59 protein-coding genes (2 of these 59 cut by a window edge) are annotated in these 57,671 nt (G+C 43.3%); 28 read left to right on the top strand and 31 right to left on the bottom strand.

Going from position 1 to position 57,671, the window contains the following annotated elements:
• The 5 genes from IEW69_RS05300 to lysS all read left to right on the top strand — a co-directional run.
• Positions 1-525, top strand: partial view of an IscS subfamily cysteine desulfurase gene (locus IEW69_RS05300; RefSeq protein WP_188625794.1) — the 3' end only. Its footprint begins 687 nt before the window's first position; only the last 525 of its 1,212 coding nucleotides appear in the window; the start codon falls outside the window, past its left edge; its stop codon occupies positions 523-525.
• Positions 526-582: 57 nt separating this feature from the next.
• The gene (gene iscU, locus IEW69_RS05295; RefSeq protein ID WP_188625793.1) at positions 583-996 is read left to right on the top strand and encodes a Fe-S cluster assembly scaffold IscU; all 414 of its coding nucleotides are present in this window, start codon (positions 583-585) and stop codon (positions 994-996) included.
• 63 nt (positions 997-1,059) lie between these two features.
• Complete coding sequence (locus IEW69_RS05290) at positions 1,060-1,386, top strand: HesB/IscA family protein (RefSeq protein ID WP_188625792.1); 327 nt, start codon at positions 1,060-1,062, stop codon at positions 1,384-1,386.
• Between the two features lie 129 nt (positions 1,387-1,515).
• On the top strand, positions 1,516-3,429 hold the full coding sequence (locus tag IEW69_RS05285; protein ID WP_188625791.1) for an AMP-dependent synthetase/ligase: 1,914 nt from the start codon (positions 1,516-1,518) through the stop codon (positions 3,427-3,429).
• 67 nt (positions 3,430-3,496) lie between these two features.
• Positions 3,497-5,212 carry a lysine--tRNA ligase gene (gene lysS, locus IEW69_RS05280; protein WP_188625790.1) on the top strand — a complete coding sequence of 572 codons (1,716 nt, stop codon included), beginning with the start codon at positions 3,497-3,499 and terminating at the stop codon, positions 5,210-5,212.
• A gap of 386 nt (positions 5,213-5,598) precedes the next feature.
• Here lysS and IEW69_RS05275 read toward each other — a convergent pair whose 3' ends face one another.
• Positions 5,599-6,135, bottom strand: coding sequence for a DUF2892 domain-containing protein (locus IEW69_RS05275; protein ID WP_188625789.1), 537 nt, complete (start codon positions 6,133-6,135; stop codon positions 5,599-5,601).
• Positions 6,136-6,235: 100 nt separating this feature from the next.
• Between IEW69_RS05275 and IEW69_RS05270 the strand changes: the two genes are divergently transcribed.
• Positions 6,236-6,748: a thioredoxin family protein gene (locus IEW69_RS05270; protein ID WP_188625788.1), complete on the top strand. Its 513-nt coding sequence runs from the start codon at positions 6,236-6,238 to the stop codon at positions 6,746-6,748.
• A 3-nt stretch (positions 6,749-6,751) separates the two neighbouring features.
• Complete coding sequence (ung, locus tag IEW69_RS05265) at positions 6,752-7,429, top strand: uracil-DNA glycosylase (protein WP_188625787.1); 678 nt, start codon at positions 6,752-6,754, stop codon at positions 7,427-7,429.
• Between the two features lie 19 nt (positions 7,430-7,448).
• Here ung and IEW69_RS05260 read toward each other — a convergent pair whose 3' ends face one another.
• Positions 7,449-7,919: an Lrp/AsnC family transcriptional regulator gene (locus IEW69_RS05260; RefSeq protein WP_188625786.1), complete on the bottom strand. Its 471-nt coding sequence runs from the start codon at positions 7,917-7,919 to the stop codon at positions 7,449-7,451.
• Between the two features lie 438 nt (positions 7,920-8,357).
• Between IEW69_RS05260 and IEW69_RS05255 the strand changes: the two genes are divergently transcribed.
• Together IEW69_RS05255 and smpB are read left to right on the top strand one after the other, a co-directional pair.
• Positions 8,358-10,235, top strand: coding sequence for an Nramp family divalent metal transporter (locus IEW69_RS05255; RefSeq protein ID WP_188625785.1), 1,878 nt, complete (start codon positions 8,358-8,360; stop codon positions 10,233-10,235).
• A 59-nt stretch (positions 10,236-10,294) separates the two neighbouring features.
• A complete protein-coding gene (gene smpB, locus IEW69_RS05250) occupies positions 10,295-10,744 on the top strand; it encodes an SsrA-binding protein SmpB (protein ID WP_188625784.1) in 450 nt (149 codons plus the stop codon).
• Here smpB and IEW69_RS05245 read toward each other — a convergent pair whose 3' ends face one another.
• Positions 10,745-11,401: a protein-L-isoaspartate(D-aspartate) O-methyltransferase gene (locus IEW69_RS05245; protein ID WP_188625783.1), complete on the bottom strand. Its 657-nt coding sequence runs from the start codon at positions 11,399-11,401 to the stop codon at positions 10,745-10,747.
• Between the two features lie 179 nt (positions 11,402-11,580).
• On the opposite strand from IEW69_RS05245, the gene IEW69_RS05240 reads away from it, so the two are divergent.
• The gene (locus IEW69_RS05240; protein ID WP_188625782.1) at positions 11,581-12,222 is read left to right on the top strand and encodes a hypothetical protein; all 642 of its coding nucleotides are present in this window, start codon (positions 11,581-11,583) and stop codon (positions 12,220-12,222) included.
• On the opposite strand, the gene priA is transcribed toward IEW69_RS05240, so the two are convergent.
• Together priA and IEW69_RS05230 are read right to left on the bottom strand one after the other, a co-directional pair.
• On the bottom strand, positions 12,219-14,699 hold the full coding sequence (gene priA / locus IEW69_RS05235; protein ID WP_188625781.1) for a replication restart helicase PriA: 2,481 nt from the start codon (positions 14,697-14,699) through the stop codon (positions 12,219-12,221). The two genes, IEW69_RS05240 and priA, sit on opposite strands and share 4 nt — an antisense overlap.
• The gene (locus IEW69_RS05230; RefSeq protein ID WP_188625780.1) at positions 14,700-15,083 is read right to left on the bottom strand and encodes a DUF423 domain-containing protein; all 384 of its coding nucleotides are present in this window, start codon (positions 15,081-15,083) and stop codon (positions 14,700-14,702) included. It abuts the gene before it with no gap.
• Between the two features lie 89 nt (positions 15,084-15,172).
• On the opposite strand from IEW69_RS05230, the gene IEW69_RS05225 reads away from it, so the two are divergent.
• Positions 15,173-16,768 (top strand): hypothetical protein, encoded by a 1,596-nt coding sequence (locus IEW69_RS05225; protein WP_188625779.1) that lies wholly within the window; start codon positions 15,173-15,175, stop codon positions 16,766-16,768.
• Here IEW69_RS05225 and tsaB read toward each other — a convergent pair.
• The 8 genes from tsaB to mscL all read right to left on the bottom strand — a co-directional run bounded on the left by tsaB (position 16,765) and on the right by mscL (position 21,551).
• Complete coding sequence (gene tsaB, locus IEW69_RS05220) at positions 16,765-17,454, bottom strand: tRNA (adenosine(37)-N6)-threonylcarbamoyltransferase complex dimerization subunit type 1 TsaB (RefSeq protein ID WP_188625778.1); 690 nt, start codon at positions 17,452-17,454, stop codon at positions 16,765-16,767. The genes IEW69_RS05225 and tsaB overlap by 4 nt on opposite strands.
• 18 nt (positions 17,455-17,472) lie before the next feature.
• Positions 17,473-17,706 carry a membrane protein insertion efficiency factor YidD gene (gene yidD / locus IEW69_RS05215; RefSeq protein WP_188625777.1) on the bottom strand — a complete coding sequence of 78 codons (234 nt, stop codon included), beginning with the start codon at positions 17,704-17,706 and terminating at the stop codon, positions 17,473-17,475.
• A complete protein-coding gene (locus IEW69_RS05210) occupies positions 17,690-18,085 on the bottom strand; it encodes a ribonuclease P protein component (RefSeq protein ID WP_188625776.1) in 396 nt (131 codons plus the stop codon). The genes yidD and IEW69_RS05210 overlap by 17 nt, the downstream gene beginning before the upstream one ends.
• Positions 18,086-18,147: 62 nt before the next feature.
• The gene (gene rpmH, locus IEW69_RS05205) at positions 18,148-18,306 is read right to left on the bottom strand and encodes a 50S ribosomal protein L34 (protein ID WP_008241331.1); all 159 of its coding nucleotides are present in this window, start codon (positions 18,304-18,306) and stop codon (positions 18,148-18,150) included.
• A 106-nt stretch (positions 18,307-18,412) separates the two neighbouring features.
• Positions 18,413-19,147, bottom strand: a complete 735-nt coding sequence (locus tag IEW69_RS05200; protein ID WP_188625775.1) for a LytR/AlgR family response regulator transcription factor — start codon at positions 19,145-19,147, stop codon at positions 18,413-18,415.
• Positions 19,125-20,180: a sensor histidine kinase gene (locus IEW69_RS05195; protein WP_188625774.1), complete on the bottom strand. Its 1,056-nt coding sequence runs from the start codon at positions 20,178-20,180 to the stop codon at positions 19,125-19,127. The genes IEW69_RS05200 and IEW69_RS05195 overlap by 23 nt, the downstream gene beginning before the upstream one ends.
• Positions 20,181-20,183: 3 nt before the next feature.
• A complete protein-coding gene (locus tag IEW69_RS05190) occupies positions 20,184-20,981 on the bottom strand; it encodes a LiaF transmembrane domain-containing protein (protein WP_188625773.1) in 798 nt (265 codons plus the stop codon).
• 111 nt (positions 20,982-21,092) lie between these two features.
• Complete coding sequence (mscL, locus tag IEW69_RS05185; protein WP_188625772.1) at positions 21,093-21,551, bottom strand: large conductance mechanosensitive channel protein MscL; 459 nt, start codon at positions 21,549-21,551, stop codon at positions 21,093-21,095.
• Positions 21,552-21,724: 173 nt separating this feature from the next.
• Between mscL and rpoN the strand changes: the two genes are divergently transcribed.
• Entirely contained in the window at positions 21,725-23,197 is a 1,473-nt protein-coding gene (rpoN, locus tag IEW69_RS05180; protein ID WP_188625771.1) for an RNA polymerase factor sigma-54, read from the top strand.
• Positions 23,198-23,201: 4 nt separating this feature from the next.
• Here rpoN and IEW69_RS05175 read toward each other — a convergent pair whose 3' ends face one another.
• The 4 genes from IEW69_RS05175 to IEW69_RS05160 all read right to left on the bottom strand — a co-directional run bounded on the left by IEW69_RS05175 (position 23,202) and on the right by IEW69_RS05160 (position 27,404).
• Positions 23,202-24,206: a PorP/SprF family type IX secretion system membrane protein gene (locus IEW69_RS05175; RefSeq protein ID WP_188625770.1), complete on the bottom strand. Its 1,005-nt coding sequence runs from the start codon at positions 24,204-24,206 to the stop codon at positions 23,202-23,204.
• On the bottom strand, positions 24,206-26,254 hold the full coding sequence (locus tag IEW69_RS05170; protein ID WP_188625769.1) for a gliding motility-associated C-terminal domain-containing protein: 2,049 nt from the start codon (positions 26,252-26,254) through the stop codon (positions 24,206-24,208). Before IEW69_RS05170 ends, IEW69_RS05175 begins: the two co-directional genes overlap by 1 nt.
• 152 nt (positions 26,255-26,406) lie before the next feature.
• Positions 26,407-26,871, bottom strand: a complete 465-nt coding sequence (locus tag IEW69_RS05165) for a response regulator (RefSeq protein WP_188625768.1) — start codon at positions 26,869-26,871, stop codon at positions 26,407-26,409.
• A 68-nt stretch (positions 26,872-26,939) separates the two neighbouring features.
• On the bottom strand, positions 26,940-27,404 hold the full coding sequence (locus IEW69_RS05160) for a response regulator (RefSeq protein WP_188625767.1): 465 nt from the start codon (positions 27,402-27,404) through the stop codon (positions 26,940-26,942).
• A 118-nt stretch (positions 27,405-27,522) separates the two neighbouring features.
• Between IEW69_RS05160 and IEW69_RS05155 the strand changes: the two genes are divergently transcribed.
• The 5 genes from IEW69_RS05155 to IEW69_RS05135 all read left to right on the top strand — a co-directional run bounded on the left by IEW69_RS05155 (position 27,523) and on the right by IEW69_RS05135 (position 34,167).
• Positions 27,523-29,817: an Rv1355c family protein gene (locus tag IEW69_RS05155; RefSeq protein WP_188625766.1), complete on the top strand. Its 2,295-nt coding sequence runs from the start codon at positions 27,523-27,525 to the stop codon at positions 29,815-29,817.
• Positions 29,818-29,828: 11 nt separating this feature from the next.
• Positions 29,829-30,521, top strand: a complete 693-nt coding sequence (locus IEW69_RS05150) for a GNAT family N-acetyltransferase (protein WP_188625765.1) — start codon at positions 29,829-29,831, stop codon at positions 30,519-30,521.
• Positions 30,522-30,600: 79 nt separating this feature from the next.
• Positions 30,601-32,664, top strand: a complete 2,064-nt coding sequence (locus IEW69_RS05145; protein WP_188625764.1) for a sensor histidine kinase — start codon at positions 30,601-30,603, stop codon at positions 32,662-32,664.
• 14 nt (positions 32,665-32,678) lie between these two features.
• Entirely contained in the window at positions 32,679-33,764 is a 1,086-nt protein-coding gene (locus tag IEW69_RS05140; protein ID WP_188625763.1) for a hybrid sensor histidine kinase/response regulator, read from the top strand.
• The gene (locus IEW69_RS05135; RefSeq protein WP_188625762.1) at positions 33,748-34,167 is read left to right on the top strand and encodes a response regulator; all 420 of its coding nucleotides are present in this window, start codon (positions 33,748-33,750) and stop codon (positions 34,165-34,167) included. The genes IEW69_RS05140 and IEW69_RS05135 overlap by 17 nt, the downstream gene beginning before the upstream one ends.
• Here the strand turns inward: IEW69_RS05135 and IEW69_RS05130 are convergent, their stop codons facing one another.
• The 5 genes from IEW69_RS05130 to IEW69_RS05110 form a co-directional block, all read right to left on the bottom strand.
• Complete coding sequence (locus IEW69_RS05130) at positions 34,168-34,779, bottom strand: OmpA family protein (protein WP_188625761.1); 612 nt, start codon at positions 34,777-34,779, stop codon at positions 34,168-34,170.
• A gap of 47 nt (positions 34,780-34,826) precedes the next feature.
• Complete coding sequence (locus tag IEW69_RS05125; RefSeq protein ID WP_188625760.1) at positions 34,827-35,588, bottom strand: MBL fold metallo-hydrolase; 762 nt, start codon at positions 35,586-35,588, stop codon at positions 34,827-34,829.
• Positions 35,589-35,606: 18 nt separating this feature from the next.
• A complete protein-coding gene (gene lolA1 / locus IEW69_RS05120; protein WP_188625759.1) occupies positions 35,607-36,257 on the bottom strand; it encodes an outer membrane lipoprotein periplasmic chaperone LolA1 in 651 nt (216 codons plus the stop codon).
• Between the two features lies 1 nt (position 36,258).
• Positions 36,259-38,916, bottom strand: coding sequence for an FtsK/SpoIIIE family DNA translocase (locus tag IEW69_RS05115; protein WP_188625758.1), 2,658 nt, complete (start codon positions 38,914-38,916; stop codon positions 36,259-36,261).
• Between the two features lie 73 nt (positions 38,917-38,989).
• Positions 38,990-39,211, bottom strand: a complete 222-nt coding sequence (locus IEW69_RS05110) for a PspC domain-containing protein (protein ID WP_188625757.1) — start codon at positions 39,209-39,211, stop codon at positions 38,990-38,992.
• A 531-nt stretch (positions 39,212-39,742) separates the two neighbouring features.
• Here IEW69_RS05110 and IEW69_RS05105 point away from each other — a divergent pair.
• Positions 39,743-40,189: a GreA/GreB family elongation factor gene (locus tag IEW69_RS05105; protein WP_188625756.1), complete on the top strand. Its 447-nt coding sequence runs from the start codon at positions 39,743-39,745 to the stop codon at positions 40,187-40,189.
• Between the two features lie 122 nt (positions 40,190-40,311).
• Here the strand turns inward: IEW69_RS05105 and IEW69_RS05100 are convergent, their stop codons facing one another.
• The 3 genes from IEW69_RS05100 to pyrF are packed head-to-tail and all read right to left on the bottom strand — an operon-like array spanning position 40,312 to position 43,365.
• Positions 40,312-41,595, bottom strand: coding sequence for a DUF2851 family protein (locus tag IEW69_RS05100; protein WP_188625755.1), 1,284 nt, complete (start codon positions 41,593-41,595; stop codon positions 40,312-40,314).
• 46 nt (positions 41,596-41,641) lie between these two features.
• Positions 41,642-42,538, bottom strand: a complete 897-nt coding sequence (locus tag IEW69_RS05095) for a DMT family transporter (RefSeq protein WP_229663521.1) — start codon at positions 42,536-42,538, stop codon at positions 41,642-41,644.
• Entirely contained in the window at positions 42,535-43,365 is an 831-nt protein-coding gene (gene pyrF, locus IEW69_RS05090) for an orotidine-5'-phosphate decarboxylase (RefSeq protein WP_188625754.1), read from the bottom strand. The genes IEW69_RS05095 and pyrF overlap by 4 nt, the downstream gene beginning before the upstream one ends.
• Before the next feature lie 268 nt (positions 43,366-43,633).
• Between pyrF and rho the strand changes: the two genes are divergently transcribed.
• The 3 genes from rho to purS are packed head-to-tail and all read left to right on the top strand — an operon-like array spanning position 43,634 to position 46,292.
• Complete coding sequence (gene rho / locus IEW69_RS05085) at positions 43,634-45,328, top strand: transcription termination factor Rho (RefSeq protein WP_188625753.1); 1,695 nt, start codon at positions 43,634-43,636, stop codon at positions 45,326-45,328.
• Between the two features lie 5 nt (positions 45,329-45,333).
• On the top strand, positions 45,334-46,020 hold the full coding sequence (pssA, locus tag IEW69_RS05080) for a CDP-diacylglycerol--serine O-phosphatidyltransferase (RefSeq protein ID WP_188625752.1): 687 nt from the start codon (positions 45,334-45,336) through the stop codon (positions 46,018-46,020).
• A 20-nt stretch (positions 46,021-46,040) separates the two neighbouring features.
• Complete coding sequence (gene purS / locus IEW69_RS05075; RefSeq protein ID WP_188625751.1) at positions 46,041-46,292, top strand: phosphoribosylformylglycinamidine synthase subunit PurS; 252 nt, start codon at positions 46,041-46,043, stop codon at positions 46,290-46,292.
• Here the strand turns inward: purS and IEW69_RS05070 are convergent.
• Positions 46,289-46,666 carry an Hpt domain-containing protein gene (locus tag IEW69_RS05070; RefSeq protein ID WP_188625750.1) on the bottom strand — a complete coding sequence of 126 codons (378 nt, stop codon included), beginning with the start codon at positions 46,664-46,666 and terminating at the stop codon, positions 46,289-46,291. The genes purS and IEW69_RS05070 overlap by 4 nt on opposite strands.
• 16 nt (positions 46,667-46,682) lie before the next feature.
• The gene (gene folK / locus IEW69_RS05065; protein WP_188625749.1) at positions 46,683-47,177 is read right to left on the bottom strand and encodes a 2-amino-4-hydroxy-6-hydroxymethyldihydropteridine diphosphokinase; all 495 of its coding nucleotides are present in this window, start codon (positions 47,175-47,177) and stop codon (positions 46,683-46,685) included.
• A gap of 53 nt (positions 47,178-47,230) precedes the next feature.
• Between folK and sppA the strand changes: the two genes are divergently transcribed.
• The 7 genes from sppA to IEW69_RS05030 all read left to right on the top strand — a co-directional run bounded on the left by sppA (position 47,231) and on the right by IEW69_RS05030 (position 54,375).
• Entirely contained in the window at positions 47,231-49,000 is a 1,770-nt protein-coding gene (gene sppA / locus IEW69_RS05060; protein WP_188625748.1) for a signal peptide peptidase SppA, read from the top strand.
• On the top strand, positions 49,000-50,694 hold the full coding sequence (locus IEW69_RS05055; RefSeq protein ID WP_188625747.1) for a helix-hairpin-helix domain-containing protein: 1,695 nt from the start codon (positions 49,000-49,002) through the stop codon (positions 50,692-50,694). Before sppA ends, IEW69_RS05055 begins: the two co-directional genes overlap by 1 nt.
• 102 nt (positions 50,695-50,796) lie before the next feature.
• On the top strand, positions 50,797-51,783 hold the full coding sequence (gene rfaE1, locus IEW69_RS05050; protein ID WP_188625746.1) for a D-glycero-beta-D-manno-heptose-7-phosphate kinase: 987 nt from the start codon (positions 50,797-50,799) through the stop codon (positions 51,781-51,783).
• Positions 51,780-52,334 carry a D-sedoheptulose 7-phosphate isomerase gene (gene gmhA, locus IEW69_RS05045; protein ID WP_188625745.1) on the top strand — a complete coding sequence of 185 codons (555 nt, stop codon included), beginning with the start codon at positions 51,780-51,782 and terminating at the stop codon, positions 52,332-52,334. Before rfaE1 ends, gmhA begins: the two co-directional genes overlap by 4 nt.
• A gap of 35 nt (positions 52,335-52,369) precedes the next feature.
• The gene (gene rfaE2 / locus IEW69_RS05040) at positions 52,370-52,852 is read left to right on the top strand and encodes a D-glycero-beta-D-manno-heptose 1-phosphate adenylyltransferase (RefSeq protein WP_188625744.1); all 483 of its coding nucleotides are present in this window, start codon (positions 52,370-52,372) and stop codon (positions 52,850-52,852) included.
• A 1-nt stretch (position 52,853) separates the two neighbouring features.
• Complete coding sequence (locus IEW69_RS05035; protein WP_188625743.1) at positions 52,854-53,834, top strand: glycosyltransferase family 9 protein; 981 nt, start codon at positions 52,854-52,856, stop codon at positions 53,832-53,834.
• A 37-nt stretch (positions 53,835-53,871) separates the two neighbouring features.
• On the top strand, positions 53,872-54,375 hold the full coding sequence (locus IEW69_RS05030) for a SixA phosphatase family protein (protein WP_188625742.1): 504 nt from the start codon (positions 53,872-53,874) through the stop codon (positions 54,373-54,375).
• Positions 54,376-54,450: 75 nt separating this feature from the next.
• Here IEW69_RS05030 and IEW69_RS05025 read toward each other — a convergent pair whose 3' ends face one another.
• The 4 genes from IEW69_RS05025 to tig form a co-directional block, all read right to left on the bottom strand.
• Entirely contained in the window at positions 54,451-55,311 is an 861-nt protein-coding gene (locus tag IEW69_RS05025; RefSeq protein WP_188625741.1) for an AMP nucleosidase, read from the bottom strand.
• Positions 55,312-55,374: 63 nt separating this feature from the next.
• On the bottom strand, positions 55,375-56,616 hold the full coding sequence (gene clpX / locus IEW69_RS05020) for an ATP-dependent Clp protease ATP-binding subunit ClpX (protein WP_188625740.1): 1,242 nt from the start codon (positions 56,614-56,616) through the stop codon (positions 55,375-55,377).
• Between the two features lie 4 nt (positions 56,617-56,620).
• Complete coding sequence (gene clpP / locus IEW69_RS05015; RefSeq protein ID WP_188625739.1) at positions 56,621-57,310, bottom strand: ATP-dependent Clp endopeptidase proteolytic subunit ClpP; 690 nt, start codon at positions 57,308-57,310, stop codon at positions 56,621-56,623.
• Between the two features lie 156 nt (positions 57,311-57,466).
• Positions 57,467-57,671, bottom strand: the end of a protein-coding gene (gene tig / locus IEW69_RS05010; RefSeq protein WP_188625738.1) for a trigger factor. 1,142 nt of this gene lie beyond the right edge of the window; the window shows 205 of its 1,347 coding nt (coding positions 1,143-1,347); its start codon lies off the right edge, out of view; it ends in the stop codon at positions 57,467-57,469.

Raw genomic sequence — 57,671 nt, 5'->3', positions numbered from 1 at the left:
GACGGTGGTGGTCACGAACGTGGTATGCGTTCAGGAACACTTAATGTACCAGGTATTGTCGGTTTAGGTAAAGCATGTGAGTTATGCAGACTGGAAATGGCTTCTGAAGCAGCAAGATTGTCTGCTTTAAGAGACAAACTGGAAAGTGCATTGACCGTACTTGAAGAAAGCTACGTAAATGGTAACCGCGAACACCGCCTGCCGCACGTAACCAATATCTCTTTCAAATATGTAGAAGGTGAAGGTCTGATGATGGCGATGAAAGATCTTGCCGTGTCATCAGGTTCTGCATGTACTTCAGCGTCCCTTGAACCTTCTTATGTGTTGAAGAGCCTTGGTCTATCTGATGATCTTGCACACTCTTCTATCCGTTTCGGGCTAGGTAGATTTACAACTGAAGCAGAAATTGATTATGCAATTGAGAACACCAAAAAAGCGGTACTTCATTTGCGGAACCTTTCTCCACTATGGGAAATGTTCAAAGATGGTGTTGACTTAAGCAAAATCGAATGGGCAGAGCACTAATGCGCTGCAACTAACAAAAAATATAAACAGGCCTTAAATGGTCCGGAGGAAAATAAAATGGCATACTCAGAAAAAGTAATGGAACACTATACCAACCCTAGAAATGTTGGTACGTTAAATAAAGACAGTAAATCTGTAGGTACAGGACTTGTTGGCGCACCTGAGTGCGGCGACGTAATGCGTCTTCAGATTGAAGTTGATGAAAACAATGTAATCACTGATGCAAAATTCAAAACCTTTGGTTGTGGATCTGCAATCGCTTCATCTTCTTTAGCTACTGAATGGTTAAAAGGTAAAACTGTTGACGAAGCATTAGCGATCGACAACATGGACATCGTTGAAGAATTAGCACTTCCACCAGTAAAGATTCACTGTTCTGTGTTGGCAGAAGATGCAATTAAATCTGCAATCAACGACTACCGCGTAAAAAATGGTATGGAGCCAATCGAATTGGCGAAATCACACCACTAGTTTTAAAATCGGGCATGTCTTCTAATGCCTACATTTTATAGTTAGTAAACTAAACGATATACAATGATTACAATAACTGATAAAGCTAAAAGCAAAATTGATCACCTGATGCAGGACGGAAATATGGACAGCGAATATTTCCTGCGTGTTTCTGTAAAAGGTGGCGGATGTTCCGGCTTGTCCTACAATCTCGACTTTGATAACGAGTCAAAAACCGGCGATCAGTTTTTTGAAGATAAAGGAATCAAGATTGCTTTGGATATGAAATCCTTCCTATACCTGGCTGGAACAGAATTAGACTTCTCGGATGGCCTAAATGGTAAAGGTTTCAATTTTCATAATCCAAATGCCAGCCGCTCCTGCGGATGCGGAGAAAGTTTTTCTGTTTAAATACATTAATTAGAGTGTAAAAAGGGGCGTTTGCCCCTTTTTTTGTGCCTAAATTTGCCGGGACACTTTCGGGTTGCATAATTACAATGAAACCTTTATCATTGCTCTCCCAAATTAACAAACAGTTATATGGTAATCTTTAATGAATTTTCTACCGTTCCAAGTCTCTTGAGAAACGTCGTAGAGAACATCCATACACCCAATCATACTTTCCTCAAACAGAAAAAAGGTAATGATTGGATTGACATCTCTTTTCAGACAACGCTTGAAAACGCTGACGCCGTGTCAGCTTTCTTTCTGCGGAAAGGGATCAAAAAGGGCGACCGTATGGGCCTCATCATTGAGAACTCCCCGGAGTACGTCTATTATGATCAGGGTATACAACAAATTGGGGCAATTAATGTCTCCATCTATCCCACGCTATCTGAGCATGAGGTAGAGTATATCATTAATGATTCGGGCATCAAGTCCATCCTTGTTGGTAGCCCCTTTCTCTTCAAAAAGATTCTAAAGATTGCAAGGAACTGTCGCGAGCTACGCTATGTTATTCCCGCATTTGCGGATCTGGACAAGATTACCGTTCCAGCAGATTTTCAAAAAGAAATCATCCACTTCAATACCGTGTTGGCCACTGCCGAAAACATCACAGAAGCGGAGCTTAAGCAAATTGCAGAAGCACGACAGGCATTACGTCCTACTGATCTCTCCTCTTTAATCTATACTTCCGGCACAACCGGAACACCTAAAGGCGTTATGCTGTCACATAGCAACTTCGTTGAAAACGTGAAAGTGTGCCTGCAACAGATCCCTGTGATTGACAAGGATGATCTATTTCTATCCTTTCTTCCGCTATCTCACGTTTTCGAACGTACAGCAACCTACCATGTATGCTGTGCGCAAGGCTGTACAATAGCCTATGCGCAAAGCCTTGAGCTGCTGGCCAAGAACATGGCGGAGGTAAAACCAACCGTCATGAGCTGTGTGCCGAGGCTACTTGAGCGCATTCACGATAAAGCCATAAAAAGCGGAACTGCTACCGGCGGCATGAAAGCAAAGATCTTCATGTGGGCGCTTGAAACGGGACAGTTGTACCGCAATAAAAAGGAAGCCGGCAAAAACCCCGGTGTAATCTTAACCTTAAAACAGAATACTGCTGATAAGCTGGTCTTCAGCAAAATCAAAGAAAAAACCGGTGGTCGTCTAAAATTCATGATCTCCGGGGGCGCTGCATTGCCTAAAAACGTGGGCGAGTTTTTCGGGAATCTTGGGATCAAGATTTTGGAAGGATTTGGGCTTACAGAAACTTCACCTGTGATGTCCGTAACCGAATATCACCGTCAGGTTTACGGAACAGTAGGCCGCGTAATACCAGGTATTGAAGTTGGCATTCAGGATGTTGAAACCAAAAAGTTCATCAGCATACAGACCCACGAGACCTTCAATGAAGGATTCGAATGTGAAGAAGGGGAAGTTGTGGTACGTGGCCATTGTGTAATGCAGGGCTATTTTAACAAACCTGCGGAAACTGCTGAAGCCATTGATATCGACAACTGGTTCCACACAGGTGATATTGGCCGCTTCTACAAAGGCAATCTGCAGATTACAGATCGTATCAAGAACATGATCGTTAATGCTTATGGCAAGAATGTTTATCCAACACCTGTTGAAAATATCTATCTGAAAAGCTTAAAGATCGAGTCCATATTCCTGATTGGCGACAAGCGCGAATACCTTACCGCAATCGTAGTGCCCAACCGGGAGACCTTACAAGAGCAATTCAAGCTGACTGACGCCTACTTCGCGCAGCCCGAGTTATTTATTGAAGACGCGGAAATTCTGAGCTGGATTAACCAGGACATCAGAAAGCTCTCTAATGAACTGGCGAAATTTGAACGCATTAAGAACTTTAAGCTAAAGCGCAATCCATTTAGCATGGAAGAAGGTGAAATGACCCCAAGCATGAAGCTTAAGCGTAAGGTCATCGAGCGAAAGTACGCTGAACCCATCAACGAGATGTACAAAATGGCCGTAGAAGCAGATTAGATTTACTATTTTTGCAGTCATTTATTTTCATAAAACTTCTCCGGCAAAAGCCGGAACATATATCCATATGAGCTTATCAGAATTAGAAATATTACGCCGTAATGCATTATCCGAATTACGGAAATTAGGTATTGATCCATATCCTGCAGAGCGTTTCGACATCAATGCCAACGCTGCAGATATACTTGCCAATTACGAAACAAACCCTGATGCCTACAAAAGCATCAGCCTTGCAGGAAGAATCATGACCCGCAGGATCATGGGAAGTGCCGCATTCGTGGAACTTCAGGACTCAACCGGCAGGATCCAGATCTACTTAAAACGTGATGAGCTTTGCCCGGAAGAAGATAAAACACTTTACAATACGGTATTTAAAAAGCTGCTTGACCTTGGTGACTTCATCGGTATTGAAGGCTATGCCTTTACGACACAAACCGGTGAAATTTCCATCCATGTAACTTCTTTCAAACTGTTAGCAAAATCATTGAAACCGCTTCCAATCGTTAAACGTGATGAAGAAGGAAACATCTATGATGGTTTTACAGACCCGGAGTTGCGCTACAGACAACGCTATGTCGACCTAACGGTTAACCCCGATTTCAAACAAATTTTCATCAATCGTTCAAAGGTGATCAACACCATGCGCAGCTACTTCAATGAGCAAGGCTGGATGGAAGTTGAAACACCTATACTTCAGCAAATCCATGGTGGTGCTGCCGCAAGACCCTTTGCAACACACCACAACACCCTGGATATGCCATTATACCTAAGGATTGCGAATGAACTTTACCTGAAAAGACTAATTGTTGCAGGCTTTGACGGTGTTTATGAGTTTGGTAAGATGTTCAGAAATGAAGGTATGGACCGCACGCATAACCCGGAGTATACCGCAATGGAAATCTATGTGGCATACAAAGACTACATCTGGATGATGGGTATGGTAGAAGAATGTCTTGAACGTATTGCAACCACCATTCATGGAAAACCGGTTGTAACCGTAGGAAAACACGAAATCAACTTCGCTGGACCTTACGAGAAACTAACCATGTATGAGTCTATCGAGAAATATACTGGCATCGATGTTTCTGCAATGACCGAAAACGAACTTGCAGATACCTGCAGACAGTTGGGCATTGAGGTTGATGACAGCATGGGTCGTGGTAAACTTGTGGACGAGCTGTTCTCTGAGAAAGTGGAAGCGAACTTAATTCAGCCAACATACATTACCGACTACCCTATTGAGATGACGCCGCTTGCGAAAAAGCACCGTAGCAAAGAAGGACTGGTTGAAAGGTTTGAATTGTTTGTAAACGGAAAAGAAATCGGTAATGCATATTCGGAATTAAATGACCCGATCGATCAGAAGGAGCGTTTTGAAGATCAGCTTAAACTTGCTGCCAGAGGTGATAGCGAAGCCATGGCTATGGATGACGATTTTGTAAGGGCGCTGGAATACGGTATGCCACCTACATCAGGCCTTGGCATCGGTATCGACCGTTTGGTGATGCTGATGACCAACCAGTCGACCATACAGGAAGTATTGTTCTTCCCGCAGATGCGTCCGGAGAAAAAGGCTAAGGTGACAGAAGATCAGGATTTTGTTGAAGCAGGTGTACCACTGGAGTGGGTACCCGCAATCCGCAAGATGGGTATCAATACCATTGAAGACTTAAAAGCCGCTAATCCAAACAAGGTTTTTAACGACCTGGGAGGTATGCGTAAGAAACTTAAGATGGATGTGCCTATGCCAAGCAAAGAAGATGTTATGACCTGGTTCGCTTAAACAGAACTAACTTATATGAAAAGCCCGCATTGTCTTACGACACTGCGGGCTTTTTTCGTTTATACCGTGCCTTGTTTTACTAATCCGGACCACTGCAGCAGCCCCCATACAGCGATACCATTCTTGCGTACTGCGTTCGGGTCAAACGCACAGCAAACCCAGACCAAACGCACACCAGACGCACACGGAACGCACAGTTCATGTGGGTTTGCTGTGCGTTTGGTCTTTAACTGCCCTGTCCTTGATCTTTGCTTGTCTTTAGCGCAGTTGAGTACCAGCGCCAGTCTGATAGGCAACAAACCCAAGATACAGCTGCAATAAAAAAGGGGTTCATTGCTGAAACCCCTTTTTTGATATCCAAGATATCCTGTTATGATTTGTCTACATTATCTGTATCTGATCTGTTGTTTGTCTAACATCACCATCTGATCTTTCATTTGTTTGATCTGATCGGCGAGCAACTTATTCTTATCTGCTTTCTTTGCTTCCGTCAGGTACATCTGGGCTTCGCGTTTGTTACGTTTACCCATCGCGATACCAGCAAGGCTAAGTTTTGCCAATGCAATATTGTGATCCATCTGCAGGCCTAAAGAAAGTGCTTTTTTGAAATACTTCTCAGACTGCATTGGTGCTTTTCTAGATTCAACCAAACCAATCAGCAGGTTATAGTATCCATGTTGCGCACGTACCAGCTGCGTTTCATAGTTGGTGATTCGCTTCAAAAACCCTTCAGCTTTCGGCATATCGTCTTTTCTCAAAAACCATTGTGCCAGCAGCATGTTCTCATTATAAAAATATGTTGCAAGAACAAGGATACTGATTAACACAGCGAGAATGCCCCATCCCCAATATCCAAAAACCATTAGTGCTATTGCACCACCCAGGATTGAAAACCCTATTATTAAACGAAAAATGTTTGGCATAAATCAATTGTAAATTTTGTGCAAATATCGTGTTTATATACTTAAAATCAGATTTAAACTTCTAAATTCAACAATTAAAAACGTAACAACATCCTACCCTATGAATAAACTATTAACGCTTTTAGTCCTTTTTGTGGGCTTTCAGGCAAGTGCACAAGAGCTGAACAAGAAAAAGCAGGACCCCTTCAGAAATAAAGAAATTATGATCAATAACTGCACAAGAGAAAGCGTGTGTAACTTCCCGGAATTTAAAACCATGTATGACACGATGTATGAAAGCTATGCACCAGATGCTGCCGTACTGAGTTCACTTAAACCTTTAATGGAAGGTGTTAAAATTACCATTGTAATGGGTACATGGTGTGGAGACAGCAAGTTGCAGGTTCCTCATTTTTATAAAATCACTGATCAGCTAGGCATTGCTGCTGAAGACATGACCCTGATCTGTGTGGATGGCGAGAAAAAAGCGGAGCATGGCTTGATAGACGGCATGAACATCGAGCGCGTACCCACATTCATATTTTCTAAAGACGGAAAAGAAATCGGCCGCATCGTAGAATCTCCAAGAGATACGTTGGAGAAAGATGCGCTGGACCTGTTTAGCAAGAAGTAGCAGATGGGGACAACTTTTGAACCCGGATGGGAAAGTGTGTTGGCACAGGAGCTGGAGAGACCCTATATGCAAGCGCTTCGGGAATTTCTAAAAGAGGAGAAAGCACGCGGCGAGCAGGTTTACCCGAAGTCTTCAGATGTTTTCAATGCTTTCAGGCATACGCCCCTAGACAAGGTGAAGGTTGTGTTACTGGGCCAGGATCCCTATCATGGGCCAGGACAAGCGCATGGACTCTCCTTTTCTGTACAAAAAGGTGTAGCTGTTCCACCATCCCTTAGAAACATGTACAAAGAACTCGCTACGGATGTTCCGGGCTTTCAGATACCTGCACATGGCGATTTAACCAGTTGGGCCGATCAAGGTGTACTTTTGCTAAACGCGACACTGACGGTTCGAGCACATCAGGCGGCATCACATCAGGGAAAAGGCTGGGAAACCTTCACCAATCATGTCATTACGGAGCTTTCTGCCCGTAAACAGGGTTTGGTATTTTTACTATGGGGTAAGTTTGCGCAGAACAAGGCGCAGCTGATTGATTCAGGAAAACACAATTTGCTGAAGGCAGCGCACCCATCTCCACTATCGGCACACAATGGATTTTTCGGGTGTCGCCACTTTTCAAAGACCAACGAAATTTTGCTGGCAGAAGGCCAGACGGCCATTGACTGGCAAATACGCTAGCGGAAATTCAATTATACCGTTAGTATTCTAACGGTATAATTGGTTCTTTTTTGGTTGTAGACATGATCATCATCGTCTGAAAAGTTTTTACAACCGTTATCTTGCTGATCTTTTCCATGATCAGTCTTTCATATGCTTTAATATCATGCACGTAGACCTTCAGTAAAAAGTCGGCCTGGCCGGTTACGTGGTGACATTCAGTAATTTCTTTAATTTGATTTACCTCATCAAGAAAGGTCTGAATGGTATTATTCTTATGGAAATCAAGTTGCACCTGAATAAAGGTCTTAATGCCCAATCCAAGTTTTTCTTCATCTACCAGCGCGTGATAGCTCTTGATATATCCGGATTGTTCAAGTTTTCTAACACGTTCCAATGTAGGAGCTGGAGATAATCCAATTTCCTGCGATAACAGCAGATTTGTAATTCTACCATTCTCCTGAAGCAGTCTCAGTATTTTTAAATCTATTTTGTCCAATTCAGCGGCCATATGTAAGGTTGTTTACTTTCAAAGGTAATTAGAAATCATTCTGAACCAAATTAAATTCGCAAAAGATCGCATTTTTAATAGATTATTTTTTTCAACAAAGTTGTAAATCATGCCTCAGAATCTAATTTGTAGCCATAAACTGCTTTGGTCAATTGGATTCTTTAATGCGTTTTGAGTGCTGACATTGCGAATTTATGTAAAGCTCTATATCATAGTAAACCGATTTAGCGGAAAGTAAAGAGTGATATGCGAAGTGCTGTGAGCGACCTTTTGCATGAGGTAAAGTGTTTGTCAATATTCTGATTTTGAATTTAGACTTAAAATTTTGCGTTAAACTGCCATACAAAATTAAATTTGCTAACTTACAGGTATGATATTTGGAGGAAGCGAGGGCAAAAAATAATATGAAAAAAAACGACCAGACCACGGTTTAGGAATATGCAGACTGAGAATAGAAAGCGGGATGGCGAGTCGCTAGCCGAGGTACATCAAAGTGTTGAAACGAATAAAAGAACAGGTTGGAGGCGTATATTAAGCTTCCTTGGCCCAGCTTACCTGGTAAGTGTTGGCTATATGGATCCGGGAAACTGGGCAACAGATCTTGCGGGTGGAAGCAAGTTTGGTTATCAGTTGATCTGGGTATTACTCATGTCGAACCTCATTGCGCTGCTGCTGCAGTCATTGAGCTCCAGGCTTGGCATTGTCCGCGGTCTGGATCTTGCACAGGCCTCGAAGAACACCTATCCCAAATGGGTGAACATCCCCTTATTTGTACTTGCACAAACCGCAATCATTGCCTGCGATCTTGCGGAAATTATCGGAATGGCCATTGGTTTACAGTTGTTGTTTGACCTGCCTTTACTTTATGGCATAAGCATCACGATTCTCGACACCTTTGTGCTATTGTTCCTGATGAATAAAGGGATGCGGAAAATGGAAGCATTCATCGTGTCCATGGTATTCATTGTGGGCCTCTCCTTTCTGGTAGAAATGTTTATTGTGGAACCGAGCCTTGTGGAAATTGCAAAAGGTTTTGAGCCAAGTGTGCTTTCTGGTGAGGCGCTATACATTGCTATCGGTATTATTGGTGCAACCGTGATGCCGCATAACCTATACCTTCACTCCTCTCTGGTGCAAACCAGGAAGTTTGATCGGGATAGTAAGGGTATCAAAGAAGCTTTAAAGTTCAACTTTATTGATACGGCAGTTGCACTTAACCTTGCATTTTTCGTGAATGCGGCGATCCTTATTCTTGCTGCTGCTGCCTTCTATAAAAATGGTATGCATGAAGTTGCAGAGATTCAGGACGCCCATAAGTTGTTGGGTAATATCTTCGGGAACGTTGCACCTACTTTGTTTGCTATAGCCTTAATTGCTGCAGGACAAAGTTCAACCGTTACGGGTACGCTGGCAGGTCAGATCATCATGGAAGGGCACCTGAACTTACGCATTCAACCCTGGTTGCGTAGGTTACTAACGCGACTGTTGGCCATTATTCCCGCATTCTTTACCATACTCTATTTTGGAGAAGACGCCTTAGGTGGCTTGTTAATCCTTAGCCAGGTGGTATTGAGCTTGCAGTTGGGCTTTGCTGTTATTCCTTTGATTCATATTACCTCGGACAAAAAGCACATGAAGGAATTTGCTTTGAAGAACTGGGTGAAGATTCTTGCCTGGACAAGTGCGCTCGTCATTGTGATTCTAAACGTGAAACTTGTGATTGAGGAGATCAGCTTATGGGCACAGTCGGCAAGTAGCCTGTTAATTTATGGGCTAGTCGTTCCTGTAGCGGTACTCATTGGCTTCCTGCTGGTATTTGTTTTTGTGTATCCACTGATTAAGGACCAACGCGTAGGATCAAACGTTCCCCACGGCAATGCCCTGGCGATTGGTCCGATTGAGCATTTGGCTTACAGGCGAATCGGGATCTCTGTTGATTTTTCGAAAAATGATTTGCAAACCATCAGGCATGGCTTATTGCAGGGCGGAAAAGAAGCAGAATACTTCATCATACATATTGTAGAAACTGCCGTTGCGAATTATCACGGCACTTCGGCGATGGATCATGAAACTAAAAAGGATGCTGATAATCTGGATGCCTATTGCATGAACCTGCAGAACCTTGGCTATCATGCAACACCTTGTATCGGCTTCGGTAAGCCAGCAAGGTCTATTTCTGAACTGACCAAAAAGAACACGCTCGACCTTTTGGTTATGGGTGCACACGGGCATAAAGGGGTTAAAGATTTGATACTTGGCACCACCGTTAATGCAGTGAGACACCAGGTATCCATTCCGGTGCTAATTGTCCGTTAGGAATATTGCGGCAATTAACCGGTGAATAGATTAGAATTTCGGATATTTGACTATTAATTATGAAGAACGACATACAAATAAAGAATAAAAGAGCCTACTTTGACTACCATATCGTTGAGAACTTCAACGCTGGTCTTGCTTTGTTAGGCACGGAAATAAAAGCAATTCGTCAGGGAAAAGCAAACATGTCGGATGCCTTCTGTATGTTCATTGGAAATGTACTTTATGTGCGGAATCTTCACATCTCTGAATACAGCCACAGCTCTTTCCACCACCACGACATCAAACGTGACCGTGTATTGTTGTTACATAAAAAGGAACTCCGCAAGTTGAAGGCAAAGAGCGAGGAGAAGGGTTATACGATTGTTCCGCTGAGAATTTATACGAATGACAGGGGTTTTGCGAAGATTGAAATTGCACTTGCCCAGGGTAAGAAGGAATTCGACAAGCGCGATAGCATCAAAGACAGAGAGTCTAAAAGGGAACTGGACCGGGCATTAAAGGGATAACTACCAGGCCTGGTCGCCCACCAGCGGCACGAATCTAAACTGATCCAGCTCGATCTTCTCATACTCCGTCTCACTGATCCGGATGACTGTTACCATCGTCTGACTTTGTTCATTGCCTACCGGAATCACCAGTATACCTCCGATTTTCAACTGCTTCAACAGGACCTCTGGCACAAATGGTGCACCCGCAGTAACTATGATCTTATTATAAGGAGCATGTGCTGCGATACCCATGGAGCCATCACCAAAAAAGAAATTCGCATTGTAGCCCATTCCAGGTAATACCTTGATGGTGTGGTTATAGATGTTTTCCTGTCTTTCTATGGTATAGACATCAGCCCCCAGTTCCATCAATACGCAGGTTTGATAACCGGATCCGGTGCCGATCTCCAGTACCTTGTCCCCTTTTTTGATGTGCAGTAACTCTGTTTGGTATGCGACGGTATAGGGCTGTGAAATGGTTTGTCCATCGCCTATAGGGAAGGCGATATCTTTGTACGCCTGATTCCAGAAGGTTTCATCAAAAAAGAAGTGACGGGGAATTTTACCTATCGCATTTAGGACATTTGAATCCGTAATGCCTCTCGACTTGAGGTGTTCAACCAGCTTTTTTCTTGCGCCTCTTTCCCTGTAATTGTCAACAAACTTGTATGCCATTTGGTCCAAAAATAAGGCTTTATAACCGATCTGCTTCAAGACTTGGTTGAATATTTTGGTGCTACAGATTTAACTTCCACTAAATCAAAGATTATTTTTTGCCCTGCAGGGCAATTCCTTGTATTAAAGCCGCTTAAAAACTAATTTAGCACTCTAACCTTTAGAGCTCCATTTTCTTTATGAAGAAACTACTATTCCTATGTGCATTTTCGCTAACTGGCTTCCTTGCTGAAGCCCAGGTTGACGGCAGCTTTAACAACTCAGTTAATGTTAGTGCCTTCGGGATTATGCAGGTGCCTAAAATTCAGAACAACTCCAAAAAAGATAACTACATCAATACATCGCTGAATGCAGTCTCTTTGAAGTTTAACGACAATCAGATCAGCTACCGCTTGTCGGGAAGCTACATCAACGATGATATTGATGTCATGGAATCTGACAATGGCAGCGGCAATATTCAGGATTATAGCATTAAGATGGGCTTTGAGAAGAATTTCAACTACGGCATAGTCCAACCCTATTTCGCAACAGATCTTGGCTATCGTTCCCATGAATTTGAGGGTGTCATCAATGCAGGAAATAGTACGAAAGTCACAAAACATGGCTTTACCTTAGCACCAGGTTTTGGCTTGAAATTGAATGTCTTGCGCCAGCTTACGTTTTATGTAGAGGGAAATGTGGAGTTCTTTTACTTTCAGAACAAGTTTGAAAATACACCTCCAGGCAGTACGGACAGGAGCATTAGTAAAAACTACCAGTCCCAATTCTTGCTGAACCCACTGAACACCGGTTTGCAATTCCATTTCGGAAACAACCGCTAGTAGGGATCTACGTCAATTTGTATGATCACGCCCTTAAAAGCGGGATCTACATTTACCTGAAGTATGGTTTCGGTGATCAGGTTTTTGACCTTCTGGATTGCCGTTTCCTTCTCTGCTTTAACGATGATCTGCATCAGGTAGTAATTGCGGACTCTGGACACCAATGGTTGTTCAGGGCCTAGCACGCGCTTGCCAAGTTGTGCACGCAAGCCATTCGCCAGCATTCTTGAAGCAAAATTTAAGACATCCGGATCTTTATGTTTCAAGTTGAGGAATATCAGTCTTGAAAACGGCGGATAGTTGAACTGCTTTCTTTCCGCTATTTCATCTTCAAACATATCTTCATACCGGTTCTCGACAACCTGCTGAATGATGCGGTGATTGTCATCATAGGCCTGGATATCCACTTTACCTTGCTTTTCACGTCTCCCTGCACGGCCGGAAACCTGCGCAAGCAGCTGGTAACTTCTTTCAAAGGCCCTAAAATCAGGATAGTTCAGTAGCGTATCGGCGTTTATAATTCCAATCAGACTTACGTTGTCGAAATCCAATCCCTTGGCGACCATTTGTGTTCCGATGAGGATATTGGTCGTACCATCCTGAAAGTCGCTGATGATCTTCTGCAGGCTGTTTTTAGTTCGTGTGCTGTCTACATCGAGGCGTACGATCCGGGCATCAGGGAACAATAGTGCAAGCTCCTCTTCCACCCGCTCCGTGCCGAAGCCTTTCTGCTCAATGTGCACAGAACCACAAGCCGGGCAGATGTTTAGGGTATTCTGGTGGTAGCCACAGTAGTGACAATGCAACTTGCCACTGCTCTTATGGAAGGTTAAGCTGACATCACAGTTTACGCATTTCGGTGCAAACCCACAGGTTGCGCAGATGAGAATGGTTGCGTAACCACGACGGTTCTGAAAAAGGATAACCTGCTCCTGCTGCTCCAGACAGGCCTGGATATCGTCGATCAGCACGCTTGAAAAGTAAGAAACCATTTTCTTACGCTTGGTTTCCTCTGTTAGACTTACCACCTGGTGTACCGGTAGTTCAACACCACTGAAGCGATCTTTTAACGTCACCAATCCATACTTTTGTGTAAGTGCATTGTAGTAGCTTTCAATTGATGGGGTGGCTGAGCCAAGAATAACTTTCGCCTGGTGGAGATGCGCCAGATAAACCGCGCAATCCCGGGCCTGGTACCTTGGCGCTGGCTCATGCTGCTTGTAGGAAGCTTCATGTTCCTCGTCAACAACGATGAACTTAAGATCTTGAAACGGGAGAAAAACGGCAGACCGGGCGCCCAGGATAATCTTGAAGGTGCCATTAAGTACTTTATTCCAGATTTCGACACGCTCAAAGTCGTTGAATTTGGAGTGATATACGCCTATTGCATCACCAAAATAATGTTTAATCCGTTCTACGATCTGTGTTGTTAACGCAATCTCCGGCAGCAGGAATAAGGCCTGTCCACCGTTAGCGATCGCTTCTTCAATCAGCTTAATGTAGATCTGCGTTTTACCAGATGCGGTTACGCCGTATAGGAGCACAACCTCCTTCGTCTGGAAGGCTTCATGCACACCTTCGATGGCCTGCGTCTGAGCGGCTGAAAGTTCATAGTTGCGAATCTCTTCGGTGTCTTCCAGGGATAGACGACTAACCGGCTTCTTACGCTGTACAAAAATATCTTTATCGATAAGCGACTTTATAGATGCTTGTCCACAATCACTTTGCGCGAGGATGTCTGCCTTTAATACTTCTTTATTCGATTTGGACAAGTGTATCAGCGCCAGCAGTGCGTCCAGCTGTTTGGGTGCACGTTCCAGTATTTGAAATAACTCCTTCAGCTTGTCTTCATTCTCGTAAGCGGAGTTTAAGGAGATGAAGGTTTTTAGTAAAGGACGGTATTTCTCCACCACTTCTTCTGCTACATAAACCAGGTCTTTGGCGAGTAATGACTTTACCAGGGAGATGACTGTTTTCTGTCCTAATATCTTCGCGATTTCTGCGATGGTAAGTTTTTCCTGCTTTTTAAGAAATTCGATGATGAGCTGCTCTTTGTCTTTAAGGACCGCACCTTCGAGGTCAGCATCTGTCTTCAGGACAATGATGGTCTCACTGGCGAGTTTTAGCCCCGCAGGGAGTGCTGCAGTCATGATCTCCCCTTCATTACACATGTAGTAGGTAGACATCCAGTTCCAGAACTTAAACTGATTGGCATTTACAACTGGAAAGGCATCGATAACGTCAATGATGTATTTAGCAGCATACACCTGAGGTGCATCTGTTGTAATGGATCGGATAAGCGCGGTGTAGATCTTGTTTTTACCAAATTGAACGATGACTCTTTTACCGGGTGCAACCTCCTCGTTCATTTCAAAAGGCACACGGTAGATGTAGTTCTTGGAAAGTGAAAGTGGTAGAATGACTTCCACAAACAGGGTTTCCCGCTCCTGGAAATTGAGATCAAAGTTCTGCTCCATTTAATTTTTCTTTGCTGCTGTAAAGAACAACATCATCCAACCGAGTATAAAGAAGAGGCCACCTACAGGCGTGATCGGCCCGATGTAAGAAGCGATTTCAAGCTGGTGGATTGCCTTTGTTGACAGGATGTATAGCGAGCCAGAAAAGAAGATGATGCCAATGCTGAAGAAAATATGTGCGAGCCTGGTCAGCTTCGTCTGTTCTTTAATGTTGGAAAGAAACAGTAAGGCAAAGACATGGTAGAACTGGTATTCTACACCTTTGGTCCAGGTGGCGAGTGCTGTTTCACCTATACTCTCCTTTAAACTGTGTGCGCCAAAAGCACCTAGAATCACAGCCATGACGCCAAATACGGAAGCGGTTAAAACTATATTTTTGTTCATGTATCGCGCTTGATAAGCTGCCTAAATTAAGAAAACCGCAGCAGTATCTCTGTATTCCAACTATTAAAATTAAATTTGCTTACACACTGATGAAGAAAATATATATCATACTAGCAGCCTTAGTTATTGTAATATCTGGGATGAGTTACATGTATTTCTCAGCCTTGAACAAAGCGGGCGTGCAGGCCGACATGAGCCTGGAACTTGTAAGCAAAAATGCTGCGTTGGTTTTCAGCTTTCAAAACGATAAGAGCGTACGCAATATTATAGATGGCCAGGACTTGCTGAGCAAGCTTATTGGCGAGCAGAAGACGGAAGCACTTAAGGACTTAAAAGGCAACCTGGATCGGCCGGAGACCACAAGCCTCTTCCAAGGTCAGGATATCTTTCTGGGCCTCTACCCTGCCGAACAGAAAAAACTGGAGTTGATGATCGGTGTGCAACTTCATCCGGAGGCAACCGACAAGATGGTACAAGCACAGTTTCAACGCGTTGGCTTGACCCTGAAGCCTTATGCTTCCTATTTTCAGGTGCAGACCGGCGACCACACCTTCTATATTTTACAGCAAAAACGTGTTGTACTTATCGCAACCGCGTCCTATGTAATTGATAACCTGATTGCTAATCAGAAAACAGATACGCAAAAGGATTTTGTGAGCTTCATACAGAAGAATGACCGCCTGGCGAAGAACAGTCTGGCAAACCTTTATGTTGATTTTAGACAGTTCGGCCCTTTTATGAAGGTGATAACGCCGTACTTCAATCGTGGTGAACTGGCTATTCTAAACAGACAGGAGGCTTTTGCGAGACTAAGTTATAACTTCAGTAAAGAGAAGGTCTTCTTCAGCGGGGAAACAAAGGTTGTCAATGCCGACAGCTACTTCTCCCTTTATGCGGAGCAAAAGCCGGAGAAGCTTTCTATTGATAAGGTGCTTCCGGCAAGTACGGCAACTTACACGCTTTATGCTTTTGGCAACTATAAAGTGTTCCATAAACAGTTACAGAACTGGTTTAAGACGATAAAGGAAGATAAACGCATCCGGCAGAACATTACAGCCATTAATGATAAGTATCGTTTGAATCTGGACGACATCTTCCTAAGATATACCAACACGCAGGCCGTAACTTTTCAGCTGCAGAACAAGCAAAAGCTTGCAGCAGTTCAGTTGAACAGCGGAGAAAAGCTGGAGCAGTTGCTTCTTGATCTTAGCGATGATTATGATGGTGAGATCAGGTTATTGAAAGAGCCTGATTTGCTGTACTACTATTTTGGGAGCCCCTTTAAAAGCTTCAAAAAGCCTTACTACCTGATCATAAACAACTACATCATTCTTGCGCTCTATCCAAGCTCCCTGATTGATTTCAGGAACAGCTATCAGAATAATCAACTGCTAACGCTGGATAAGACGTACACCGCAGTATTCAGCCAGCTGCCAACAAGCTCAAACATCTTATTCTATCTGAATTATAGAAAAGCGCAGAACCTGATGATCAATACCATATATCCGGAGTTCTATGATCATACCCGTTCAAAGAATGGGCTGAAGGCTTTTGATGCTTTTGTTTACCAGCTGGGTGGCGATCAGGGCAGTTTTCAGACGAACATCCTTTTTACGACAAAATCGGCAGAAGTGAACGCCGAAGCGGCAAAGGTAGATCTGGACAGCTTAAGGCTGGATAATTAGAATGGTTTCTTTTTAGAAACGGTAATCATGAAATCCTTAAGGTAAAATGGTTCGAAGTAGGCGACATCTTCGAAAGCACCGGCCTGAAAACGTTGGTAAGCCAAGCCCGACATATTCGCTGCACTGTTGAAATTATCTCCAAGGAATGTTGCGTTTGGGTTTGCGATAACTGGCTGGCATTTTAAAGCGCCATCTCCGATAAAGGTAATTTTGGAAGCCCTCAATTCAGGTGCATAGGAATTTTCATCTATGATCTTCGCGCTTACTGGCTCCAGTTCGTCCCCCATTGGAGAATACAGCGCCGTATAAACCTCTAAACGTCTTGCATCGATCATTGGACAAACCAGGTCATTGAAATCCGGATTTGCATTTAGGAAACCATCAGCCATCATTTGTATGGTATCAACAGCGATAAGTGGTTTATCGAGCCCATAACAAAGACCTTTGGCCGTAGAAACACCTATTCTGAGGCCCGTATATGAACCAGGACCTTTACTCACCGCAACAGCACTTAAATCCGTATACTGAAGGTCGGCTTGTTTCAGCACCTCGTCGATAAACAAGGTTAGAGAACCCGCATGAAGGTTTTGACCGGATGCAATTTTAAGCGTGCTGGTTTTACCGTCCATTGAAATTGCCGCCGAACAGTATTGTGTAGATGTTTCGATTTGTAGAATGGTAATCATAAGGCAAAGGTATGTTTATTATGGCACAGGATCATGTCCATGTTTACCCCATGGATGACAGCGACCGATGCGCTTCAGCGTAAGCCAGCCGCCTCTGAATGGGCCGTGCTTTTTAATTGCTTCCACGCCATATTGCGAGCATGTCGGTGTGAATCTGCAGTTTGACCCGAGCAATGGTGATATAACCAGCTGATAGATCCTGATCAGCGTCAGGAATATCCAGGAGATTACGGCTTTAATTACCTTGATCATTTTTTACATTGCTGAGGAGTTTCTTTAAAACGGCGCTGAGTTTTTTTTCTATGAAGCTGAATTCGTATTTCTGCTTGCCAACGAACTGTAGGGAAAGCAGCAAAAGCCCATTGTTTTCTGGCAGCAATTCATAAAGTCCATCTTGTTTTTGCAGGCGGTAGGCCTCTCGAATGCGGCGCTTTAGCAGGTTGCGATCCACGGCGTGTTTGTAGCGCTTTTTAGGGACATTGATGACAACCTGCACAGGGAATGCGGCTGTTTGATCAACAAAGCGGTAGGAAACGCGAAAGGGGTATAATAAAAAAGAAGAACCGTTTTTAAATAGCAGATCTAAATATTTCCTGCTACATAACCGTTCTTCTTTATAAAATTTCTTCATGCTTTGATCGCAATAGTACAGATACGAATGATCTGCGTTACACTATGCGTGCTGCAATCAAATTATGCTTTGTGACGACGCTCGTCAGAAACTGATAATTTCTTTCTTCCTTTTGCGCGGCGAGAAGCTAATACTCTTCTACCGTTTGCTGTAGCCATTCTTTCGCGGAAGCCGTGTTTATTTCTTCTCTTTCTTTGCGAAGGTTGGAATGTTCTTTTCATAACTGTATGATATCTTAACTGTATTTTTTAAATAAGAAGTGCAAATATAGTTTGATTTTATTTTAAATGCAAATAGATTGATAAGCCTGTTTACAATTTATCTGATTTATATGCCCAATGCGGCCTTTAACTTCATATATCCGCCTTTACTTACGGGCAGCCACAAGCCCGATTTGAGCAGTACAACATAGTTTTCCTTCTCTTTAAGTTCTATTTTCAGTACCTGATTAAGGTTGATGATATAGGAACGGTGAACGCGTATAAACTGTATAGGATCTAAGGTATTTTCGAAGAAAGACATGGTTTTATTCTTGAAATAATTGCCTTCATCGGTGCTGATTTTCACCTGATCGTCGTCCGCCTCCAGGTAGTGGATATCTGCTGTCGGTATGATCTTGATGCTCCGGTCGACCTTTACGACCACACGGCTCCGCTGTGCAGGGTTTCCAGGCGTATTTAACAATTCGGAAGTGTCATTTCCATCGTTTTTATTTTTATCGATCACCTTTTTTACGGCTTGGTCGAACCGCTCCTTCTCTATCGGTTTGAGCAGGTAGTCGATCGCATTTACATCGAAGGCTTTCAACGCAAACTCATCGAAGGCCGTTGTGAAGATAACGGCGGGCCTGCGCTCCACGAGTTCAAGCATTTCAAAGCCACTGATCTTAGGCATCTGTACATCAAGGAAAATTAGATCGGGTTCGAATTGCGCAATGGCTTTTAAACCGTCGAATCCATCTTTGCATTCCGCGATAATTTCAATTTCAGGATGATCAGCCAGGTAGTATCTGATGATATCTCTTGCAAGTGGCTCATCATCAATTAAAATAGTCTTTATCATGTTGAGGAATGCTAATGGTTGTAATAAATGTTTTATCCGCAGTTGCTTCGGTATGTATCAGTTCATTGTCTGCAAAGAGCAAATATAATCTTCTTCTAATTGCAGACAAGCCAAAGCCGGTGCCACCGTCGGTTTTCACGGCTGGATCGTATGGATTCTTAACAGTTACTTTCAACAGGTGGTCAACGAGGCGCACATCCACAGCTATGGTTATGGCTTCAGAAGTGTTATAAAGGCCGAATTTGATTGCATTTTCGATTACAGGCTGCAGGATTGTTCCGGGCAGTCTTTGTTCAAGGCTGGCGTCATCAACCGTAATTTCGACGTTCAAGCGGTGACTGAAGCGTACTTTTTCGATATCCAGATAAAGTTGAATATACTCCATTTCTTCTTCTACGCTCACCCATGTGTCGTCATCACGTTTCAGCGTACCACGAAGAAAAGCAGCAAGTTTAGTGATCATGGTTCCTGCTTCTTTTGGATTTACAATGGTTAGCGCGAAAACGGAGTTCAAGCTATTGAAGAGGAAGTGTGGCTGCAGTTGGTGGCGAAGTTTGTTCAATTCTGCTTCTTTAGCGAGGTTTTGTACCTGATAGAATCGCTCCTGCATATAAGCTTGTTCTTCCAGTTTATACCACAGGATATTCGCAAGCGCACAGAAGGCCAAAATGACAAAGAATATTAAAAACCTTACAGGTAGTGATAAGGCGAGAAAGATCTGATAACCGGCGTTGGGAATGAATTTGTCTAACGTTACATGATCCAGGCTTAGCAGGATGATGGTCATCAATAAAGAGATAAACAGCACATAAAGGGTTGCCTGCTTTTTGGGTTGATAATAGCCAAGAATATTACTGATGACGATGCAGGCAAGTGCAAGCAGGATATTGGTGATGACAGCATCAATAGCGGAATTTCGAAGCTCCAGATGCAGTACATAATGAAATAAGACGAAGTTGAGCGCCGTCCAGCCGAGTAGAATGGGAATCGCAATCTGCTGGACCTTTTTCAGGGATAAAGGTCTGGTGGTCATACGTTAGAAGTTTCTGATGTCAACACCGCCGAATAGTGCGACGCCTTTCAGCACTACCACTTTACGAACCTCACCCTGATATGGGGATAGTGCTCTTTTGTCGTCTATACCGCCAAATACGGCAGTGACTTCGTTTTTAACTTCCCATGTTGGTGGGATGATGATTTTTACGCCCCCAAAGATGGCAATGACATCAATAATGATGGTGCCTTCGAAGTTCGCTTGCGTTAAGTTTAAGTCGCAACCTCCAAAAATGGAGACTACTTCTCCACCTTTCAAGTTCTTGGATACAATATTCTGGTGTGCGCCACTAAAAACATTTACAGAATCAATGACGTCGAACTCCGCTGTTGGCGGCACATACTGGGTGCCGTCCGGATTTAGCTGTTCGTAGCTTGATGTTGTATCGGTAATGGGCATTGTACCCGTAAAATCCGTCGAATCTTGCTTGAAGCGTTTCCTCCAGGGCCTGCTGGTTTTAGGAGAAAAGATAAGGTATAAACCCAGGATGGTTAATCCTAATGGTAAGGCGAACCTGCCGAAGTTCAGGTCTGTGATGTCTTGTAGGGTGAAGTAACCGCCGATCAGCACGAGTGCAAGCCAGCCGCCACCAGTAAAATTTCGTTTCAGGCCTATGATCACGCCTAGCGCTAATAGGAAAACATGCCAGCTAAATAGCCAGTCGAACATGTAGATGCCAAAATTCTTGAGGAGAATATTAACACCAATCAGAACGATTAGCAGTCCCACGCCTACCCTGTAATTTTTGTTGTTGTTTTTTGTTCCGTTGTAAGTTTCCATGATCTTTGAATTATGAATCAAATGTAGATCAGCGTGATCGCTATACATATAGCGCGGCGAGGAACAAAAGGGAAGTACCGGTAAACACTGGGTATTTACCGGTAAATGAATTTATAAATTGGGCTTAGATTTTAATAAGTCGCGAATTTCGCCCAGCAACACTTCTTCCTTAGTTGGCGGAATCACAACATCTGGAGCAGGAGAAGCCTCTTGTTTACGCTTCAAAGTGTTGATGGCTTTAACCATCAAGAAGATGATGAAGGCAAGAATTAAGAAGTTTATGACCTCCGTAGCAAAGTTACCCCATGCAAACACGGGCCCTACTGCACGGGCTTGTTCAAGAGAAGCGTTCGGATGCGCTTCCACGAATGTTCTTACCTTCTCATTTAGTGGAACAAACATGTTGACGAAACCTTTGTTACCAATTAAAATGCTGATGGGTGGCATGATCAAATCATTCACCGTGGAGTTGACAATTTTACCAAATGCACCGCCGATAATTACACCGACTGCCAGATCAATGACATTGCCTTTTATGGCAAACTCTTTAAATTCTTTAATAAACCCCATAATATTTTTATTTAATTGCGAATCCGTCGCCACTTAAAAGTATAAATTTATAAGACAAAAAAAAATACATTTTAACATAATCCAGCTAATCACAATAAAGGAACACTCTATTAGTTTATATCTTAAACCAAATGCCTATTTTTGGCACGGGTATAAAAATACTTTTGTGCAATATGCTAAAACAACATTTACAACAAAAATTACTTCAGAAACTATCTCCCCAACAGATACAATTTATAAAGTTACTGCAGGTACCTACAGTTGCATTAGATACTCGAATAAAAGAAGAACTTGAAGAAAATCCCGCACTTGAGGATCCAAGCTTAATGGTAGCTGATGAGCCTGTAAGTGAATACGACGATTTACACGATAGCCCAGATGATTTCGACGCGAGCGCGAAAGAAGAAAATACAGATGAATTTAATGTAGACGACTATCTTCAGGATGATAATCAGAATGACTATAGCACGTCCTACAATAATGGTGATGATGATGAGGATAAGAAGGAAACGCCGATAGCGATAGAGAGCACCTTCTTTGAAAGCCTACAGGAGCAATTAGACCTGGTACCTCTGTCCAATAACGACTTTATTGTTGGCAAACAAATCATCGGAAGTCTTGACGATGATGGTTACCTCCGCCGGCCAATAACATCCATGATTGATGATCTCGCATTTTCACAGAACGTGATTGTGGAAGAAGAAGATGTACTTGAAATGCTGAAGGTTATTCAGAGTTTCGACCCTCCGGGCATTGCTGCAAGGGATTTACAGGAGTGCCTTACGCTACAACTTAAACGTAAAGACGCTTCTAACCCAATTATCCAAAAAGCAATTGTCATCGTAGAAAACTACCTGGATGAATTTACACGTAAGCATTACGACAAGCTTGAAAAATCTTTAGGGTTGAATAGTGAAGATCTTAAAGAGGTCATCAACGAGATCCTGCGTCTGAATCCAAAACCTGGAGATTCCAATCAGGTGACCACAAAGCAGCTTCAGGTGATTCCGGACTTTCACATCAGCAATAATGACGGTGTGTTGATCCTGACTTTGAACTCCAAAAATGCTCCGGAGCTTCGAGTTAGCAGGTCGTATATAGACATGTTTGAGCACTATGATAAATCCGCTCAAAAAGATAAAAAACTGAAAGAAGCCGTTCAATTCGTTAAGCAGAAGCTAGATTCGGCGAAATGGTTTATTGATGCGATTAAACAAAGGCAGCAAACGCTTTTGAAGACCATGAATGCGATCATGCAGTATCAATATGAGTACCTGTTGACCGGAGATGAACGCAAAATGCGTCCAATGATTCTGAAGGACATTGCTGATAAGATAGACATGGATATCTCTACGGTATCCCGCGTTGCGAATTCCAAATACGTGCAGACAGAGTTTGGAACTTTCCTGCTGAAATCATTCTTCTCAGAAGCTATCCAAACGGAAAGTGGCGAAGAGGTATCCAACAAGGAAGTGAAGAAGATTCTTGAAGACTGCATCAGCAACGAGGACAAGCGAAAGCCGCTAGCGGATGAGAAACTAACGGATATCCTAAAGGAACGAGGTTACAACATCGCCCGCAGAACGGTTGCTAAGTACCGCGAGCAGATGAACATCCCGGTAGCAAGACTTCGTAAGGAGTTATAAGATATTACCACATTTTCTGTGTACTACGCAGCTTGTACATATTATTCAGCTGGAAGCCAAGAACGAGTTCATGGCTTCCACTTGTATATGACCGCAATCTTGAGGTCGCATAATCATAAGCGTAGGTGATGTTAAAGACATTACTGAAGTTTATTCCGGCAAGCGCCGCAAAAGAATCTCCTTTCCTGTAACTGCCGCCGAGCCAAAAACGATCCCTAAAAACAAACTTAAGGTTCGCATCATAGGAGATCGGAATATTCCCAACTTTCTTTAGCATTACGGACGGCGTTGCGGAAATCTCATCATCAACGAAAAGTTTATAACCTGCAGTCAGGAAATAATGTCCTACTTCCCGCCCCTGGTTATAGTCGGGCGAGAAAGAAAGATTCTGTTTCAGCACCTGCTGCATGGAAGCACCTGCAAAGAACCGCGCGCCGTACAGCCACATGCCCACATTCAGATCTGGCTTCAGCTGCGCTTTGCCAGCATTACTTAATGCGGGATCATTCGGGTCCTCCAGGCTAAGTGCATTGAGATCAATTGACACCCGACGAATACCTACCCCTGTACCAAGGGAGAGATTTAAAGCGTCCTGGAGCTTGAGGTGGTAAGCGTATGTGAGTGTAACATCCAGAAAGGACAAAGGTCCTGCTTTATCATTCATAGCGATAATGCCGATGCCATGGTGCGCAGGAGATGCGGTATAATTCTGCGTATAGTTGCGGCCCATCGGCGGATCACCATTTTCCGGTAAGGAGAGCGCGTTCCTCCACAAGTACTTATCGCCAAGCACCATGTTCGTAGACACAAAGGTCGTAGTCGGTGCGCCGTTGATGCCCTGCCATTGTTGCCGGTGCCCGATCTTCACATCGGTATAGTTCTCCATGCCACTTAATGCAGGGTTTAGCAGGTAATAATTGAAAATATACTGTGTGTATTGCGGTCGTTGTTGTGCCCCGGCAAGACCGGAAATCATGATTAGCAGCAGCACTATAAATCTTCCTTTCATTACCTGATGATGGTTAGTGAGCCGGTTAGATTCTTCTTTCCGTTTCGTGGTGAAATGACGTAATAGTAAGTACCCACTGGCAAAGGTTGGCCTTGGAAGTATCCATCAAAGGGGATTTTGTAACCGACGTTACGGTAAATGACTTGTCCATAGCGGTTAAAAATCTCGACTAAGGCGTTCTCATAGGTATCCAGAAGCTTCAAATTCCATACGTCATTTACGTTATCGCCATTTGGCGAAAAGGTATTGGGAACCTGGAGCTTGTCGACAACTTTCACAAACACCGGTTTTGCAATTGAACAGCCCAGATCTGAATAGGCGGTGACCGTGTACATGGTGCTTTGTTCAGCGGTTACGATGGGATTAACGATATTTGGATCGCTGATGCCAAAAGAGGGGCTCCAGCGGTAAGTTAAATTACCCGTACCTGGTAGGCCATTTATTTTTGCCGTACCTCCGGCCAGCACCTCCACGGTGTCAGGAACAGTAAAATTAGGTTCAGAGATTTCGAAATTGTAAGTGTAGACCTTCAAACGACTATCTTCCGGACAGGGGTTTGTACCAGGATCCAGATCAGCGGTTAAAGTAATTTGATGTATTCCCAAACGATTGTACCTAACAACCCCATTATTGTAGGTGTATTCGAACTGCGTAGCACCATCTTCATTCTTAAATATTCGCGCTGGGGGACTTACCTCGGTAAAATTGAGACTTTGATCTTCGAAACTCCAAGTTAACTTGTTCGCCTTTGCAGGTAGTACAACTTTAACAGATAAAGGTTCATTGATGCAGGCATTTACATCCGTCACGTTCGCATTGACATTTGTTAGGCGTAAATAGTTCTTTATTGCCAGGTTAGTGCCAGCGGAGTAGGCATAGGATTCGAATTCTCCAAATCCGTACGCCATGGCATTGAAGCCTTCATCTGCAGTTAGCGTAAGGCTCCTTTGATTGAGTGTATATTGATTAAACTCAATTTGGATGTAAGAGTAGCTTGGATCTGTAGGCATTTTCTTCCAGACACCTGAAGGGGTCGCACCGTTAATTTTAAAACTGGCAGTGCCGGAAGTTTTCATGAATATGTTAAGAAAGTACTCCGGCGTCCTGTCGAAAGAGGCAAAAAGCGTTATGCGTTTAATGTTATACTCTTCAGGATTGAGGACTACCATATCCGGGTCGCCAAATGTCACCACACCAGGATCTGGGCTCAAATCTGCCTGAACATAAGCGAATTGTGCTACACAAACTGGATTATTAGCCGACAGCAGCAAAGGCTGTGTAAGCGGCAAATTCGCCGGAATGTAAGACCCTCCTGCATTAAGTACCGCCTGTACCTGCCCGTTAATCCTTATCTCCGTATTGTCTTCAGCCGCAACGACTTTATAAAAATAATTTCGGTTAGAAAATGGAATTAAACCGTAGGTCCTACCCCAACTTTCAGTAGGAAATAGTTGTTGAACAAGTGGATCAAAGGAGGTTAAATCCTGTGTAGCATGGTTGAAAGCAATGCCTGAATGACCAGTATACACCGCGAATGTCGAGCAGTTCGTGGATTGTACCTTGGTACCCGAAAATTCCTGGTCGCTGGTAAGCTGATAAACATCACCAGCATCCGGCAATAATGTAGTGACTACCGATTTATCTGGTTTGGTGATTACTATTCGCGTGTTTGGCTCAACTGCTGTCACAATTAAATAGTGTTGCCCTGGAGTTCCATTCTCCTCAAAGTTGGGTACGGGTTTACCTTCATGACCAATTGCATAGTACTCCTGGCCCATTGCTTCCTTTGGTAGAACAATATAGGCCTCTGATCTTGCACTTGCTGATATAAAGGCAAATACGGCAACTTTAGCCTGACCAGGATCCACAACAATATGTATACCTTTATTCTTTATCAGGGTATTTGATAGATTCGGGCTAATGTGCGCCTTGTCATACGGAATGGGAATTTCAACAATTTTATTTGCAAGAACACTGAAATCAACACTACTATCGCCAATTGTCACTTTTCCAGAGCTGTTATTTTGCGCGGTGATGTATATTGACATTTTCGCCAAAGTAGTAGGCGATGTGGAAATATGAGTGGGAAATACGGCCCAGAAGTCCAGTCCCTCATTTGAGGTTGTCTGGCCTTTTGCAGACATTCCATAAAGACAAAAGACGAATGTGATGCAAAAGAGCCAGGTGGTACGCATGTGGTTTAAGGCAGAAGATCTTGCTGTAGCAACTCCTCTATTTTTTTATTTGTCTCCAGGATTTGCTGCGTCAATTCCCTTTTTTCCTGCCGTAAAGAATAGATATCGTATGCCTTTTCGATATGAATCCGTAGTTCGTCTTCCATCCAGGGCTTTTGAATATACTTGTAAACTTTTCCTTTATTTATGGCATCAATAACAGCGTTGATATCTGCAAATCCAGTCATCAAGATACGTATCGGATCTGGAAACTCTTCAAGAATTGATTCCAAAAATTCTATACCGGTCATTACCGGCATGCGCTGATCCGTGAGGATGACATGTATGTCTTCAGTTTCCAATATCTTACGCCCCTCGGCCGCAGATTCTGCAAGGAAGATGTTGAATAAACGCCTGAAGCCAGCTCGAAAAGCGTTTAGATTATGTACTTCGTCGTCGATATATAAAACGTTAATTGGCCTGGCGCTCATTATGCGGGTCGTTTTTGGAGGTTAAAAAAAAGATTAAGTAAATTCATTGTTCGGCTTCAATGCGAGTTTTAAGATATCAATTTCTGACGAAGCATGAATTCGAGCTGGCTATTTACAACCAACAAGTTTTCTGTAAGCTGCTTGTTCTGCCTTCTAAGGTCAAAAACTTCAAATGCTTTTTCCAGATTCTGTCTTAATTCTTCTTCCTGCCAAGGCTTAGTAATGTAAAGGTATACCTGACCTTTATTAATGGCATCAACTACAGCGGTAAGATCTGAATAGCCCGTTAAGAGGATGCGAATGGGGTCCGGATAGGTCTCCAGAATGGATGCGAGAAACTCGACACCCGTCATGTTGGGCATCCGTTGGTCGGTAAGAATGATGTGTATGTCCTCAGCAGCCAGAATTGGCAAAGCCTCCTTACCAGATTCTGCGGTAAATACGTTAAATGTCCTGCGAAAAGAAGCTTTGAAGGCATTCAGATTGTGAACTTCATCATCTATATATAAAATATTGATTTCTTTAGTGTTCATGTGAAATAATGTGGTACAAAAGTGAGTAATTACATCTATAATTGCTAATTCTCTATTAAATTAAACTATTTTTGCGAACATAATTAGAAATTTCAAGCCGTAATCTATTTTTGTCAAAATGTTAACACTCACCAACCTTACCGTGGATAAAGATCTATCCTACGAACCGGAATTCTTTCGAATTTACAATCCACAGGACAGAGACAAGCTAGAAGCGCTGTTGACTTCCAAACCGCACATCAGGATACATGACGAACTGGATTCGCAACTTGATGAATTGATCAAATCAAAGCACCCTAAGAAAAAGCCAGAACCTCAACAAATGCATGCCTTGAAGCTCCTGCATTTAGGTGACCTGAGCATGGAAGATTATGGCGTGTGGGTTTATTATCCTTGGTCTGAACGCCTGGTACACCTGCTTGATGAAGAAGAATTCGTAAGCATGCGCACCAACAGGAACGTTTACAAGATTACACCCGAAGAACGTGATGTACTTGGAAAGCAAATTGTAGGTGTGGTCGGACTATCTGTTGGTCAGTCCGTATCTGTAACCATGGCAATGGAAAGAGGGTTTGGTGAGATCAGGTTGGCAGATTTTGACTTATTGGAGCTTTCAAACTTAAACCGCATCCGTACAGGTGTACAAAGCCTGGGCCTACCGAAAGTAGTGATTGTGGCGCGTGAGATTAAAGAAATTGACCCATTCCTGAAAGTCACCTGCTTCAACGATGGCTTGACGGAAGAAAACATGGATCGCTTTTTCACAGAAGGTGGTAAGTTGAATGTGATTGTAGATGAATGTGACGGCCTTGATATTAAAATATTGCTCCGTCATAAAGCAAAATCTCTGGGGATCCCGGTCGTAATGGATGCAAGTGATCGCGGTACAGTGGATGTAGAACGATTCGACTTAGAGCCAGACCGCCCCATTTTACACGGGCTTATTGAACACCTGGACCATACACAAGTAAAATATTTAAAAACGAACGAAGAAAAAGTACCTTTCCTATTGGCAATGATTGGCGTGGAGACTTTGTCGAACCGGTTGAAAGCTTCGATGATTGAAGTTGGACAATCCATTACCACATGGCCACAGCTGGCGTCAGCTGTAACACTTGGTGGCGCCTTGTGTGCAGATGTGTGCCGTCGGATTATTCTTGATCAATACCATGAATCCGGAAGATACTGGATCGATATTGAAGAACTTATCGGTGATAAAACACCGAAAGCGGATAATGAGTACGAGGTCAAAGATTTAACAGCGGAGCCGTTAACAACGGAGGAAATCGAGAGCGCCATTGCTGCTGTCAAAGTTGACGATCAACAAAGTGTGCAATTAACCGAAGAACAAATCAAGCAGCTGGTATCTGCAGCGCTCTTTGCGCCTTCAGCAGGTAATAACCAGCCCTGGAAATGGGTCGCAAATGCTGGAAAGTTATTCTTGTTCCATGATGAAAAGCACTCCATTTCATGGGGAGACTTTGACAACATCACTTCCAACATTGCTTTTGGGACGGCGATAGAAAATCTAAAAATTGAAGCCGGGCAGCTAAATCTTGAAATGAACTATGCTTTATTCCCAGCCCCTAATCACAAGCGACTTGTTGCTGCATGCTCATTTTCACCTGCACAGGGAACAACCTATTTGCCGGAACTTGCGCCATTAATTACGCAACGACTAACAAACAGAAAACAAGGAACCGGATCAAAGATCGAGGATGAAATCCTGAGAACACTCACCAATGCAGTAGGTTCAAATGGCGGTGCATCCATTCAGATCGTTGAAGACAAGGAAAAAATAGATGCTATCGCGGAAATCGTAGCTGGAGTAGAGCGGGTTCGCTTCCTGCATCCGCAGGGGCACCACGACTTCTACACAAAGGAAGTAAGATGGACAGACGCCGCGGTGCATTCAACAAAAGATGGTCTGGATATCAAATCACTTGAACTCTCAGAAACCGATCGGACCGGCTTGCTTGTTGCAAAAAGTCCAGAGGTTATTAAGCTCCTGAATCGCTGGGGTGGCGGTAGTGCTTTTGAAAAGCTTTCCAGAGATGGTATCAAATCTTCTTCAGCAATCGGGCTGATCACCATGCCAACCTACGAAGCAAAGAACTTTATCAAAGGTGGTGAAGCCGTTCAGCGTGTATGGTTACAAGCCAACTTGCAGAACCTTTCCTTCCACCCAATATCAGCCCCGCTGTTTCTATTTGCCAGGCTAAACCAGGGCAATGGTGCAGAACTTCCCACTGCGGCACGTACTGCGCTAAAGAAATTGCAACAACAGCTCCAGGGCGTTTTCCCGCAGCTTGTGGATCAACAAGGAATTTTCATGTTCAGATTATCATATGCTGACGAAGCCAGCGTACGTTCATTAAGGAAACCATTGGACGAAATCCTCCAAATCATATAACATTCATACAAATGAAATTGACTTTTCGATCTTTTACAGCTGTTAACGACCCTGAAACCTGTGAAGAATATTTAGCCGAACACGTTCAGGTTCTAAAGGATTATGGGATTACGAACATCACAACAAATAACCGTGATTGGATGAGCCTGCCGAATGTACATGGAATTGTTGCCGAAACAGAGGACGGCAAAGTTGTTGGTGGCGTGCGCGTCCACATTGCCGATGGCGTTCATCCCCTCCCAGTAGAAGCAGCGGTGGGTTATATGGACCCGAGGGTAGCCATTGTGATCAACGAATATGCAGAACACGGGACCGGCGAGCTGTGTGGCCTCTGGAATGCAAAGAGCGTTGCAGGTATGGGCATCAGCATCCTCCTTGTTCGTGCAGGAATTGCAATCGTTAACCAGATCGGGCTCTCCTCTTTATTCACGATATGTGCAGATTATACTTTACCAATGGTTCGTAAAGTGGGCTTTATCGTTGAAGATTCACTAGGTAATGCCGGCGAGTTTGTCTACCCTAATGAAAACTACATTGCTCGTGTCCTACGGAAGATGAATGCAGAGACACTTGAAACTGCAGAAGCATTCGACAGAGACCGCATCTTTGATCTGAGAACAAACCCCGTCCAAACAACAATAGAAACCGGCCCAAGGGGCGACATAGAAATTGACTATCAATTAGTGATTCCTAGCTATGCTTAAACACTGGCACTTTTATCTAACAAGCATCCTGCTTTGTTGCCTACTTCGTACTTCAGTTAAGGCGCAAGACACAATCTTGATGGATAATGAGGTCGTAGAACGGAACTTCGGTCAAAAATTGAAAATGCTTGTCGACAGTAGCAGCAGCCTGAAAATAAAGGATGTTCTACAGAGCACACAATTTCAACAAGTAGAAAATGACGTACCAAATCTTGGTGCATCAAACAACACATACTGGCTGAAGTTTAAGCTACGAAATGTCAATAGAGATCCCCGGGTAATACTTCAAGTACCACTTCCAACCATCGACTATCTGGATTTCTATTTAGTAAATGAAACTAACAAAGTTGTACAGGAAGAACATACCGGTGACCGTGTCCCTTACGCGAGCAGACATTTTGATAACCCAATCTACACCTTTGTCTTTGATATAGATACGACTTCTGTTTACACGATTTACTTGAAGTTAAGCGGTGGTGAGCAGCTACAGGTGCCACTAAGTTTGGCAAAGAGTGAAGCGCTTGTTAAAGGTGTGCAGACGTATTCGATCATCTTCGGGATCTATTCTGGGATCATTTCTGTGATGTTCATCTATAATCTTTTCCTATTCCTTTCTACAAAGGACCGGAGCTACCTCTACTATATCATTTACATATTCATTATTGGGATTACACAAGCTAATTTTCAGGGTTATACCTTTAAATTCCTTTGGCCAGAAAACACGTGGATTTCGACCTATGCGGTCTATATTCTGAGCTCGCTTGCGGCAATGTCGGCGATTGAGTTCATGAAGCAGTTTCTGCATACCAAGCACTACTATCCGGTGTTGCATCGTATTGGCACCTTCTTTTATATTCCTTATATAGTAGCGCTGGTAGCCGCATTTTCAGGGCACTTGAACTGGGGTTATCAAATTATCCAGTTAACAGCAATGCTCGCTGCAGTATTCATGTTAATTGTTGCCTGGTTGATATACAGACGGGGCTACAAGCCAGCGAAATTCTTCTTAATTGGCTGGAGTGTGTTTCTGCTCGGCGTTTGTAGTTTCGTGCTTAAGGATTATAATATTCTACCTTATAATGTGTACACCTATAACATGATGCCATTTGGCTCAGCCTTAGAGGTTACCCTGCTGTCATTCGCACTTGCAGATAAGATCAACATCCTTAAGAAAGAAAAAGAAGCCTCACAAGAGGCGGCACTCAGAATTTCCCTGGAAAATGAAAAGCTGATTCTTGAACAGAACTTCGAATTGGAAAAGAAAGTTCAGGAGCGTACGCTGGAGTTGCAGCAATCTACTGATGCATTAGAAAAGACCCTGAGCGATTTAAAGGACGCGCAATCACAACTTGTCGAATCCGAGAAAATGGCAGGCCTGGGCCAGCTTACTGCCGGTATAGCACACGAAATCAACAACCCAATTAACTTCGTGACCGCAAACATCAAACCGCTGCAGTTGGACATTGATGACCTTAATGAAATCATCACCAAGTACGAAGCGCTGGATGTTACTGCAAACGTCCAGGACCAACTTAACGCAATTGATAAGTTCAAAAAACAAATTGACCTGGATTTCGTGCAAACAGAAATCAAAGGTTTGCTTTCTGGAATTGATGAAGGTGCAAAACGTACCGCAGAAATCATCCGTAGCTTGAAAAACTTCAGTCGACTAGATGAAAGTGATACCAAACCGATCAATCTAAATGAAGGGATAGATTCCACCTTCGTGCTGTTGCGCAGTACTTTTCCATCCAACCTAAAGGTTACAAAAGAATACGGTGATATTCCGCTTGTAGAGTGCTTACCTGGAAAAATCAATCAGGTGTTCATGAACATCATTTCCAACGGTATTCATGCTATAAAAAACAAAGATACACAGCGTGAGGAAGAGCAGATTACGGTGCGTACATGGCAGGAAGAAAGCTTCGTGAAGATCAGCATCAAAGACTCCGGTTCAGGTATGACTGAAGAGACGAAACAAAAGATATTTGAACCATTCTTTACCACCAAGGATGTTGGTGAAGGTACCGGCTTAGGTTTGTCCATCGTGTTCAGAATTATAGAAAGTCATCGAGGCAACATTGATGTTTTATCTAATGTTGGCGAGGGTACTGAATTTATTATTACATTGCCTGTAAATTAGAAAAGGGATTTATCATGGATACTCCGTCTGTTAAGGTTCTCTACATCGATGATGAAGAACATAATCTACAAGCCTTCAAGGCAAGCTTCAGGCGGCAATATGAAATATATACCGCCACATCAGCCGCAGCAGGCTTATTGATCTTGCAGAACATAGACATCAATGTGATTATTGCGGATCAGAAGATGCCAGAAACCACTGGCGTACAATTCTTCAAAAGCATTAAAGACACGTATCCTGATCCTGTTCGTATTTTACTAACTGGTTACACGGACATCGAGGCACTTGCAGACGCGATAAATCATGGTGACGTTTACAGATACATCACCAAGCCCTGGAGCGATCTTGAACTTCATAACTCCATTAAGAATGCCTACGATGCCTACAAAGCTAAAATCGACCTTCGCAACAAGGTTTCGGAACTAGAAAAGACCAACGACGAGCTCAATAGGTTTATCTATAGCATTTCCCATGAACTTCGGGCGCCACTTGTCTCCGTAATCGGGATTGTTAACCTGGTAAAGATGGAAGGCCTCTACAACTCCAGCGGTGAATATTGGAATCTGATTGAAATATGTTCCAATAAGCTGGATTTCTATATCCAGAAAACCCTTCAATATTACAAGAACAATAAGAATGTAGCGGAACATAGTCCAGTGGAATTCGAAATCCTGGTATCTGAACTTATCAGCCTCTACTCCTACTCTGACCGGGATACGCAGTTCAACGTGAAGATCAATCAGCCGGTGGGCTTTTACAATGATGCATTCCGTATTGAAGTAATCCTGGGCAACCTCATCAACAATGCGATCAAGTATCAGAAATCAACAGAACCGAATAAGTTTGTAAATATCGACATTGACGTAGATGTACAACGCGCGGAGATCACGATCAGTGATAATGGCATTGGCATCTTGAATGATCATCTGGAGAAGATTTTTAACCAGTTTTTCAAGAGTAAAAACCACCATGGTAGCGGCCTAGGCTTATTCATCGTCAAAGAAGCGCTTACCAGGATCAATGGTAAAATTGAAGTGACATCGGACCTGGCCATTGGTACGACATTTAAAATTACAATCCCGAATGGTAAAGCCACTTAATTCATCTAAAATCGTCATGCTGATTGATGACAACGATATTGACCTGAAAATCAATGGGAAGATCGTTGCCTTTACGAAAACGTTCGAAGATATTGTAGTTTGCAGATCCGGAGAGGAAGCATTGAACTATCTAAAACAGCATCTTACCACGCCAGAAAGATTACCTGAATTCATTTTACTGGATATACAGATGCCGGAAATGAGCGGCTTCGAATTTCTTGATCACTACAAGAAACTACCTGTATCATTTACTGAGGGATGCAACATCGCGATGCTTTCCTCTACACTGGACTTCAGTGATATACAAAGAGCAGAGGCTAATCCATACGTCGTTAAACTGCTGAAAAAGCCTCTGATCCCTGCTGTACTACAGGAGGTTGTTAAAGAACACCTGCAGCGCTAATTATTTCTTCTTAATCGCAATCTCTACACGACGGTTTTGCTCACGCCCTGCTTCAGTGGAATTCGTAGCCACAGGCTCTGATTCGCCAATCGGATTGATGGATATCCGGTCTGGATTTACATCACCCTTGCTGGTTAACCAGGATTTTACCGCTTCGGCACGTGCCTCCGCCAATTGTTTGTTTGAAGCCTTGTCACCACTCGCATCTGTATGCCCCAGCACTCTGATTTCCGTACCCGGGTACCTTTGCTTGGCTGACTTGGCAACACTTTGCAATTTCGCATCTGCCCCTGTCTTAAGCTGACTTTGACCGGAATCAAATAATACCGCTTCTGAGATGCTGTAGATTGCGTACTGCTCATTTCCATGAACTTCAATGTCTGCATCTTCCAACTCATCGTACCTTTCAATCGGTAGATTCATCTGGTCTACGCCACTCCATTGTGCATTAATGGTGCTCTCCACGGTACTTGAATCACTCGCTGCTTCTGCAACAACTTCAGGATTGCTCTTACCTCTTAAAAAATAAAAGGCAATAAGGGCCACTATAATCAGTACAATTACGATCAGTAGCCAATTACTTCTTGCGGGTTTGTTTTCGGAATATGCCATAATAAGTTTCTTTTAAAACTTTTAACACAGGCAATATATTCTTTGTTTTAAATAAAGAGACTTAGCGTATCGTACGCGAGGTATACGTTAGGAGGCAGCTCACGTTCAACATCTTCATGGCGACCAAGATTGTGACTAATGTGCGTTAAAAAGGTCTTTTCAGCCCCAACATTCGCGGCAAAATCAAGCGCTTCCTTTAAGTTAAAATGTGAGATATGCTCGCCACGCTGTAAAGCATTCACGACCAAAACACGAGTACCTTTAAGCTGTTCCATGGTTGCTTCAGGGACCGTCTTGGCATCTGTGATGTAACTAAAATCGTCTATCCGGAAGCCGTGAATCGGCAACTTGTAGTGCATGATGTTCAATGGGACAACGGTTTTGGATCCAATTGAAAATGGAGCATCATCTATTGTGTTCAGGTTTATTCTAGGCAATCCTAAGTACTGCACGTTGGAGAAGATGTATGAAAACTCCCGGCGAAGTGCTTCCTGCACCCTCGGCGACGCATAAACATCAATGTTCTTGTGCAGCATATAATTGAAGGGACGGATATCGTCCATGCCAGCTACGTGATCTTTATGTTCGTGGGTGAAAAGAATGGCATCCAGATCCGTGGCGCCAGCACGAAGCATCTGGTAACGAAAATCCGGACCACTGTCAATCACGATGGTCCTGTCGCCTGTTTCCACCAGCACGGAGGTTCGGAGTCGTTTATCTTTGAAATTGTTTGATGTGCAAACGGCGCACCTGCAGGTAATTACGGGTACGCCTTGTGAAGTTCCTGTGCCTAAAAAGGTTATTTTCAAAATATGGTGCTGTGCGGGTTACCTTAAATCTACAATTTCAACACCGGGATGGCTTTTAGGATTGAACGTAAAAGTAGATTCAGGAACTTTAGCGTTCGGGGTAAAGGCCGTAATGGTGTACGTATAAATGCTGCTGTTCTTATCAAAGATCATCACACTTGCCAACTGCTTCGCAGCCTTGTCTACGCTTAATCTTATCTTGAAGTATGCCTTTTTGGTATCCAGTGGCGCTAAGTCAATCATCTGATATACCTTCGAGCCAACTTTCTTTTCCCCATTATAGATGTATTTGAATCCTTTCTCGAAGATGGTGAAGACATTTGCAGGGTTCAAAGCATCCTCCGTGTTATCTGCATTGCCAACCTGAACTTCCTCTTCATTTTTCAAGTAAGTCCATTGCACCTTGCCGTCGCTGATCAGATCACGCTCCGCCATGGTCACCTTATACTTCTTGCTGTTGGATTTAGCATAAAGCGTCCCCTTTTCGGTTTGCTTAAGATTGTTCTGTTTGTTTTCAACGCCGAAACTAAAATCAGCTTTAATGGTGTTATATGATCTGTATTTCTTGCTAACCTCTGCCAATATCGCTTTTGCCTTCGGATCTGTTTGTCCCTGCGCTACGCTGAATACTGTAGTCACCGCAAACAGCAACGCAATAAATTTCTTCATATTAATTTTCTTTATCCAGGTTATTCAAGAACTGTTCCAAAGCGTAATCATCCGGAAGTAAAACTTCCCGGGCCTTACTGCCTTCGAAGGGCCCAACCACACCTGCTGCTTCCAGCTGGTCGATAATCCGCCCGGCTCTGTTGTAACCTAGTTTCAGCTTACGCTGGATAAGTGAAGTAGACCCCTGCTGATGCATTACGATAAGCCTCGCTGCATCTTCGAACATGGCGTCACGATCAGATGCATTGAAGTCCATCTTCGAATTCTCAGCAGCTTCGTCGATATACTCCGGAAGCTGATAGGCTTCAGGATACCCACGCTGATTTCCGATGAATTCAGATATACGGTCCACTTCCGGGGTATCTACAAACGCACATTGCAGCCTGATCAGATCATTTCCTGTAGATAACAGCATATCTCCCCTACCAATCAACTGATCAGCACCGCCGCTGTCCAGAATGGTCCTTGAATCAATTTTAGACAATACCCTAAATGCTAATCTCGCCGGGAAGTTGGCCTTGATCGTACCAGTGATGATGTTTACTGAAGGTCTTTGCGTTGCAAGCACCAGGTGAATACCAACGGCACGGGCAAGTTGTGCGAGCCTCGCGATTGGTGTTTCCACTTCTTTACCTGCGGTCATCATCAAATCTGCAAACTCATCCACAACCAGCACAATGTACGGCAGAAAACGGTGAGCATTGTTCGGATTTAACTTCCTTCTTATGAATTTGTCGTTATACTCCTTTAAATTGCGGACTTGTGCATCTTTCAGCAAGTCATAACGCTGATCCATTTCGATACAAAGGGAATTCAAGGTGTTGATAACCTTCTTCGTATCCGTTATAATTGCATCAGCCTCACCTGGAAGCTTAGCCAGGAAGTGGCGTTCAATTTTATTGAATAATGTTAATTCTACTTTCTTCGGATCCACCAACACGAATTTCAGCTGCGAAGGGTGTTTTTTGAAAAGTAGAGAAACCAATATCGCGTTTATACCAACAGACTTACCCTGACCTGTCGCACCAGCCACAAGCAAGTGGGGCATTTTGGATAGATCTGCAATATAGACTTCATTCGAAATGGTCTTACCTAAGGCTATTGGCAGGTCCATGGTCGTCGTCTGGAACTTTTCAGTCGCCAGGATACTCCGCATAGAAACCATCTCAGGATGCATATTTGGCACCTCGATACCGATGGTTCCCTTACCAGGCATTGGCGCAATGATACGGATACCCAAAGCCGCAAGGCTCAACGCGATATCATCCTCAAGGTTCTTAATTTTCGAAATACGCACCCCTGGTGCCGGAATAATCTCGTACAAGGTTACTGTTGGACCAATGGTAGCCTTAATCTTATCGATCTCGATGTTATAGTGGTTTAGCGTCTCAACGATCTTATTCTTATTCGCCTCCAACTCATCGGCATTCACTGAAATCTTGTTTGATCCGTAATTTTCCAGTAGCTCCAGATGCGGATATTTATAGCTTGCTAAATCCAGGGTTGGATCATAAGTACCAAATTGCTCAACGAGCTGTTCGGACTTCTTCTCCTCTTCTGTCTTTTCAATTGTTAATTCCGGCACAGCCTTTTCTGCCTCCAACTCCACACCCCGATCAAAATTAAGGTTAGGACGCATGGTGTTTGGCTTATCAACCGTTGTTGACAATACAATTGGTGTATTTGCCTCCATTGAAACGATAGGTGCAGCCGCAGCACTTGCAGATACCGCGGTTGCCGCTGCCGTTGTGGCACCAAAGGCGGAAGCTGCAGCTGTCGATGCAAGCACTTCATGTTCAAACACAGGGCCTGGCTTCTCAGGTGTTATCACCACATTCTGTGGTCGCCTGGTATTTACCGGCCGGTTTGGATTAACATTAAATTCCACTGGTCTTGATAGTACTTCTTCCTCCAAATCTGGCTGTTCAGGCAGTTCAGGTTTCTCAAAATCCTTTTCGCCGCGTCTCATCTCCGGCATTTTGAAGTCTATGTTATAGGCAATGATAAGAATTGACAATGCTAAGAAAGTAAGTAGTCCCGCTACACCGGCTACACCAATCTGCAGGGTAAGCAGTTTATTCGTCCAGTAGCCAAACTCACCTTCCAGATAATGCGGTGCATCCCCAAAAAAGGCATGGGCAAAGCCGAGACCCAAAGAGGTGAAAAGCAGGAAAAAAAGGCTGTATCCGAAGGTCTTCTCCAGACCAAAGATTTTAACTTTAAACAGGAGCCTGTAACCGATGACAAAAAAGACCAGGACAAATAGAAAGGAGGCTAAACCGAACCACTCGTAAATAAACTGATGCGATAATAATGCACCAAATTTACCGAGCCAGTTTTGCACAATGGCTCCCCCTTTGATGCTTTTAAGCTCTTCTGTGCTCTTAAATAAGTTGCTCCAGCCGCCATTTGCATCAATAACATAGCTTTGATCCTCTTGCCAGGTGAACAGATAAGAGGTAAATGCGATCAGGAAATACAAGGAAAGCACCACGAAGAACAGGCCGAGGATCTTCACAAATCTTCCGTCCTGAAGATCCAATGAAGGTAGCACATTCAGGCGGGACTTCTTTTCCCCGGCAAAGCGATTGGCAAATTGCTTATTCGAAGATTCGTTTTTGAAGGAGTTAGACTTAAATTGATTTGCCCTTTGCGCCATTTGTGGTAAAAAGTAATTTGATCAACAAATATAAATATATACTTGTATGTCCGGGGAATTTATACAGACTTAACTATAGATCCCAAATTCTTAGACGGATCTTCTTAATATAGTGTCTGATGTCTAATACAAGTGCTGCGAGCACATAAAAGACGATGGGAAATCCGACAGCCAGGAAGGAGGCGTATATAAAAAACAACCTGATCTTGCTGATGGACATATTTAGTTTATCTGCTAAATAAGTGCAAACACCGAAGCTTTGCTTTTCAAAAAAGGTTAAAACTTTTTGGAACATTGTCTGATGGTGCTATAGGCTGTCCGTGTGACTTATTTAAATCTAGTAAAAAATTCGAAATAATTCTACAAGAAATGTGCCGTCTGAAAAATATAAGATCTGGTTTTTAGCTTTATGCTCCGCTCAATTAAGTGCCAGCAAGCAAATACAACAATTAACCGAAAGTTTGCTAAACCCCTGCCAGCTAGCAGGTTAATTCAACAATTCTCATCCTGTATTCGCTTTTATAATTTTAAAGCCCTATATTGCCAATTGTGAGACCAGAAAAACTACATATGCCTGCTACCCTTCTCTATGCGCAATCGCTGCGTATGGCTTTAGCTATGTACGCCCGTGTATTGTCTATCAAGCACGGTTTAGGTGACTCATTCCTCAAAAGCAGTAAAGACTTTATTAAGTAAACCCCAGCCTTAACGTTTGTTGGCTTGGGGTACGTACTCAAGCTTATTTGCTATGCAATTAATTTGCTGCTAACCTTTATTATTCACAACGTTCCGCTAGTGTCTAGCTGAACAATCTTATTTAAAACTTATGAAAAAGGAACCTTTGATGATTTCCAGGAAAAACCTGGACCTTCTAAAAACACACCTAAAATCAAGCACAAACCTGTCCGCTTTTAACAAGCAGAAGCTTAAAGACGAGCTTAAAAACGCTGTTGTCTTAAAGCAGGAAGAACTACCGGATGATGTAATTTCTCTGCACTCTGAGATCCGCTTTAAGGATATGGAAACGGGACAGGAGTTTAACTATCAACTCGTAAACCCAAATCAGGCTAATATGCGCGAGGGCAAATTATCCATCTATGTGCCTATCGGCATTGCATTATTTGGCTATAGAACCGGTGCGGAAATCCAATGGGAAATGCCCAATGGTCTACGTACGTTCAAAGTTCTGGAGGTTAGAAACCCTGCCGCAATCAACATTGCAGCAGCAGCAACAACGCAAAATCAACACGCCATATCAACAAATATAGGGTAAACAATCGGTCCAGAACCCTCCCGCAAGGTCTTCGCAGGGGGTTGACTAGGCTATGGCCCTGTTAACCCCCTGTCGGGACCCTGTTTGCCCCCTGTGGAGTCCCTGTAAAGTCTGCACCTTTCCTATGTCCTTTTTAAGAGATGTACACCGATGCCGCATCGAAGACATTGCATATTGGCGCAATATCGCTTGTTCAACTGCAGCAAAGCTTGTGAAGTAAAGGCGGTTTCTATTTTTAGGCCAGCAGATCTGTACTGCCTAAGTACATGGTTTTGCTCTGCAGGTAGCTGTTCCAGTATGGACACTGCCTTTTCCATGTACGATTCCAAATCCATGATGCGACCGTAGCTAAACGTGATCAGGCACATGGCATTGATGATGATGCTCTCGATAGATGCACTACCGAGTTGAGGTACAAAAGCCGGGGCCTGCTTTTCGAAATGGTAATGCGCTTTCCAATACGAATGAATTGGCAGTTTACACAGGATTAGCTTAAGATCTTTAAGGTCGCTGCTGTGCAGCATTCTTGAAAATAGATGTTCTGAAGCGTTCATTAGTGCCGCAAATTGTGCGAGCCGTACAGTCGGAAAACCAGTGGGCCGCATTCGTAAAAACTTCCAAATGGAAACCTCCATAGGTTTGAGTCCATGTTTCTGTTGAAGGAAGATGTACTCCCTTCGGAGCTGTGCCGGGTAGGCATCATTGAAGTCCTGCGCTAAGAATCCCGCTTGGCCGAAGATCAAAGCCTCTGTTTGCAATGGCGCATCCCGGTACTTTGCATAGAGTTGCATGTCGAACGAAGACGCTAATACCTCAAACGGAAGTGCATTAACTTTAAATCCAAAGCTTCTTGCCAGAAAGAAATTGAAAGTGGCTTCCCAGTCACCTTTATATTGATCAAGCTTTTCCCGCACCTCGCTTGACTTCGATTCAAGGCGCTCAATCAACATCCTGGAGCAGGTGGAATGGAAAACCACAGGATCAACGGCCTGCAGTTGGGCATGACACGGAAAAGGTCGACGAACTTCTACCAGCCCATTGTAATTTTCAAGTATGTGCTGGTGAAATATGGATTTGAGCTCGAGTGTTGGCATGAATGATCCATCTGCACGCTGAACTGGCAGATCGTTCTCCAGCACCACGTGCAAAATCACGTTGTTATAGGCAAGGTCTTGTTCATGACCGTGGCCGATCCATTCCGAAGAGCGAACATGGATTTCCACATTGCCGATCCAGGTCGTTCCTGCGACAACCACCTTTGCATTAAAGAAATCCGGACCGGCATGTTTATTAGGCTGGCCTACGGTTAATACCTGAAGTTCATCACCACTTGTGGTGCGCAGATCCTGTGTTTTATACTGCCGGAACTGCCAGATAAAACTTAAAAAGTCTTCCTTTAAATCCATAAAGGTAAACTTAACTTAAAAGAATTATATATTGTAAGGGTTAATATTAATATTTTTTAGTGTAATTCGTTATGAATACACCCGCTATAATTAATACTGTAGCAAATAACAGATCTATAGTAATCTGCTCACTAAGGATTAGCCAACCCAAAAATATCGCGATGATGGTATTGAAGTATGACAAAATGCTTGCTTGTATTGCCGTGACGCGCTTTAGCACATAATGGTAGCAAAAGAAGCCCAGCACAGAACCGAAGACACCCAGATACAACACTGCCGCCATGCTCGGCATTTCCCAGGTTTTAACATCTGTATCACCAGAGAAAATGAAGGCCAACATTAACTGAACAACAGCTGAAAACACGAACTGGTAGAAAAGGTCCAGGAAGATATTTGGTGTCTTATGTGTATGCTTTTTAATGTAGATCGTACCTACAGACCAGCCGGTGACGGCCAATCCCATGATCATGATCCCCTGCCGGTATTCTGGATCCAGGAAGTCCTGTAAGCCATCCCGGAAGATGAAGCCAACCCCCAGCAAGCCGAGCATAACCCCTACGATGCCTTTTATGGATGGCTTTTGAATACCGATTGCAACACTTCCTATAAACACGCAAAGTGGAGAAAGGGAATTGAGTAATGAAGCGAGCCCAGAAGAGATGTTCTTTTCAGCCAGGGTAGTCAGGCCGTTGGCCACAACAATCATGAGCAAGGATAATAACATCTGCCGTCTGGCATGCGGCCAGCTGATCCACACGAGCTCCCCTCTTTTCAGCAGGTAAACCAGCAAGATCAGGGAAGCGCAGCTTTGCCGGATTGCAGTAACAAACCACGGCGGAATGCTGTGCACGGCAATGCGGATGCCCAGGTATGTTGTACCCCAGATTACTGCTACGCCAAGCATTGCAAGGGCAAGCTTGACGTCGAGTTTTTTTGAGATCATATTAAGTTCGCACGGCGCAGCCATGCTTCCATTTCTACTTGTAATTTCAATGCTTCCTCACGGGCCTTTTCTGCAAAATCTTTTCCGTAGCCCGCATAGATGATGCCTCTTGAAGAGTTGATCAGCAAACCACATTGATCATTAAGTCCGTTTTCGCAAACTTCATCCAGGTTTCCGCCCTGCGCACCAACACCTGGAACAAGCAGGAAATTGTCGGGCGCAAATTTGCGTACGTTCTTTAATTCGGCACCCTTAGTTGCACCAACAACATACATGATCTGATCGCTGTTGGCCCATCCCGAAGCAGTTTGAAGCACAGTTTCGTATAACTTCCCGCTGCTGCCATCCTGCTGCTGGAAGTCATTACTTCCCGGATTGGAGGTTAGTGCGAGCAGGATTACCCATTTGTCTTTAAACTTCAGGAATGGTTCTACAGAATCCTTACCCATGTAAGGAGCTACGGTAATGGCGTCGAAGCCCATGCCCGATTGTGTTTGATTGAAGAAGGCTTCTGCATACATCGCGGATGTATTGCCAATGTCTCCACGCTTTGCATCGGCAATGCTGAAGATATCCTGGGGAATATATTTCCAGGTTTCGATCAAAGTTTCCCAACCTTTTAAACCCATGCACTCATAAAATGCGGTATTTGGCTTGTAAGCTACACAAAGATCTTTGGTGGCATCGATGATCTCTTTGTTGAACGTTAGTACTGGATTTTCGTACTTTAATAAGTGTTTAGGAAGCTTTTCCAGTGCAGGATCAAGCCCGATGCATAAAAAAGATTTCTTGGCCTTTATCTGTTCAAATAGTTGATCTTTATTCATATGCGGTATTTTGCGCACAAATATGACAATTAATCTATGGAATTTGGCACCTAATTGGTGGTAGGAAGAGAAAAACGTACCTGTTAATTTGAGTTTTTTTTGGAGAATAGATAAGTTATACATACAATTGCACCATAATTCTCTATAGTTCATCTGAACAATCAGAAATTCTCGATTTTAAATTGTACTATTTCACATTTTATAATTGCATTTAATTGCTTTACACAATTGAAAACTTCCTTCATACAAATTTCTCTACAACCATATAATGTTTAACAAAACAGAATTAAATGAAAAGCTTACGGCTGAACTGCGTGAGCTTGCCAAAGCTAATGGCATTTTAAACCCTGACGCCCTTCGCAAAGCAGAACTCGTTGAAATCATTTCCCAGATCTCTGAACAGGATTACAACAGTGCACCTGTCGAAACGGTTGCTGAAGTAAAAGCGCCAAAAGCACGGTTAACCAAGTCTGCCACAATAGACAAGCCAGTTCGCAAGCGCACCAGAATTGCGGCTAAAGATGAAGTTACGTCCCCAGGCAATACGCTTTTTGCGCCTGAAGTACCTCGCGAAACTGAGGTGCAAGTGTTGCCTGAAGTAGAGCAGGTAACCGAAATTGCGGAGCCCGTAGAAGCGGTTGAAAACGAAGCAGCTGCAAGCCCTGCTGTTCCAGCAGAACAACCTTCAAAAACCACTGAAGAAAGGCCTGCACCACATCGCAACAAGATAGATGGTAATCAGAACAGACCTGCAAAGCCGAAAGAGGCCAGACCAGCACGTGAAGAAAACCGTCCTAAGAATCCTAATCATGCGAAGCAAGCAGAGAATAGCTATTCAAACCTAGACTTTGATAATACCATTACCAATGAAGGTGTACTGGAAATTATGCCTGATGGCTATGGTTTCCTTAGATCGGCAGATTACAACTACCTATCCTCACCAGATGATATTTATGTATCACAGTCTCAAATCAAACTTTTTGGATTGAAAACCGGTGATACGGTAAAAGGCAGTATTCGCCCGCCAAAAGAAGGCGAAAAGTACTTTCCACTTGTTCGTGTAGAAACCATCAATGGCCGTACACCTGCAGATGTGCGGGATCGTGTACCTTTTGATTACCTTACGCCTTTGTTTCCACAGGAGCGTTTAAACCTATTCACGGAATCCAACAACTACTCCACCCGCATCATCGATCTTTTTACCCCAATTGGTAAAGGTCAGCGTGGCTTAATCGTGGCACAACCAAAAACTGGTAAAACCAACCTGCTTAAGGAAGTTGCAAATGCAATCGCTAAGAATCACCCGGAAGTTTACCTGATCATCCTGTTAATTGATGAGCGTCCGGAAGAGGTTACGGATATGGCGCGTAGTGTAAGAGCTGAAGTTATTGCTTCTACTTTTGACGAGCCTGCAGAAAGACATGTAAAGATTGCCAACATCGTATTGGAGAAAGCAAAACGCCTTGTAGAATGTGGACATGATGTTGTGATCTTATTGGATTCCATCACACGTTTGGCGCGTGCATACAATACCACTGCCCCAGCTTCCGGAAAGATTTTATCTGGTGGTGTGGATGCAAATGCATTGCATAAGCCTAAACGTTTCTTTGGAGCGGCACGTAACATAGAAAAAGGTGGATCACTTACCATTCTGGCAACTGCTTTAACAGAAACCGGCTCTAAAATGGACGAAGTTATCTTTGAAGAGTTCAAAGGAACGGGTAACATGGAACTTCAGCTGGATCGTAAGCTATCGAACAAACGTATCTTCCCTGCTATCGACATTACGGCATCAAGCACCAGAAGAGATGATTTGCTGCACGATAGAGATACGCTTCAACGTGTTTGGATTTTACGTAACCATTTAGCTGACATGAATGCGCAGGAAGCGATGGAATTTGTTCAGGCTCAAATTAGAAATACCAAGAGCAATGAAGAATTTCTTATTTCAATGAATAGCTAATTAGAATGATAAAAAAACATATTCCCAATGCATTAACATGTGCCAACTTGCTATCTGGTTGTGTCGGGATTGTTTATGCATTTCAAAACCGGCTGGATATTGCGGCTTATGCCGTGCTGATTTCGGGGATTTTTGACTTCTTTGATGGTAACATGGCCAGGATCCTGAACGTGAAATCTCCGATCGGAAAAGAGCTGGATTCATTGGCTGATATGGTTAGCTTCGGCTTTTTGCCGGGTGTGGTGATGTTTAAGTTACTTGAACAGAGTCACAGCACCTTTGAGTACCTGCCTTTTTTCGGCTTTCTGATCACCATCTTTTCTTGTCTCCGACTGGCTAAATTTAATATAGACACCAGGCAAACAGAGGATTTCATAGGCTTGAATACGCCGATGAATACCTTGTTTATTGTATCGTTGCCCTTTATTCAAAGAGAATACCCAGCGCTTATTGGCAGTACGTTACTGCTGGTATGTCTTACCATACTGATGAGCTGGCTGCTGATTTCGGAGATTCGGATTTACTCGCTGAAATTTGGGACCATGTCCTGGGCGGATAATAAAATCAAATTCGTTTTCCTGATCGTGTCAGCAGTCTTGATTGCTTTTCTTAAATTTGCCGCCATACCATTTGTATTGATCCTATACATTTTAAGTTCTTTTGTTCATTTTAGAAACAACCCATATAACTAACATCATTTAAAAACAGACCAATGAAATTTATTGCACAGATTGACGTAATGCCAAAAAAAGAGATTCTTGACCCTCAGGGAAAAGCGGTAACGGGTAGCATGAAAAATATTGGTTTAAGCGAGATCACCAATGTCCGTGTAGGTAAACACATCAGCCTGGAGGTTGAGGCCGCTACAGAGGTGGAAGCGAGCGAGAAAGTTGATCGTGCTTGCAAGCAACTTTTAGCTAACCTGATTATGGAAAGCTATGAATTTAAAATTGCAGCTGTTTAAAGCTGCTTTTGTAGTTCAGATTTCGCAGTGTCTAACTGCACGTTGAGGATTTCGATAAAGCTATTTAATTCCTGAAGTGCAGTTGGCAGCGTCTCTACATCTTTTTGATCACGTGCGTTGTGCTCCATAAGCTGCATGTGATTTTTTGCATCATCACGACCTACGTAAGCAAACGTGGGTTTTATTTTGTGTGCACAACTTGCAACCTTCGCCCAATTTTGTTCTTTAAGCGCAGCAGCCAGGTCATTGATGTAGATGGGTGTTTGCTGTTTAAACATGTCAATCATCTCAATCATGAATTCAATGCTGTCACCAGACATATCTCTCAAGTAAGACAGGTCTAAAGGCTCGGTATTCTTAGCTTTATCGATCATAGTGCAATAATAGAAATTATATCTTTTCAACGCTTGTAATATCCATTAAAGATTGCAACAATTCTTTGATGCTTTTCTTTAACACCGGATGTATGTAATCGGCTGCAATTTCGGCGAGTGGTTCAAGCACGAACCTTCGGTTCTGCATCTCCGGGTGTGGGATGTAGAGTTTATCTTCAATGGCGATAATATCATCTGCATAAAAGATCAAATCGATGTCTATGGTTCTGGACCCCCACCTGACCAGACGTTTCCTGCCCAATGACTTTTCGATGTTTAATGCCGTTTCAAGGACTTCCAATGGCGGCATCCAGGTACGCACCGCGATGGCCATATTGATAAATGGGGGCTGATTTGTATTCCCCCAGGGTTCGGTTTCATAGTATGCAGACCTTGCACTAATCACCCCTATTTCAGCTTCTATTCGCTCTACCGCCTGCTGCATCATCATCTCGCGGTCACCAAGGTTACTTCCCAGTAACATATAGACCTCTTTGTACTCTAAAACCATATTAAACCGAAGTCCTTATTACTATATTTACAAATTAAATACTAAACCTTCATATGAGAGAATTTTTTAAGTATGTTTTTGCCACAGTCGTGGGATTTGTAATATCAATTGTCCTGGTCATCATCTTTTGTTTCATCATTCTAGCAGGCATTATATCTACGATTGGCAAAGACAAAAAGGTTGAAACCACTGCCAACACTGTTCTCTTTATGAATATGGATCAGGCCATATTGGAACGTACCCCAGATGGTAAGTTTGATAATGTTCCATTTCTAGGTTCTGGTTTGGGCAAATCAATTGGATTTCATGACTTAATAAAGGCGCTTGAAAAAGCGAAGACGGATGATAACATTAAATGTATTTATCTGAATGTTTCAGCGCCTATGGCAGGTAAAGCAACATTAAAAGAAGTTCGTGACGCCTTGCTTGATTTCAAAAAAAGTAAAAAGACGGTACTCGCCTACAGCGAATTGTACAATCAGGATGCTTACTACCTTGCATCTGCAGCAGATAAGGTTTATTTGAATCCACAAGGATCTATGGAATTCAAAGGTTTCAGTTCTGAGCTGATGTTCTTTAAGGGTGCTTTAGAAAAGCTTGGTGTAGAAGCACAGATTATCCGCGTGGGCAATTATAAGAGTGCTGTAGAGCCTTTCATCAATGAGAAGATGAGCGACTTCAATCGTCAACAAGTAAGCGCGTATGTAGGTGGTTTGTACGATGTATTCATCTCCGCAATTGCGGACTCCAGGAAGATTGCTAAAGACAGTCTATATGCTTACGCCAACAATTACAAGATCCAGCTGGCGAATGATGCATTGACTTACAAAATGGTTGATGGTCTGCGTTATAAAGATGAGGTGATTGAGGAACTTAAGAAGTTAAGTGGGCGTTCTGGGAAGAAGACGTTAAATACAGTTTCTATAAATGACTATGCGGAAAGTGTCTCTTCGGGAGATTACTCTACAAAGGATAAAATTGCAGTGATTTTTGCAAATGGCGATATCATTGGAGGTGAAGGTTCGGATGAATCGATTGGTTCAGAAAGAATATCAAGAGAAATCAGGAAGGCAAGACAAGACAGCTCGATAAAGGGAATTGTTTTACGTATTAATAGTGGCGGTGGAAGTGCTTTGGCATCAGACGTTATGTGGCGTGAAGTTGAACTGAGCAGAAAAGTGAAGCCTGTTATTGCTTCCTTTGGAGATGTAGCTGCTTCTGGTGGTTACTATATGGGTGTAGCGGCGGATTCCATTTTCGTGCAGCCAAATACCATCACTGGCTCTATCGGGGTATTCGGTATCATTCCAAACTTCCAGAATCTGCTGAATAACAAACTGGGTATCACTTTCGACAATGTTAAAACCGGCAAGTATGCGGATATTATGAGTACATATCGTCCCCTTACCCCTGCAGAAAGAGCACTGATCCAGACGGACATCAATCATGTTTATGATACATTCTTAACACGTGTTGCATCCGGCAGAAATAAAACAAAAGCTGCTGTGGACTCTATTGCAGGTGGTCGAGTTTGGGTTGGCCGAGATGCTGTGAAGAATGGTCTGGCAGATCGCTTAGGCAACTTCCAGGATGCGATTAACGCCGCTGCAAAAAAAGCAGGTGTGAAAGATTTCAGGGTTGTTGAATATCCGGATAAGATTGCGCCTTTGAACCAGTTTCTTTCCAACACGGAGGATAAGGTGCGCGTGTACTTTGCAAAAGAAGAGCTGGGTGACAATTACCTTATTTATCAGCAGATTAAAAAAGCTGTTTTAAATTCTGGCCTGCAGGCACGACTACCATACGAAATCCGGATTAATTAATGGAAAACAAAGCAATATCGCGCAGCTTCCGTTTACTATCTCAGTTGATGGAGCTGCAGCAAGAGAATTCTTTTAAGATTAAGACGATTGCCAATGCGGCAATTAAGATTGATAAACTCCCCTATCCAATACATACCAAATCATTAGCGGAGATCAGCAAGATCGAAGGACTTGGCAAGAGTACGGCCGCTAAGGTCTGGGAGTTGTTGGAAACCGGCAAGCTGTCGGACATTGAACGAATCTCTGCAGAGATACCTGAAGGTATTGTTGAAATGCTGAGCCTAAAAGGGATTGGACCGAAAAAGATCCTCACCATCTGGAAAGATTTGGGCATAGAAAACCTTGGTGAGCTCTATTATGCCTGTAATGAAAATCGCTTGATTGAAGCCAAAGGTTTCGGTGCAAAGACGCAGGACGAAGTAAAACGGCTAATTGAGTTTAACATGGCGGGCATGGGCAAATTTCTATATGCCCAGGCAGAACCACTTGCGCAGGAACTACTGGAAGGACTTACTTTATGGCTGGCCAGCGTTTCTAGTGGAGCATTGATCGAGATCGCTGGCGATTACCGCAGGTATTGCGAGATTGTGGAAGACTTGACTTTTGTAGTGGGTGTTGACGATCCTTCCTTTGCATCCGCTCAGATTTCGGGTTATAGTCCACTGACGTTTACGGTGGCAGATGAGGACTGTTTTGTAGCAGAAAGTCCATTCGGAATCAGAATAAACCTGTTTTTGGTAAACAAAGAAGAATTTTATTTAACCTTATTTAAGCGCACTGGTGCTGCTGAACACGTAGCAGCGGTTCTGAAATTAGCTGGCGCGGGTCCATTTCCAACTGAGCAGGCGATATATGAGCAAGCTGGTCTGGATTATATTGTTCCGGAACTTCGTGAAGGCACCGACATTCTTGAAGACGCTAAGAACAAGCGCTTACCCGAACTGATCACCTACGCAGATCTTAAAGGCAGTTTACACAACCACTCCACCTGGAGTGATGGTGTGCATAGTTTAGAAGAAATGGCTTTGTACTGCAGGGATGAGTTGTCACTGGGATATCTGGGCATTTGTGATCACTCTAAATCTGCTTTTTACGCCAAGGGTTTATATGAACCACGCGTTGAAGCGCAGCATAAGGAAATTGACGCCCTCAACGCCAAATTGGGTAATTTCAAAATATTCAAAGGTATTGAGAGCGATATTCTAAACGATGGCTCCCTGGATTACAGCGAGGATGTACTTAAAACCTTCGACTTCGTTGTTGCGTCGGTCCATAGCAATTTGCGAATGGATGTGGAGAAAGCAACAGCAAGGCTAATTAAAGCAATAGAAAACCCCTACACAACCATTTTAGGGCACCCAACAGGCCGTTTGCTGTTGAGCAGGAAAGGTTATGAAATTGATTATGCAAAGGTTATTGATGCCTGTGCAGCTAAAGGGGTGGTCATAGAGATCAATGCAAACCCCTTGCGTTTGGATCTGGATTGGAGATGGCACCGCTATGCTTTAGAAAAAGGTGTGTTGCTTTCCATAAATCCGGATGCCCATAGAATGGAGAAGTTCAGAGACATGCATTATGGTGTGTACGTTGGGAGAAAAGGTGGATTAGCAGCTAAACAATGTTTAAACGCGTTAACACTGGATGAAATATCCACCTATTTTGCGGCACGTAAAGCACGTATTTTTGGGATTTAAGTGTTCGGGTCTACCATAATGAGGCGGCTTGACCCGGATTGGAGTCCTTCATTAAGCTAATTAATGGTGGTATTCTCTATATTTGAAAATTAATACAATTGCATGCTTGCAGAAAAACTTCAAAAAGCAAATTCAGAAAAGCCTAAGCCAAACATCCTAGTTATCGGTGACCTGATGCTGGACCACTATATTTTTGGTAGTGCTACCAGGCTTTCACCAGAAGCTCCGGTTCCAGTTGTCAACGTGCAGCGGGAGCGGAAGATTGTGGGCGGTGCAGCCAATGTAGCGTCTAATCTAGTGGATCTTGGTGCTTCGGTGACCTTAGCTGGCATACTTGGGGATGATACCTTTGGGTCGGAGATCATCGAGATATTGTCGGAAAAGAATATTGAAACGAGCCTGATCTTGAAAGACGACTCCAGGAAGACAACCGTTAAAACTCGTGTGATTGCAGGTACCCACCAGATTGTGCGGATCGACACAGAAGATATCCACGACATCTCTGCTGCACTTAGTGCTACATTCTTATCCGGTCTGGATGAAGCAATTGAAAAAACAGACATCGTCATTTTATCAGACTACAATAAAGGTCTGCTTACTTCTGAATTGTCGCTTGCCATCATTGCACGATGCGACGCGCTTGGGAAGAAAATCATTGTAGATCCTAAGGGTCTTGACTACAGTAAATACAATGGTGCTTACCTGATTAAACCAAACCGTAAGGAACTTGCGGAGGCGGCAAAGAAGGTGAGCGTTCACACCCAGGCGGACCTTGAAAGCGCTGCTTCCATAATCTTTGAATGCACGGCTGCAGCCTACCTGATTGTAACGCTGTCGGAAGGTGGCATCGCCATCATCACCCCGGACGATTCCAAAATTCTGCCGGTTGTGGCCACAGAGGTTTACGACGTTACAGGTGCCGGAGATACTGTGATGGCCACTTTGGCCTACTGTTTGTCGCTTGGCTTCGATATCGAAGATGCTTGCAGGTATGCAAACTTTGCTGCTTCTATTGTAATCAAACAGATCGGCAGTGCCACAACAACGATTGACGAAATTATAAATGCCATAAAAAATATACGTAAATGATCGTGGAAGAACTGCAAAGTCACCAACAAACCCTATCCCGGGTAATTGAAACCTTGATCCCGGCAATAGAGCAGGGCTCAAATATGCTGAGTACTGTTCTGCGTTCAGGTGCGAAGGTTTTGATTGCTGGTAACGGTGGAAGTGCCGCTGATGCACAACATATCGCCGCAGAACTGACTGGTAGATACGTGAAGGAACGGAAAGCACTACCAGCAATTGCACTTACTGTAGACACGTCTGCACTTACAGCCATATCTAATGATTACGGATTCGACCACGTGTTTTCAAGACAAATTGCCGCACTGGCACGTCCCGGGGATCTGTTAATCGCAATTTCAACAAGTGGTAACAGCAAGAACATCATTCATGCGCTGCATACCGCGAAGGAATATGGATGTGTGACTTTAGGGCTTTCTGGAAGAGACGGTGGGGAAATGAACGCGTTATGCGATCTGAATATTGTTGTTCCTGATGATACGACCGCAAGAATCCAGGAGATGCATATACTTATCGGACATATTTTTTGTAAGGCTATTGATGCAGAATACTAGCCGTAAATTTACCGACCTACTTTAACACAAGCGCCATGAAGTTTTTAGAAGATAAGATATTTTCAAGGGAAGCCATCGTCGCCAAAGCCGATGAATGGCGATCATCTGGTAAAAGAATTGTCTTTACCAATGGCTGCTTCGATTTGCTGCATGCCGGCCACCTTGCTTATCTTTCTGAGGCTGCTAGTCTCGGTGATGTCTTGATTGTCGGTCTGAACAGCGATAGCTCTGTTCAAAAGCTGAAAGGTCCAAGCAGACCTGTAAATAACGAGCTGAGTAGGACGGCGATGCTGGCGAGTATGTTTTTTGTAGATGCCGTAGTGCTCTTTTCTGAAGACACTCCCTTGGATTTGATTAAGGCAATCAAACCTGATGTTTTGATTAAGGGTGGCGATTATGAGATCCAACAAATTGCAGGTGCAGAAGAAACCATCGCTAATGGCGGTGAAGTCAAAGTATTGAGTTTTCTGCCAGGTTATTCTTCAAGTTCAATTATTGAAAAGATAAAAAACAGCTAAGGTGGAACAACCCAGGAAACTATTGGTCATCAGGTTCAGCTCTATGGGCGATATCATCTACACCACGCCTGTGGTGCGCTGCCTAAAACGACAGCTTCCTGGTGCGGAAATCCACTTTCTAACGAAACAGCAGTTTAAATATATCTATGAACACAACCCCTATGTAGATAAACTGCATATCCTCAAGCCCAAGCTTAAAGACACGATCGCTGACATCAAACTTGAAAAGTTTGACCTCATCATTGATCTTCATAATAACCTTCGGACTACAATCATAAAACTCAGCACGGGTCTACCTGCCTCTACCTACAAGAAAGATCGCCTGCGGAAATGGCTTGGCCTAAAACTAAAATGGACTGCCTTCTATCCAAAGGAACATCTGGTAGAAAGGTATTTAAAGACGGTGAAATTCCTGGGGGTTGTAAACGATGAGCAACCAATAGACTATTATGTTGCCAAGGAATATAAAGTGGAGGACTTAATTCCCGCAACACACGCGAATGGCTTTGTTGCCTTCGTGATTGGTGCCACACATTATACCAAGCGGATGCCGGTGGAGAAAGTCATAGAGATTTGCCGGGATATCAACGGCCCGATTGTGCTCATGGGCGGAAATGATGTGCTGGAGAATGCACAGCTTATTCAGACTGCTATTGGCGATAGGGTCTACTCAACCTGCGGTAAGACGAACCTCGATCAGTCCGTATTCCTAGTCTCTAAGGCTAAGAAGGTCCTTGGTTTCGATACCGGACTTACGCACATTGCAGAGGCCTTCAACATGCCTCTAGTTTCCATTTGGGGCAGCACAGCGCCGGAGTTACTAGGTGTCTTCCCGTATAAAGTCAAAGAATCCCTTGAAGCTGGTATTGACCTCCCCTGCCGCCCGTGCTCTAAGTTTGGCCGGGATGCATGTCCTTTAGGCCACTTTAAGTGCATGAAAGACATTCCTAACGCCATGATTACAGACTTCATCAATCGCTAGTACGCGATCTTGGTACACTATTCGCATATGGATAGGTATGAGCAAACAAGTAATACTGGTAAGACATGGAAACGCGAAGAGTGCCACCTACGGCATACCAGATTTTGATCGAACATTAGATGCATTAGGGATTAGTGAAGCTCAGGAAATGGCGTTTCGCCTGAAAAACCGCCATCTTATACCGGAACTCCTGGTAAGCAGTCCCGCAATCCGGGCAATTTCTACTGCAAGAATATTCGCAGGTATCTGGAATAAAGAGCCTGAAGAGATATTGATCAAGGACTACATGTATGAGTCTAGCACGTCTGCTTTACTTCGGGTTGTTAACGGGCTGGAAGATGATGTAGACACCGTAGCGTTGTTCGGTCACAATCCCGAGATTTCTGCTTTCGCAGGATACCTCACATCGGATGATACCTATTCGATGGCAACATGTGCAGTAGTAATAATTGATTTTGATGTTGAGCAATGGAACTTGCTGAGCAAAGGCTTAGGAACAATGTTGTTATTTGACTATCCCGGGGCTAAAGGTGCCCAGTAGATGGTGCAAATACAACATAGTCACATATTGCCAGTTTGTAGAATTCTAGACCTGGATTTACAGGTATTAAAAGGTTTAGAACTTGAGGTGTTTAACCGTAAGCCCGTTGTTGCTTAACTGTTTAAGCGATTCGATTCCAATCTTCAAGTGCGTTTCTACGTAGGTGTTCGTTACTTTGCTATCACTTTCTGCAGTTTTTACACCTTCTGGTATCATTGGCTGATCCGATACAAGTAATAAAGCACCTGTCGGGATCTTGTTAGCGAAACCTGTAGTGAAAATCGTAGCAGTCTCCATATCTACAGCCATTGCACGAAGTGTCTTCAGGTATTTTTTGAACTCCTTATCATGTTCCCACACCCTGCGGTTTGTCGTGTAGCATGTTCCAGTCCAGTAATCTCTAGAATGATCACGTATCGTGGTCGAAATTGCTTTCTGAAGCGCAAAGGATGGTAATGCAGGAACTTCAGCCGGTAAATAGTCGTTTGATGTACCTTCCCCCCGAATTGCAGCAATTGGTAAGATTAAGTCGCCAAGTTGATTTTTCTTTTTCAACCCACCACACTTTCCTAAGAATAATACTGCTTTCGGCTGAATGGCGGATAGTAAATCCATCATGGTCGCTGCAAGTGGGCTTCCCATACCGAAGTTAATGATGGTAATGCCGTTCGCAGAAACACTTTGCATTGGTTTATCAATACCCATGATCGGCGCATCGTCGTTCCATTCAGAAAACATCTGTAGGTATTTACTGAAGTTGGTTAATAAGATGTACTTACCGAAACCTTCCAGCGGGCGTCCGGTATACCGGGGCAACCAGTTTTTTACAATATCTTCCTTAGATTTTAGGCCGGACTTCACCGGAGATTCTACTTCCTTCGGCTTTTTAGCCTTGCCAGTAGTTGGTTTCTTTTTTACGTCGATTTCTTCATTCATATAATATATTTTAGTTAATAAAATTTTGGGGTAAAAAAAATCCCCTTATTCAGGGGATTCTTTTTAAGCAGCTTTTAGCTTTTTAAAATCCGCCTTTTCAAATTTTTCCACTGCGTAGTCCAGTGTAATATTTAGTTCTTTTACTTCCGTATCTGACGGGATATCGAACATCGCGTCCAGCATTATTGCCTCGCATATCGATCTCAATCCCCTCGCACCCAGCTTATATTCCATGGCTTTATCGACAATGAAGTCTAGTACCTCATCTTCGAAGACAAGCGCTACGCCTTCATATTCAAATAACTTAACATATTGTCTTAGCAATGAATTCTTGGGTTCCGTCAGGATGTTGCGCAATGCTTCTTTATCCAGCGGATTTAAGTGCGTCAGCACAGGTACACGACCAATAAGCTCAGGGATTAAACCGAAAGACTTCAAATCCTGTGGCGTAATATACTTGTACAGGTTTTTCAAGTCAAGATCAGCATCATCCTTTTTCACCTTGTAACCCACTGCCTGCGTGCGCAGACGGTTAGCGATCTTACGTTCGATGCCATCAAAAGCACCGCCGCAGATGAAAAGTATATTGTTGGTGTTAACTGGAATCATTTTCTGATCCGGGTGTTTACGTCCGCCTTGCGGTGGAACGTTCACAATCGTACCTTCCAGAATCTTTAGAAGTGCTTGCTGAACTCCTTCTCCCGATACATCACGAGTGATGGACGGGTTGTCACTCTTACGAGCAACTTTATCCACTTCATCGATGTACACAATGCCGCGTTCTGCTGAAGCGACATCATAGTCTGCAGCTTGTAACAAACGGGTAAGAATACTTTCCACATCCTCCCCTACGTAACCTGCCTCAGTCAGCACTGTCGCATCACATATACAGAAAGGTACATGTAAGATCTTCGCGATGGTTTTTGCCAGAAGGGTTTTACCTGTACCGGTCTCCCCAACAAGCATGATATTAGATTTTTCAATCTCTACCTCATCATCCTTATTAATCTTCTGGCTTAATCGCTTGTAGTGATTATACACGGCTACCGAAAGCACCTTTTTTGCATCATCCTGACCAATTACATATTGATCAATATGCTGCTTGATTTCTAAGGGTTTAAGCAGTTTCAAGGAAGCATGGACGCCCTTGTTTTTCTGATTCCCAAACTCCTGCAATACCAATTGGTTTGCTTGTACTACACACTTATCGCAGATGTATGCGTCAAGCCCCTCAATCAACATTAAGGTATCCTGTTTGCTGGAACCACAAAATGAGCAACGAGATTCTTTTGTTTGTTTAGCCATCTTTTTATTTGTTGTGTCCTATCAATACCTCATCAATCATTCCAAACTCCTTAGCTTCGTCAGCTTTCATCCAGTAATCACGATCAGAGGCTTTCTCTACCCATTCGTATGTTTGACCTGAATGGTTAGAGATGATATCATAGAGCTCTTTTTTCAGTTTAAGCATCTCTCTTAAATTAATCTCCATATCTGAAGCAACACCCTGTGCACCTCCTGATGGTTGGTGAATCATCACCCTGGAGTGTGGTAAAGCAGCACGTTTTCCTTTTGCACCGGCAACAAGTAGCACTGCACCCATTGATGCGGCCATACCTGTACAGATTGTCGCTACATCCGGGCTGATGTACTGCATGGTATCATAAATACCTAAACCGGCATAAACGGAACCACCCGGTGAGTTTATATATATCTGAATGTCACGGTTGTTATCTGTAGACTGCAAAAATAGCAACTGCGCCTGAATGATATTGGCATTTCCATCATGGATAGCATCACCTAAAAAGATAATACGGTCCATCATCAGTCGAGAAAACACATCCATCTGAGCTACATTTAACTGGCGCTCCTCTATAATATACGGGGTCATGCTTTTCGGATTGTTATTGGTTCTGCCAATGAAACGATCCACATTCAACCCGTTAATACGATGATGCTTTACAGCATATTTTCTAAATTCATCTTTGTCTATATTCATCTGTAAGTTGTTTCTATTTGTCCTATCCCAATAGTACTAATACTAAATTGGTAATTAATTGTTGCAATGTAAAATTTGAATCTGGTATATAAGTAAGGCGGCCTTTAAAAGGCCGCCTTACATGAAAAATATTAAAGAAACATTGTTTTTAAACAATTAGTTCATCTCTATAAATTTATTATAAGCGATTTCTTCTTCATTGATTGTTGCTACAGATTTGATGTGATTAAACACTTTAAGTGCCTTAACTTCTTCAAATATTCTGTTCGCGTTATCTTTCTCCTGAAGGAAGGTTGTTGTGTACTGCGTTAGCTGATCATCAGGCATTGGCGCAGGGCTGTACATTCTAAATTGTGCGGCT

Origin of the sequence: Pedobacter quisquiliarum (genome assembly GCF_014642175.1) — a bacterium.
Classification (GTDB): Bacteria; Bacteroidota; Bacteroidia; order Sphingobacteriales; family Sphingobacteriaceae; genus Pedobacter; species Pedobacter quisquiliarum.
Note: the sequence above shows the minus strand (reverse complement) of the source record. Positions and strands in the feature narration are given on the sequence as shown.

Bases quoted from the DNA above. Each gene is read 5' to 3' on its own strand.
- iscU (WP_188625793.1), top strand. From the start codon at position 583: ATGGCATACTCAGAAAAAGTAATGGAACACTATACCAACCCTAGAAAT.
- IEW69_RS05290 (WP_188625792.1), top strand. From the start codon at position 1,060: ATGATTACAATAACTGATAAAGCTAAAAGCAAAATTGATCACCTGATG.
- IEW69_RS05285 (WP_188625791.1), top strand. From the start codon at position 1,516: ATGGTAATCTTTAATGAATTTTCTACCGTTCCAAGTCTCTTGAGAAAC.
- lysS (WP_188625790.1), top strand. From the start codon at position 3,497: ATGAGCTTATCAGAATTAGAAATATTACGCCGTAATGCATTATCCGAA.
- IEW69_RS05275 (WP_188625789.1), bottom strand. From the start codon at position 6,135: ATGCCAAACATTTTTCGTTTAATAATAGGGTTTTCAATCCTGGGTGGT.
- IEW69_RS05270 (WP_188625788.1), top strand. From the start codon at position 6,236: ATGAATAAACTATTAACGCTTTTAGTCCTTTTTGTGGGCTTTCAGGCA.
- ung (WP_188625787.1), top strand. From the start codon at position 6,752: ATGGGGACAACTTTTGAACCCGGATGGGAAAGTGTGTTGGCACAGGAG.
- IEW69_RS05260 (WP_188625786.1), bottom strand. From the start codon at position 7,919: ATGGCCGCTGAATTGGACAAAATAGATTTAAAAATACTGAGACTGCTT.
- IEW69_RS05255 (WP_188625785.1), top strand. From the start codon at position 8,358: ATGCAGACTGAGAATAGAAAGCGGGATGGCGAGTCGCTAGCCGAGGTA.
- smpB (WP_188625784.1), top strand. From the start codon at position 10,295: ATGAAGAACGACATACAAATAAAGAATAAAAGAGCCTACTTTGACTAC.
- IEW69_RS05245 (WP_188625783.1), bottom strand. From the start codon at position 11,401: ATGGCATACAAGTTTGTTGACAATTACAGGGAAAGAGGCGCAAGAAAA.
- IEW69_RS05240 (WP_188625782.1), top strand. From the start codon at position 11,581: ATGAAGAAACTACTATTCCTATGTGCATTTTCGCTAACTGGCTTCCTT.
- priA (WP_188625781.1), bottom strand. From the start codon at position 14,699: ATGGAGCAGAACTTTGATCTCAATTTCCAGGAGCGGGAAACCCTGTTT.
- IEW69_RS05230 (WP_188625780.1), bottom strand. From the start codon at position 15,083: ATGAACAAAAATATAGTTTTAACCGCTTCCGTATTTGGCGTCATGGCT.
- IEW69_RS05225 (WP_188625779.1), top strand. From the start codon at position 15,173: ATGAAGAAAATATATATCATACTAGCAGCCTTAGTTATTGTAATATCT.
- tsaB (WP_188625778.1), bottom strand. From the start codon at position 17,454: ATGATTACCATTCTACAAATCGAAACATCTACACAATACTGTTCGGCG.
- yidD (WP_188625777.1), bottom strand. From the start codon at position 17,706: ATGATCAAGGTAATTAAAGCCGTAATCTCCTGGATATTCCTGACGCTG.
- IEW69_RS05210 (WP_188625776.1), bottom strand. From the start codon at position 18,085: ATGAAGAAATTTTATAAAGAAGAACGGTTATGTAGCAGGAAATATTTA.
- rpmH (WP_008241331.1), bottom strand. From the start codon at position 18,306: ATGAAAAGAACATTCCAACCTTCGCAAAGAAAGAGAAGAAATAAACAC.
- IEW69_RS05200 (WP_188625775.1), bottom strand. From the start codon at position 19,147: ATGATAAAGACTATTTTAATTGATGATGAGCCACTTGCAAGAGATATC.
- IEW69_RS05195 (WP_188625774.1), bottom strand. From the start codon at position 20,180: ATGACCACCAGACCTTTATCCCTGAAAAAGGTCCAGCAGATTGCGATT.
- IEW69_RS05190 (WP_188625773.1), bottom strand. From the start codon at position 20,981: ATGGAAACTTACAACGGAACAAAAAACAACAACAAAAATTACAGGGTA.
- mscL (WP_188625772.1), bottom strand. From the start codon at position 21,551: ATGGGGTTTATTAAAGAATTTAAAGAGTTTGCCATAAAAGGCAATGTC.
- rpoN (WP_188625771.1), top strand. From the start codon at position 21,725: ATGCTAAAACAACATTTACAACAAAAATTACTTCAGAAACTATCTCCC.
- IEW69_RS05175 (WP_188625770.1), bottom strand. From the start codon at position 24,206: ATGAAAGGAAGATTTATAGTGCTGCTGCTAATCATGATTTCCGGTCTT.
- IEW69_RS05170 (WP_188625769.1), bottom strand. From the start codon at position 26,254: ATGTCAATATACATCACCGCGCAAAATAACAGCTCTGGAAAAGTGACA.
- IEW69_RS05165 (WP_188625768.1), bottom strand. From the start codon at position 26,871: ATGAGCGCCAGGCCAATTAACGTTTTATATATCGACGACGAAGTACAT.
- IEW69_RS05160 (WP_188625767.1), bottom strand. From the start codon at position 27,404: ATGAACACTAAAGAAATCAATATTTTATATATAGATGATGAAGTTCAC.
- IEW69_RS05155 (WP_188625766.1), top strand. From the start codon at position 27,523: ATGTTAACACTCACCAACCTTACCGTGGATAAAGATCTATCCTACGAA.
- IEW69_RS05150 (WP_188625765.1), top strand. From the start codon at position 29,829: ATGAAATTGACTTTTCGATCTTTTACAGCTGTTAACGACCCTGAAACC.
- IEW69_RS05145 (WP_188625764.1), top strand. From the start codon at position 30,601: ATGGATAATGAGGTCGTAGAACGGAACTTCGGTCAAAAATTGAAAATG.
- IEW69_RS05140 (WP_188625763.1), top strand. From the start codon at position 32,679: ATGGATACTCCGTCTGTTAAGGTTCTCTACATCGATGATGAAGAACAT.
- IEW69_RS05135 (WP_188625762.1), top strand. From the start codon at position 33,748: ATGGTAAAGCCACTTAATTCATCTAAAATCGTCATGCTGATTGATGAC.
- IEW69_RS05130 (WP_188625761.1), bottom strand. From the start codon at position 34,779: ATGGCATATTCCGAAAACAAACCCGCAAGAAGTAATTGGCTACTGATC.
- lolA1 (WP_188625759.1), bottom strand. From the start codon at position 36,257: ATGAAGAAATTTATTGCGTTGCTGTTTGCGGTGACTACAGTATTCAGC.
- IEW69_RS05115 (WP_188625758.1), bottom strand. From the start codon at position 38,916: ATGGCGCAAAGGGCAAATCAATTTAAGTCTAACTCCTTCAAAAACGAA.
- IEW69_RS05110 (WP_188625757.1), bottom strand. From the start codon at position 39,211: ATGTTCCAAAAAGTTTTAACCTTTTTTGAAAAGCAAAGCTTCGGTGTT.
- IEW69_RS05105 (WP_188625756.1), top strand. From the start codon at position 39,743: ATGAAAAAGGAACCTTTGATGATTTCCAGGAAAAACCTGGACCTTCTA.
- IEW69_RS05100 (WP_188625755.1), bottom strand. From the start codon at position 41,595: ATGGATTTAAAGGAAGACTTTTTAAGTTTTATCTGGCAGTTCCGGCAG.
- IEW69_RS05095 (WP_229663521.1), bottom strand. From the start codon at position 42,538: ATGATCTCAAAAAAACTCGACGTCAAGCTTGCCCTTGCAATGCTTGGC.
- pyrF (WP_188625754.1), bottom strand. From the start codon at position 43,365: ATGAATAAAGATCAACTATTTGAACAGATAAAGGCCAAGAAATCTTTT.
- rho (WP_188625753.1), top strand. From the start codon at position 43,634: ATGTTTAACAAAACAGAATTAAATGAAAAGCTTACGGCTGAACTGCGT.
- pssA (WP_188625752.1), top strand. From the start codon at position 45,334: ATGATAAAAAAACATATTCCCAATGCATTAACATGTGCCAACTTGCTA.
- purS (WP_188625751.1), top strand. From the start codon at position 46,041: ATGAAATTTATTGCACAGATTGACGTAATGCCAAAAAAAGAGATTCTT.
- IEW69_RS05070 (WP_188625750.1), bottom strand. From the start codon at position 46,666: ATGATCGATAAAGCTAAGAATACCGAGCCTTTAGACCTGTCTTACTTG.
- folK (WP_188625749.1), bottom strand. From the start codon at position 47,177: ATGGTTTTAGAGTACAAAGAGGTCTATATGTTACTGGGAAGTAACCTT.
- sppA (WP_188625748.1), top strand. From the start codon at position 47,231: ATGAGAGAATTTTTTAAGTATGTTTTTGCCACAGTCGTGGGATTTGTA.
- IEW69_RS05055 (WP_188625747.1), top strand. From the start codon at position 49,000: ATGGAAAACAAAGCAATATCGCGCAGCTTCCGTTTACTATCTCAGTTG.
- rfaE1 (WP_188625746.1), top strand. From the start codon at position 50,797: ATGCTTGCAGAAAAACTTCAAAAAGCAAATTCAGAAAAGCCTAAGCCA.
- gmhA (WP_188625745.1), top strand. From the start codon at position 51,780: ATGATCGTGGAAGAACTGCAAAGTCACCAACAAACCCTATCCCGGGTA.
- rfaE2 (WP_188625744.1), top strand. From the start codon at position 52,370: ATGAAGTTTTTAGAAGATAAGATATTTTCAAGGGAAGCCATCGTCGCC.
- IEW69_RS05030 (WP_188625742.1), top strand. From the start codon at position 53,872: ATGAGCAAACAAGTAATACTGGTAAGACATGGAAACGCGAAGAGTGCC.
- IEW69_RS05025 (WP_188625741.1), bottom strand. From the start codon at position 55,311: ATGAATGAAGAAATCGACGTAAAAAAGAAACCAACTACTGGCAAGGCT.
- clpX (WP_188625740.1), bottom strand. From the start codon at position 56,616: ATGGCTAAACAAACAAAAGAATCTCGTTGCTCATTTTGTGGTTCCAGC.
- clpP (WP_188625739.1), bottom strand. From the start codon at position 57,310: ATGAATATAGACAAAGATGAATTTAGAAAATATGCTGTAAAGCATCAT.